Consider the following 43,929-nt stretch of genomic DNA (forward strand, 5'->3'; position numbering starts at 1 on the left):
GGAACAGCAACATCGCCACGCTGGCAGGAGGCGACACCTCGAACAGTGTCCTCACGTTTGTTCCTAAGGGCCAGGGTAACAGCACGCTCAGCGTGGACGTGGGCAGTATCACCTGCGCACCTGCGTGCTCGCCCGCGTTTAGCACTCCCACGACGGGCGGGCAGATAGTTGCAACGGTGTCGCAGCCCGCTATCAGTCTGAACATGGCGAATCAAGTGATCGGCGCCAATCTGGAAGTGAGCGCTTCGGGCGCGCTCAATGTGAATGCGCCGAACACGATGACAATCAAGATCTCCAGTTCCGATGGCAATGTGGTGCTGTCGAACGCCAACAACACGGCAGGATCGAGTTCGATCACAATTACGATTCAGCCAAATAATGGCCTGAATGGCTCTGGATTCCCCACCTTCTTTGTGCAGGCGCTGGCGGCCGCACCAACTTCCGGCTCGTCAGTGACGTTGACCGCGCACGACCAGGCAAATCAATTTGCGGACGGCACGATCCAGGTTACGCTGGCACCCTCGGGGTTAGTTCTGGCCAGTCAGAATGGAATCGGGCAGGACTTCTCGACTTCTCTGGGACAGATCGGGGGAGGCGATAAGCCGCTAACGGTTGAGGCGTTCCAGTTGGATCCGGTGACACTGGCGCCGGTAGCAGAGGAGGCCGTCAAGGGTGGGCTGACGCTCGCGTTCACGATTCAGCAGGGGACAAATGGAGTAGCAACTATAGTTGGCACACAGGCTATTTCGCCCGGCAGTCTGACTCAGAGCCTCACATTCCACCCCGTGGCAACCGGGTCTACCACGCTGACGGTTCCTGCGCCCCCAGGATTCGTGCTTCCTGCCAGCGGGAACGCTCTTAATGCCACGGTAAACCCCTAAGGCGATGGACACAGGGCGTAGGAGTGATTCCGAGCCAGCGGGCAATCAGGTTCAGCAAGCGAACGCCAGTCCCATACAAAAAAGCGATCCGGGATTGGGCTCCTCGTTTTCTTTTTTGGACTTCTCGGGAAGAGCTCCGAAAAAAGTATCTCCCGCCAGCAGGCAATCGATAGCTCGAATCAGATCTCGAGCGGCCTGAGATTTGTGAACGTAGCCATGCGCACCAGAGGCACGAACGTCAGTGGGCAGGCGCTCGGACTCGTGCATGGTGAAAATCAGCGTCCGAGTGGGTAAGCCCAAACTGGTGATTTGACCTGCTGCTTCCAAACCACTCATCACCGGCATGGTGATGTCGAGGACAGCGATATCGGGCTTGAGGGTCTTGACCATCTCCACGGCGTCTCTGCCATTTCTTGCTTCACCGCAGATTGCCCAGTCTCGCCCAGCCCGGGCGATGAGCGTACGGATGCCTTCGAGAACGATTTCGTGATCGTCGGCGATTACGATTCTTGCAGCCATACCCTTCCTCTCGGAATCAGAGATGTGATCAATCGACCTACGCTGACTGGGTTAAGCTTGAGACCGGCTCCTTCGCAGGAGCGGCGGCAACTACGGTTGTGCCCTCTTCAGTTGAGATAATTTCCAAGTTCCCGCCAAGCTGTTGCATGCGCTCCTTCATGCCGCGCAATCCAAGACCTAAGTTGGTTTCGTCGGAACCCTGCAGAAGGCCAGCCGGGATTCCCCTGCCTTTGTCCAGGATTTCCAAAACTGCCATTCCTTGGGCCATCGACAGGCGGACACTGGCTGTCGAACTTCCGGAATGGCGGTGCACGTTACTGAGGCTCTCCTGAAGTATCCGGAACAAAGCCAGCTCGACTTCCCGGGGGAGGCGAACGAAATCGGGATCGGCTTCAAATGTGACCTGAATCTTGCTGCGCTTGGAAAAGCCTTCCAGGTACCAGGGAATCGCCGACTTCAGGCCCAATTCTTCCAGCATGGGAGGATATAAGAGATAGGAGATGGTCCGCACTTCGCGAATTGACTCTTCGGCCAGGCGGATGCAATGGGCGATTTGCTGGTGGACTCCGCTGCCAGGATCGGAAGCCAGCACGCCTTCCAGGGAATCCAGATTCATTTTCAGCATCGCCAGGTACTGTCCGAGGCTGTCATGGAGTTCTCTGCCGATGCGTTTGCGTTCCTCATCCTGGCTGAGCAAAAGGTGATGGGAGAGTCGACGGAGGGAATTTTCCGAAATGGCCAGCTTGCTTTGGGCCAACTTTCTCTCCTTGACTTCAGTGGCCAGATCGTCATTGGCGCGTTGGAGCGCTTCTTGAGCATGCATTCTCTCGGTGAAGTCACGTGTGACTTTCGAAAATCCAATCACCTCGCCATTGGCATCTCGAATAGCGGTGATGACCACATTGGCCCAAAACCGAGAACCATCCTTGCGAACGCGCCATCCTTCATCTTCCGCACGGCCTTCTCTGCTTGCAATTTCCAGCTCGCGTTGTGGTTTCTGGCTTTGCAAGTCTTCTTCGGGATGAAAGATGGAGAAGTGCTTTCCAATGATGCCTGCAGCGGGATAGCCTTTCAGTCGTTCTGCTCCTTCATTCCAACTGCTAACTCGGCCTTCGCGATCCAGGGTAAAAATGGCGTAGTCCTTGACTGACTGGATGAACAGGCGGAATCGTTCTTCCTGCTGGCGAAGCGCGGCTTCACGGCTGTACGCCTCCAGTGCGGCCTGCTCAGCTCGCTCCCGGGCCTGCAGTTCACCCCTCAGTAACTGGTAGTGAAGATAGAGCAACGAGACGGCCACGATGAAGCTGGTGATCACAATGGCGCCGGCAATTAGAAACAAGCGACGAGCAGTTTGTTTCCTAATCGTCAGAAGACGAGCTTCCTCGTTCCTGATAGCCGAGCTGATATCAGCGTTGCGTGTGGCAAACTCAATGTTCTGACGGAGCACCTCCGAGAGATTCATCGGCGCGCCCTTTTGTTTTTGTGCCAGGGAATCATCCCAAATGCGGAGCCGCTCGCTGGTCAGAGCCTGATATTGGTTGCAGTTCGCAACCTGAACAGGATTATCTTTTGTGAGCTCCTGCAAGCGCTGTAGTGCGCCGGGGACCTGGGCGGCGGCGGTCCTGTATTCGGCGAATTGTGAATCGTCGCCACTCATCAAATAAGCCATTCGCGCCCGTCCCGCAGTGTTGATGTCATTCTGCAGATCGCTTAAGGCATCACGCACGTTGTAGGTGTGAATTACTAGACTCGCGCTCTCGCGGAAGTAGGAGAAGGCAAAATACGAGGCAAGCCCGCACAAACAAAGGAGTGCCAGCGCCACAACGAACACAACGCGGGCTTTTGCGCGCGGAACCATCTGCAATCGTTGGAAATCAGGGGTTGAGGGTCAAGAAGGCGAATGTTATGCCTGAGCTGGTTGAGGCGGCATACCATGTTTACCTGATAACGAGTTGGTTAATGTTTCGGGGTATCGGGCAGAATCAGGTTTCGAAAAGCGGGAGACCTGGGGCTCCCGCCACCGCGAGGGCAAACCCGCCCAAGCTGCGCTTGACCCGGCAGGCTCAGGATTTTTCACGACACAGCGGTTCTTCGACTGTCCGAAAGAACAGTGTCCTACGCTGTTAAGGGTCATAGCTGAAATGCCGATGATGGGGGCATGGCGAGCCTTCTCATCAGCGCTGGAATACGGCGGGTCCGAGCTGCCGTCTTTCTATGTTTTCTCGGCACCGGGGTGCTCGGTCTGGCGCAAGAGCCGGCGGACGGCGATCTCACTAACCTTTCCATCGAAGAGCTGGCGCACGTAAAAATCTCCAGCGCGTCGCGGTATCTGGAGGATGCGCGAAAAGCTCCTTCCGCCGTGACCGTAATCACGGCGGATGAAATTGCGCGCTATGGCTGGCGCACGCTGGCGGAGGTGCTGCGCAGCGCGCGCGGATTCTATACCGCCTACGATCGCCACTATACGTACCTTGGCCTCCAAGGGTTCCTGCAAACCGGCGACTACAATGCGCGCATTCTATTGCTCATCAATGGTCACCGAGTTAACGAGAATCTTTACGACAGCGCGCTGCTGGGCACGGAGTTTCCGCTGGATCTCGACCTCATCGACCGGATCGAAATCGTGCGTGGACCCGGTTCTTCACTCTACGGAACGAATGCAGTCCTGGGAGTGGTGAACGTGATTACGCGCCAGGCGAGCGGACCAGCGACGGTGGAGGTGAGCGGCGAGACGCTGTCGTACCTGGGACGGGCGGGGCGCCTTACGGGGACTTTGCAGAAGGGACGGCTGTCGGGCGTGATGTCGGGCAGCCTTTTTGAAAGCGCGGGTCATTCCAAGCTCTTCTACCCTGAGTTTGCAGCGCCGGAAACCAACAATGGCTGGGCAGAAGATGTGGATGGCGATCGCTACGCTCAGGGCTTTGCCGATATCCAATACGGGAACCTCCGCGTGCAGGGTCTGTACTCGAGTCGTCTCAAAGTTATTCCGACGGGTTCTTACGGGTCGAACTTTAATGATCCCGACGATCGCACCACCAACACGCGGGGCTATGTCGATGCGACCTACAGCTGGAAACTTGCTGCAAACACGGACCTCCATCTGCGTGGCTACTACGACACATACCGACTCTGGGGGACCTTTGCCTATGGAGGAGCGGATCCAGCGACCCGAAGCCTACTAATCAGTGAGGCCGCGGCGGATTGGGGCGGGCTGGAAATTGTGCTGGAGCACAGGCTGGGGAGGCATCGGCTGGTGGCAGGTGCCAGCTCAGAGTACAACTTTCGGATTGACCAAAAATACTATTATCCGGGACAACCGACCTTCCTCAGTGACCATGCGAATCCCTGGCTGATGGCCCCCTTTGGAGAAATGGAGCTGAATCTTACGCCGAAGCTGACGGTGAATGCCGGCGGGCGAATGGATTGGTACAGCACATTCGGGACAGCGTTGAGTCCGCGCTTCGCGCTGATGTATTTTCCGAATTCGCGGACTTCCCTGAAGTACATCTACAGCCAAGCGTTTCGCGCTCCCGATGCCTACGACATTTACTTTTCCAATAATCTCGATCCAACGAAGCCCAGCCAGACCCTAACACCGGAAGACATCCACTCCCACATGGTGGTGTTCGAGCGGGGCCTCACCTCATGGCTGGGCGTCACGGTGGATGGTTTTCACAACCGGCTCGATCAGGTGATCGAGAATCAGCCTGATGCAAGTGGAAACCCTGATTACGTCAACGCAGGCATTGATCGCGGCAAGGGGGTGGAGCTTGAAGTAGACGCCAAGCGCGCCTCGGGATGGGCAGCGCGCGCCAGTTATACGTTAGCCGACACCCAGGACGGTGTCAGCAAGACTGTGAGCGAAAATTCGCCGCGGCAGCTGGCGAAACTGCATGCGGCCATTCCTGTTTACGGGCGAGCCTTTGCAGGTCTGGAATTGTTGTACACCGATGCCCAGCAGAACTATCAAGGCGTGCGCATTGCATCGTCGCTGCTGACCAACGTCACGGTATCAACGAAGCCCCTGTGGGGCGGCTGGAAATTTTCGGCCAGTTGTTACAACGCCTTCGATCGCCGCTGGGCAACGCCCACGGGCCCGGAAGTGATTCAATCTGCGGTCCCGCAGGACGGGCGAAGCTATCGATTCAAGGTCACCTACACACGCCGGATTGAGCGCGAGCGGAGCAAACATTGATAAGGCATTTTTCCAGTGCTGACAGTGGCATGCGGAAAGGTCTGCCAGGCCGGGGAGCGTGCGCCTTGATCTGGATCTTGCTACTGGCGCCGCAGGCTTTTGCGCAATTGCAGGATGAAAGCGCGGTTCGTGCTGCCTTCGTATTCAATCTCACCAAGTATGTCGAATGGCCACGTTCCTCGGGTGAGTTGGTTATCGGATTTGTGGGCGAAAGTAGCATGGGCGAGATTCTTAAGAAGATGCTAGACGGAAAGGCCAGCGAATCGCGCAGCATTCGCGTTCTGGCGTCGCCTTCCGAGGAGCAACTGCCGCAGTGCAACATTGTGTACATAGCTTACTCATCACCCAAGAAATTCCGGCCTGTTCTGGAAAAGCTGCGCGAAAAGGGTGTTCTCACGGTGGGAGACGACTATAGCTTCGCTCTCAATGGCGGAATGGTGGGTCTGGTGAGGGCTGGAGACCATATCCAGATCATGATCAATCTTGAGGTGGTGCAGGAGTCCGGGTTGAAGATCAGCTCACGTGTCTTGAGTCTGGCGGCCATCGTGCGTACCAGCGGAGGAGGGTGAAGTGAGATTGGTGCGTCCCAACAGCTTAGCTGCCAATATCACGATCGTGGTATTGCTTGCGAGCAGCATTGCGTTATGTACCCTGCTGGCCGCCCTTCTCGTGTTTGACAACACGAGTTCCCACTCTTTGCTCCGCAGCCGCCTTTCCACCCTGGCCGAGATCGTCGGTCAGAACTCGAGCGCCGCACTGAACTTCACGGACAAGGACGCAGCCGGAGAAATTCTGGAAGCCCTAAGAGCGGAACCGCCGGTGGTATCGGGCTGTCTCTACAACGTGAATAACCAATTGTTTGCTCAATACCAGCGGCAGGTCGGAAGTCCGCCCTGTCCCAAATCCCCGGCGCAGTTATCGATACCTGGTCCCAAGTACACCAGCGTGGTGCATCGAGTGCGCGGACCTTACATGGAACTCGTGGGCACCCTCTCGCTGACCTCTGATATGCATGACCTGGACAGCAGAAGGAACCAGTTGCTAGAAATAGGCGGTTGCCTGATTGTGCTGGCGCTGGCGGTGGGTGGGGTTTCAGGGTCATTTCTGCAACGGCGGATATCGCGGCCGATTTTTGATCTGGCGCGAGCGATGAAGGAGGTCACGAAGGATGACAGTTTTGGCGCGCGTGTAGCTGTCTCAGGTAGCGATGAAATCGCACAACTGGGACAGGGGTTTAACCACATGCTGGCGGAGCTCGAACGCCGTGAAAGCGCGAAACGGGAAGCCGAAGCGAAGCTGCAGTACCAAGCTTGCAATGACGCGCTTACGGGCCTACCCAATCGAAGGCTGTTCCTCGGCCGGCTGACACAGACGCTGGCTTTGGCGCGCCGGGAATCCCACACTATGGCTCTGCTCTATATCGATCTGGATGGCTTCAAGGTGGTTAACGATAGCCTTGGACATTCCATTGGCGACCTGCTGCTGACGGAAGTGGCATTGCGGCTGCAGGCCAGGGTGCGGCAGTCAGACACTCTGGCCCGAGTCGGCGGCGACGAATTTACGGTGATACTTGCTTCTATTCACCACAAAGACGACGCCGCGCTGGTAGCCGGCAAGCTGCTCGAATCACTGGCCAATCCGTTCCAGATCGAAGGTCACGAGATCACCATTGGCGCCAGCATTGGGATCAGCGTTTTTCCGGACCACGCGACGGAAGGCGGCGACCTTATGCGGCAGGCCGACAGCGCTATGTACGCGGCCAAGCGCAATGGCAAGAATCAGGCGATGTATTTCACCCCCGAACTTGCGTCGCTGGTGCGTGAGCGTTTGAATCTGGAGAACCAGTTGCGCGGGGCGGTTGCGCGGGGTGAGATCCAGGTTCATTACCAGCCGGAATTTGAAGTCGCAACTGGCAGGCTGGTTCGCTTCGAAGCCCTGGCTCGCTGGTTCCATCCCAACCTGGGGCTGATCCCGCCCAACAAGTTCATTCCCATTGCGGAAGAGAGCGGATTGATTATTCCCCTGGGAGCCTACGTTCTGGAGCAGGCCTGCATGCAGGCGGTCAAGTGGCAATCGCTGTGTGCCCATCCTACTCAAGTGGCAGTGAACGTATCCAGTATCCAGTTCAGCCGTAACAGCTACGTAGAGGAAGTCGTAGACACGCTGAACCGCACCGGTCTGAAGCCTGAGCTTCTTCAGATCGAGCTGACAGAAACGGTGATGTTGGGCGCAGTGGAACGCTGCGCGCAAAAAATGAGGCAATTGCGGGCGCTAGGGATTAGCTTAGCCATCGATGATTTCGGAACTGGTTATTCCTGCCTGAGTTATCTTCCGACACTGCCTTTTGACGCGCTGAAGATCGATCGTTCGTTTGTGCGGGAGATCAGTTCGAAGCCGGAGACGGTGGCAATGGTGCATTCCCTGATTGGGTTGGCGCACAACATCGGCATGAGAGTGATTGTGGAAGGCATCGAGGAACTGCAGCAGCTGAATTTGATTCGCAAGATCGGTGGCAACGAGATCCAGGGATTTCTTCTCGGACGGCCGACACCTGATCCGATCTCCCAGTTGGCCCTCACAGTTCCCAACACCTATAACAGTGCTGAAGCGGATTCACTGGTGGTGCAATCGGCATCGACGTCATGAAGGGTGACGAAGGTCAGCGCGGGGGAAATTGAACGAGATTTTCATTTACGGATCGCTACCTTGCCGGCGTGGGCCGGGTGAAGTCCGGTCTTGGCGGCGAGCATACCGAGTCAAACCATCGGCTGATGTACACCTGAGCGTGCGCCTCTCCACAGAAATGCCGCGCTCCCGCAGCATTTGCCGTGGCCAAGTCCCAGCGGAGCACGGTAAGCTGCGAGTCGCCACACTGAATCACAAACCAATGAATGGGATTGCTGGTTACTGTCCCACAGACTTCACAGCGGAATTCCTGAAGAGAAGTCATGGCCCTCCAGCCGAGTAAGGTTACGGGTAAAGACCGAAAGAAGTATTTGACATGTCTGAAGCCGTCCTTGCCAAGTCCGATTTGAGGGCGAGACAGACGGTTCTGCAGGGGATCGCACCATGCATGCGCTCTCCGCAGCCTTTGGGGCCAAGCCGTATTGATGACGTTCTAGCGCTTTTACTACTTAGGCTTCTTCTTTCCGAATGCTCCCAGGAAATCCTGAAGTGGGTTTTGAGGCTGCGACTGCTGTGGCTGCTGTTGCCCTTGACCGGGATTCCGCGGGCCGCCAAGAAAATTCTGCAGCGTATTGGTTACGGAAGCTGGATTATTGATGTCGGGAACCAGTCCCTTCAGCCTCATCTGTGCGAGTTGCTGCACATCGGGCTCGAATCTGGGTTTGGAGAATGTGCCGCTGATCAGGGCGGGAATGACTAATTCACCCTGATTGTTGGCCAAGGCGGTCTTCATGTAGCCGCCGATGTTCTGTCCGCCGACTCTCTGGCTAACGGCTTGCGAGAGGACTGCGGTTGCGCGCATGTTCAGCGCCTCAGTAGCTAAGTTGGCTGTGCCCGCGAGGCCGACATTACCGATGTCAAGTTGAGCCTTAAGGTCGTTGGTCTGCGCGATTCCGCTCTTGATAAGAATATTTCCGGTCAGCTTCAGAATGTTGGTGATGCCCTGCGCCGCCTGGCCAGTCGGATTTCCACCCAGGAATCCTGCGATGGCTCCGAGTTCGTGGCCGATATCGGCGCCTGAATACTTCACATTATTCAGGTTCAAGTTTACCGTCCCATTCAGGGCTTTGAGGATTTCCGAACTAGAGATCTGCTTGACCGGGCCGGAGGCACGCAAGTCCACGTTAAGAACGCCTGCACCGCTAACCTTGTCCAGCGCGGTTACGCCATACGCCTTCGCCATTGCCAGGATTGCGGGAAGCTGGGCATTTGGCGCGCGCACGCTGGCGTCAACTACCGGAGATGGGGACGTGTAGTTATGCATGTTGAATTGCGCCGTTACCGCTGTTCCAGCCGAGACTACGTTGAACGGATTGGAGCGCACATCGGAGGGCGTCAGATTCAGGCTTACAGATTGGACCTGTACCGGCTGCGGGAGGTCTTTTCCGCTCATTTGAAGGTTGGCTGCTGTCACCGTACCGTTCAACGCGGGTTTATCAGCAGCGCCCGTGGCTCGAATGTTTGCGTTCACATTGCCGGTGACCGTTACGCCGGGTGAAAGAGCCATTCCCGATGCGGCCGCCAGTTTCGCAGCTTCAGCCACAGAGACGTTGTTTGCTTTTATATTTAGATCGATCTGAGCGGGAGTAGGCTTAGCGTTCACCGTACCACTCATGTCGATCGGTGTTGATCCCAGCTTGGCCGTAAACTTGCGAATGGTGATCTTGTCAACCGGCAACTCGTCGGTCAGGTCATACTGCGCCGAGATCGGGTAGCCGAGATCCATCCCATGTACTTTGGCATTCTGGATGTTGGTTTCGCCATTTGCCGTCAGCTTGCCTGATTCGGAGGTGATACTGGTTTGGCCGGTCAGAATTCCGTTGGTTCCATTGAGAGCCGGGGAATTCAGGAATTTTGCCAGATCCGCAATGCCGACCTGCTTGAGATTCAAGATGCCACGGAAGGGGATCTGGACAGGATCCTGCTGCCCCAGCGGCCCACCTTTTCCCTGTAATCTTACTTCCTGCCCTCCTGCGCCTGCCATGTGCGCTGCCGCATCAATCGTGAAGGGCTGATTGGGCGCGAAATTCTTTAGCGTGACCTGGATGTGGTCATACAAAGACGGCGTCCTGCTTTTCGCCTGATCGAGTATGGAGACCTGTGCGTCCCGGATTACCAATTCTCCCAGGGAAAACTGCTGCTCTGGGGATGCTGCTGGCTTCTGGGTGGTCTGCGCGTGGCCTAAGGAGGCAAAATTCCAAACCCCCGCCTGGTTCTTGATCAAGCTGAAGCTGGGTCGCTCGAGATCCAGAGAATTGATTTCGACCTGTTTGTGGAGCAGCGGTAGAAGCTGAACTGAAACATCCAGTTCCTTCGCTTTGACAAAAGGGCCAGAGCTGAAATGTGGATCGTCGGCGATCGTAAGATTCTGCACGCGAAAGCGCGGCGGGAACAGAGTCAAGTGCATGTCGCCGAGAGTTACTGGCCGGCCTAGCCGTTTCTGGAGTTGTGTCTGGATCGTTCCACGATATTTGTTGACGTCGAAGGTAGCGGCGAAGATCAAAGCTGCTCCCACGATTACAAGCAAGACAACGATGATCGCAATTCCAATTTTCCGCATGGCCTTCCTCCTGGGTCGCCTTAAGTTGTTCGATGAGACATATGAGTCTCGGTGTTTGCCGATTTAACTGTTGAGAAAGGAAGGTTTTACCTGATCGCTTGGATGAGGCCATTCAGGATTAGTTGCAGTATTGCATAAGGCGAGGATGGAGGCCCTGGGCAGAGTCGAACTGCCGACCAACGGTTTAGGAAACCGCTGCTCTATCCATCTGAGCTACAGGGCCGTGCGGCGATGTGATGCAATTATCTCACGCGAATTTACAGACCGGCAGCGAGCCTAAACTGACCATCGCTGGCCGTCTGATGATCGTAGCGGTTATCCATTGTGCGGCTTTAGATCCGGCTATATCGGGCTGGGCGTGATATTCAGGAGCCAATCTGAATGCCCCCCTGTTATGCCGCCCGCTTGCGTTCCGGTGGACGCTTCTCATTTTTGGGCTTGGGACGCCGCTGACGCCGGTCGGCCATCTTCTTTACTCTCACTTCTTTGACACCCAGGACCTCGATCATCTGCTTTTCCAGGTGCTCTGAGGGTACGATGTCACCGCAAACAATCTTGTCGAGCATAATCGGGTTGATTTTCAATGCTTGCGCGAGTTGATTTTTTTCGAGCTTTTTCCTCTTCATGGCAGCTCGAATCGCAGCGGCGAGTTCTTTTTCCGTTCGCATGAAAACTCCTTATTGATCAGCCTGCTGCTCTGCTGGTGGCCATTGTCAGTCGAATTTTGGACGTAGGGCGCAATGTGGTGGTTGTCCGAGAGAAGGAGAGCTTATATCCGAAGCGGAGAATACGCGGGAACCAGGTTAGAGGCTCGGAGTCATGAGAACGCTTTGGCGTCGTAAGTCAGCACGACAAACGATCCAACTGGACGGAATTCTTATCCAATCAGCTTATGGGGTTCATGGTCGATTGGCGGGACGTCCAACCCTTGCAATGTCCTGAACGCGGCGCTGAAGGCAAGAGCTCCCAGGGGCAGACCGACGGTCAACCCATAGAGCATTGCGTAAAGCCCCAGGGCTTTGTCATTGTGCGGATAAGTGAGTGAGACGAGGGCGCTCACCGTGAGCACCACCACCGCAAATCCCGTCAGGCCGGCTGCTGCCGACAGCAATACCCGCGCCAGAAACCGCAGCGTTCGAACCTTATTCATGCGCTGGGCCGCCCCTTTCTTACCGCAACCCGATGCTGTTCCTTTGTTGTTTCGAGGGTTTGTGGAGTTGCTAACGTGAAAACTGTAGTCCCGGCTAAGAGGTGCGAAAAGTAACCGCGGTAATCAATCATCACCTTAAAATGAAGGCCAAAAAGTAATTTGATTTCATTAACTTAGGCGAAAAGAGCAATGTTTTACCTCATCTGGATTCTGGGCCGATCCTGGGCAGTCTAGGAATCTGTCTGCTCCTTGCTGAGCTGAATAGCGGTGAGTACAGAGACCACTTCCAACCCGACGACGGATAGGCCGCCCACAATCAAACCGTAGATGGTAGCGACATTCTGCGGCCCCCAGACCCAACCGCCAACCAAAATCAGAAATGCAAAGAAGGCAACCAGGATCGCCAAGGGAATCGCTGCCAGAACCGTGATCCAGCGATTATTGAAAATCAGACCCATGGCAGCGATCAGGAACAGCACGGCCAAGACAAGCAGGAATCCCGATTCTTCGGCAGGTTCTACCCTGAGCACGAACCAAACCCCGGCTATGGCCGTGGCTGCGAGAACGAGGTTTAAGGCGATGCACAGGGATCGCATGAGACCCCAAGAGAGTAGCACTGAGTGCAAGTTTCGCTTGGACGCTTCTTCACTACGTCGCACCGGACCGCCGACCTGAGCGGCCAAGAGAAAACTACCTCGGCATTTGGCGCAAGAACGAACCCCGGCAAGGTGTTGCCTGTTATCCAAGTTAGGATGGAGTGCGAGGTCGGTCACTGCAAGACGAGGCCAAGCCAAGTGGGAAATGATCGAATTGAGAAGGCAGAGAAATGGGTATTGCCGGCTTATAGCGTAATACTGACGATGTCGCTCGTATGCTGTACAGCGGCAGCCCAGCAGATCGCCCCGGTTACGTCTCAGAATTCCCCCAGTGTTACTGTGGCTAAATCTCAGGGGGAAAAAGAGACAGAGCGGGAAATTCAAAAACAGGAGCAGTCGCAGAGAATCCTCGGCGTCGTGCCCATGTTCGGGACGACCAGCCGCCAAGATCCTCCGCCTCTTACAGCTAGCCAAAAATTTCATCTTTTCGCCAAGAGTTCGTTCGATCCTTTCGTGTTTGTCTCCGCGGGAATACAGGCCGGAATCAGCCAGTCACAGAACGAATTCCCCGCGTACGGGCAAGGCATGGCAGGATATGCCAAACGCTACGCAGCCACGCTTGGCGATAGTACCTCCGGCAGCTTCTTTGGGGGTTTCCTGTACCCCGTTCTGCTGAAGCAGGACCCGCGATATTTCCGTCTCGGCCAGGGCAGCGCTAAACACCGCATAGGATATGCGCTGGCGCAGGCATTCGTGTGTCGCACGGATAAGGGCGGCCGGGCATTCAACTATTCCAGCGTCCTAGGGGCGTTTTCTTCAGGTGCCTTGTCGAATGCGTACTATCCACCCAGCGATCGCGGTTTCGGGCTGACTATGAGCCGAACAGGAATATCGATGATCTACGGTAGCGCGGGAGGACTGGTCGATGAGTTCTGGCCCGACATCCATCACAAGTTTTTCGAGAAACACAAGAAGAAGCAACCAACGCCTTGAAGGGCGAGCGTCCGCGCCTCTCGGCCGAGCAGTCGCTACATTTTCAATTGACCTTAGGACTTCAAGGGCAGCGATACCATGCCTCGTCGGCTGACTAGCCCTATTGCGTAAGTAGTCCGGAGAATTGCAAAACCGGAAATTGCGACGCACCCTATCAGAAAGGCTATCTTCCCGCTCACCTCTGGCCGGAAAAGATGGGCTCCCCCTAAAAAACCTACAACTGGACATTTTGCTCATGGGAGCGAAATGAAGTCCACGCGCGCATCTAGTCCGGGCTCCGGATACTGCGTATCGAACTCCGGCGACTTGTTCGCGCCTGGTATGCAGGGACGCTCCAGCGGTTTGCGGGTGCCGTTTCCCCAGTAGCGGGCTGTGGCAGCGGCGCCCCAGGAGAGGCTGGGTTACGGGCGATATCCGGCTATTGCGCCGAATTACCCGGCCTCTCTCCCCTTTGCTGAAAACGGCTTTGCGCGGGCTTGAAGAGCATCACCAGCGCACGAGAACCAGTTCGGAGCAGAATCCCGGACCCATGGCGGCGAGCACACTATAGGTTCCAGGTTCACCGCGACGATTGGCCAGGAAATCCTCCAGTACAAACAGGACGGAAGCGGAAGAAAGATTCCCCACGGTCCGCAAAGACTGCCAGGAGGCTTCCAACTCGCCATCGCGCAATTCCAAGGCGCCGGCCACGGCCTCCAGCACTCGTGGACCGCCGGTATGAATAATCCAGCTTCGGATATCTTTGCGGGTCATTTGATGCTCGGCGAGGAAGGCATCCACGTCATTGCGCAAGTGGCGCTCGACCATCACAGGGACGTCGGGTGAGAGGACAATCTGGAAGCCCTTCTCCGAGATATCCCAACCCATGACCTCCTCAGTGTTGGGATAAAAGACCGAGCGAGTGGCGATGATCTCGGGCCCCTGGAAATCGGTATCCGAACCAGCCACCACCACGGCGGCTGCGCCGTCGCCAAAGAGTCCGGTGGAAATCAGATTGGCTACGGAAAAGTCTTCGCGTTGCCAGGTAAGCGAACAGATTTCCACAGACAACAGTACTGCTACCTGGTCGGGAAAGCCGCGCACGTAATCGGCGGCACGCGCTATACCTGCCGCCCCTGCCACGCATCCCAGGCCAAAGATGGGGATACGTTTCACGTTAGGTGACAGTCCCATATGGTTTACCAATTTGGCGTCGATCGAAGGACTCGCGATGCCCGTTACAGAGACAAAAAACAGCGCCTGAAAGGCGGAAGGCACCATGCCTAAGGGCATAATGGCTTTGCAAATGGCTTGGGAACCTAGCTGCACCGCGGCATCGATCCACTTGCGGTTTGCCTTCCCCCAGGTGTTCACGCGCAAGTAACCTTCCAGGGGCAGCACCAGATAGCGCTTGTCCACTCCTGCACGGGCGTGCAGGCGTTCCAACATGTCGGCTCGTGGTAGGCGGTCTCCCCAGAAGCGGCTCAAGGCAGAAACAATAGTGGTCTGATCGTACTCATGTCTGGGAAGAGCGCTGGCTGCGTTGACGATTCTCATGTGTTAGTCCGTTCCAGTTGTGGGGCTGTCCTTATCTGACCCCAGGGTTAGCTTCGGGATGATGATCCGAAGCATCACTTTGCGAGAAAAGGCAAAGGATAGCGATGCATTCTACGCTAGCTGTCCAGAAATCGGATGCCCTAATGCTTAAAGCGGAAGAGGCGAATGCAGGAATCAGGAATTTCGGACGGCAAATGCACGGGATATGGCAGCATAGGGGTATTCTCTCATGAACAAAATAAGGAAGCGCTGAAGCTTCGGGCACGAAGGAGGTGCAATGAAAGATCCCGTCAATAACGCACCTCCGCATCCAGGGCACTGCGTGGTTTAGCTATGGCAGCTTTGCGATCAATCCGAGAAGACGTTGCTGCAGTTCTCGATCGAGATCCGGCGGCCAAATCAAGATTGGAAGTTTTGCTCTGCTACTCCGGGCTGCACGCTTTGTGGGTATACAGACTGAGCCACTGGTTCTGGGAACATAATTTTCGTCTCGGCGGGCGATGGCTGAGTCAGGTGGGCAGATTCCTAACTGGAATCGAGATCCACCCGGGCGCACGGGTAGGACGACGCCTGTTTATTGATCACGGAATGGGAGTGGTGATTGGAGAGACGACCATTCTGGGCGATGACGTTACGCTTTATCAGGGCGTGACCCTGGGCGGCACCGGCAAGGAGCAGGGCAAGAGGCATCCTACTATCGGAAATAGTGTGGTCATAGGCGCGGGAGCGAGGATTCTCGGCAATATTACGATCGGCGACAATTGCCGCATTGGGGCGGGCTCCGTAGTGTTGCGCGATGTGCCAGCAGACTCGACCATCGTGGGTGTGCCGGGGCATGTGGTGCTGCGCAACGGCAAACGTGTGGTGATCACCGATCCCAAACAGATCAACGATCCGCTATCCGAGGCCCTGGTGGCAGTAGCTACACAGGTCAAAGAACTAAAGGCGCGAGTCCACAAGCTGGAGGGACCAGAATCTCCGGTTGACGACTCCGCGGATGCCTTGCAGCAAGTGATCGAGATCGATTTTCAGATTTGAATGCCGACTACGGGACCCGGCTACGGCGGAAATCCGGGGCATGAGGAGGAGAACGCAAGATTTGACGCGGACGGGGCGGACAGGCGAGATCGCCTGTCCTACACAGACCACCCGTCCTGGCTCAAAATGACCACAGAGTCCCTTGGGCTCGAAGAAGCTGTCAGCCTACTTACCTACCCCGAGCAGCTCCACATCAAAAACCAGAGTTGCGTTTGGCGGGATGACACCGCCGGCACCACGAGCCCCGTAGCCTAAGTCGGGAGGAATCTGCAGTTGACGCTTACCGCCTACCTTCATGCCGGCGACGCCCTCATCCCAGCCCTTGATAACGTTTCCCTGGCCGAGAACAAACTCGAACGGCTTGCCGCGATCTACGGAGCTATCGAATTTTTTGCCGTTCGTCAGCCATCCGGTGTAGTGGACCTTCACGCGCTGACCTGCGGTGGCTGTCGGCCCAGTGCCTTCTTTGATGTCCCAGTACTTGAGTCCGTCAGAAGTGGTTACGGGTTTCCCGGTCACCTTGGTTGGCGCACTGGTATCGGACTGCGACCAACCCGATAAAGCTAAAGCCAGCAAGACTAAGAGCAATGCGGCAAGTCTTCCGATGATCACCAGCAGTTCTCCTGAAGATTGATTTGGGTACAGCGAATATCGCTGCAGACGGTATGCTTTCACACCTGGCGGCTCAATGGCCACAACAATCGCGTCTGTCTGGTTTGACGCTGGCTTGCATGATTTCGCCGCGGGAATGTATCCTGCCACGACTGAATGCCGGCATGGCTGCTGGTTTTGGAATCTCGCAATTCCCTGATCTCAGGTTGAGGTGAACGATGAAGGCGTTGAACCGGTTGCTGACGGTACTAATTCTGTTGATTTCCGTGAATCTCGCGGCAGGGGCTCAGGGGAACGGCGGTATTCAACTGCTGCCCGAGGAGAAGGTATCGAAGCTGCTCCCCGCAACTGTTTTCCTGGACGGTGAGAATCCGCCCACCCAAGCCCGCAACACGTTTCTGGCGCAGATGCCGAATGGAAAGCTGTTGCTGTTCACAATGATTGATACCACCGGGTATAGCGCGGCCTATCAGGAAAAGTACATTGGAGCATTTCTCGCGCAATCGGCGTTCAAGCTGGGAAGCGCAACTCTACAGCCCGGCGCCTACGGCTTTGGAAGAAAGAAGTCCAGCGCGGACTCTGTAACGTTCTTCCTGTACGACATCGGAGGCAACAAGGTGGCTGAGGTTCCGACACAGAAGCAGGAGGACCTGCGCCCGTTGAAGGTAGTGCAACTCACGGTTGAGAAAGACGGTTCTGCTCGTTTCTACCTGGGTCCGTACTACGCCTCAATTTCAGCCGCACCCTGAGGCTCACTCTCCGTGTGCTAGCCGGCAGACTGTGCGGCCGGCGCTTGCTGGAGCACGAAGCGCTCCATCGCGTTCGCAAATCCTTCTTCTTCGTTAGACGTAGTCACGAAAGTTGCCGAGCGCTGAACTTCGGGGCTGGCATTCCCCATGGCGATGCTGATGCCACTTTTGCGGAACATCAGTACGTCGTTGGGCATATCGCCGATGGTGGCGATCTGTGCTGTAGGAATTTTCAAAAGCTCGGACAGCATGAGCACGACCTGCCCTTTGTTGGCGTTGGGATGGGTCACGTCCAGGTAGTAAGGCTGAGAACGGGCGGCCGACAGACGATCGCCACCCGCCTGCTGCACGTCCTTCTCACATCGCGCAACCGCGTCGTAGTCGTCGCTCACGCCGACGATCTTGGCGACGCGGTCCAGAAGGTTGTCGAAGCTTTTGACCACTACGGGCGGGAACTTCACGGTCCACTGTTCACGGGCAACGTGTGGACCTTGAGGATCCCGGACGAACCAATCCTGCTCGCTATACAGCCAAACGTCGAGCTTGTGGTCGGAGACGATGGGAATTACCTGGCCAGCGACATCAGGCGCGAGGAAGTTTTCGCGAAGCAGCTTCAGGTCGGGTTGGACAAGGATGCCGCCATTGAAAGCGGCGATGGGCTCGTTCAGATGCAGTTCATCAATAAGCATCTTCATGCCCTTGGGCGGTCTGCCGCTGGTGATGGTGAAGGCGATTCCTGCGCTGCGTAGTTTGTGTACTGCGTCGCAAGCCCGCTGGGTCAGGACTTTCTCCTGGGTCACCAGGGTTCCATCGACATCAGCGATTACCAGCCGAACCGGTGGATGAGATTCTGAACTTAGCTTTGGCATCTCTACCTCAAATATTCTGAAATTCGAGTTACCGGGCTACCACAGTCGTGGGCAATCGATGCCTCGGACGACAGATGATTAGAGTACGAACCTGCCCGCGAGCATTCGAATTTTTTTGGCCCTGCCTGGGTGCTACCATGCTGACCTCCGGGCTGGGCGCTGCCGGGAAAAAAGAGCATTCTGGGGAGACCAATGCCTGCATCACAACCGTCCCAATTGCTGGATTTTCGCGGCAAGGCAGCGGTGGTAACCGGCGCCGGCAAAGGAATCGGCGCCGCGATTGCGCTGCGCTTTGCACAGGCAGGTGCAAAACTGGTGGTGAGCTATCGCTCGAGCGAAGCAGGAGCTGGGGCAGTGCGAAATCAGGTTCGATCTTTTGGTGGTGAGGCAGTGATCGTGCGGGGCAACGTGACGCAAGAGGATGACGTGAATCTTCTAGTCGAGGAGACACTCAGGGCTTATGGCCAGATCGACGTCTGGATCAACAATGCCGGCAGTTACCCGGCATCTGGAATATTGGAAATGCGGCCGCAGGAGTGGCATTCGGTGATCGCAGACAATTTGACGGCAGTCCATCTTTGTACCCGTGCCGCTGCGCGCCAGATGCAAGGCCAGGGTACAGGAGGGGCAATTGTGAATATCGCATCGATTGAGGCGGAAAATCCGGCGCCCGGTCATAGCCACTACAATGCGGCGAAAGCGGGTGTACTGATGTACACGCGCACGGCCGCCCAGGAATTAGGGAAGTACAACATCCGAGTCAATGCCGTTTCTCCCGGCCTGATCTGGAGGGAGGGGTTAGAAAAAGCATGGCCGGAGGGTGTGGAAGCGTACCTGCAGGCTGTCCCTATGGGACGTCTTGGTCAACCGGAAGACGTTGCTGATTGCTGTTTGTTCCTGGCATCGCCTGCAGCGCGCTGGATTACCGGCGCCAATCTGGTGGTTGACGGCGGTGTTCTGACCTGCCGGGCTTACTGATCAGGGGTGAGTCGTGCTCACGGCCGAACAGATTATTCGCCTGCTGGGGCTAGCGCCGCTGCCGGTAGAGGGCGGGCATTTCCGGCAAACATATCGCTCGGAGGAAATGATCGAAGCTTCAGCTCTGCCAGCTCGGTATCCTTCTGACAAGTCTTTCTGCACGGCAATCTACTATCTGCTGACATCGGAGCCGGATTCTTTCTCCGCCATGCATCGCCTGCCAACGGAAGAGATTTACCACTTCTATCTGGGAGATCCGGTGGAAATGCTTCTGCTCCACCCCGAGGGCAAGCAAGAGACCCTGCTGCTCGGCCCCGATATTGCGAACGGACAGAGATTGCAACATGTGGTGCGACGCGAAACCTGGCAGGGTTCGCGTCTGCGGCCGGGGGGGCGATTCGCGCTGCTGGGCACTACCATGGCTCCTGGTTTCGATGCAGAAGACTTTTTTCTCGGAGATCGCGAAGACCTGATGCGAACGTATCCGCAGAGCTCCGACTTGATCCGCAAACTGACGCGAAATCCCTGAGCATCTGGCCGGCGATTGTGGGCTGCCCTGGCTCTGCACTACTTCTGGAGAGCCGGGTTGTCCTGGAGTGCCGGCGTAAAGAAACGGAGAAACACATATCCCGCGATGCCAGCGATTAGTGAAGCCAGCAGAATCCCAATCTTGGCATCGGCGACGAGCGCATCATCATTGAAGGCGAGTTCGGTAATGAATAGAGATACCGTGAAGCCGATACCGGCCAAGAGTCCAACGCCGATGATATGGCGCCATGTGGTCTGTTCGGGAAGCGACGCTATTCTGCTGGCGACTGCCAGCTTGCAGAAACCCACGATGCCTACCAGTTTTCCGAGCACCAGTCCGAGCACGACGCCGAACATCGCAGTACTAGTAAAGGCCGCGGACGCAGTTTCGCGTGACAACTCTACCCCCGCATTCGACAAGGCAAAAATCGGCAGGACGACATAGCCGATCCATGGATGTAAACGATGCTCCTGCCGGTCCAGGGGAGCCTGAGCGTGATAGCAGACGTCCTCCATTTGTCCCAGCACGGATTCCGTGGCTTTGACATCTCCATTGGCGCCAGCGATTTTCAATTCTTCCAGCAGAGACTGAATGGAGCGGGAGGCTTGCCCGGGATCAATACCGGGCTTGCTCGGGGTGAGCAGGCCCAGAATTACTCCAGCGATGGTGGCGTGGACTCCCGATTTGAGCACGGCGATCCAGAGCATGATTCCGACTATGCCGAAGACGAGGCGGCTGCGCACCCCCAGGGCGCGAAATACGAGCAGCAGAACGAGGAGGAATACTGCTGCCTCTAGCGCTCTGGTGGACAGGGAAGCAGTGTAAAAAATGGCGATGACGAGAATGGCGCCGATGTCATCAACGGTGGCCAGTGCCAGCATGAAAACGCGCAGGCTGGAAGGAATGCGCCGTCCAAGCAGAGCCATCACCCCGATTGCAAACGCAATGTCGGTGGCCATGGGAATTCCCCAGCCACGCACCGCCTCGCCGGACCGATTCAGCAAGGCATAAGTCCCGGCGGGGACGATCATGCCGCCAAAGGCTGCGACGAAAGGGAAGATCGCCTTGCGGAATGAGGCAAGCTCCCCCCGCACCATCTCGCGCTTCATCTCCAGGCCAACGAGGAAGAAAAACAGCGCCATCAGGCCATCGTTCACCCAATGCTTCAAGTCCTCGCTGATATTCAGGTAACGCGTATCAATACTGATCACGCGCTCCCAAAGATGGCGATAGCTGTCGCTCCATTGAGAATTTGCCCAAAGCAGCGCAATCACGGCAGCAGCAACCAGCAGAACTCCTCCGGCAATTTCGCTGCCGATAAAGCGCTCTATCGGGGACACTACAATGTTGTTTAGCAGTGAGCGGAGAGCCTGAATCGATCCTCGCTTGGGTGGCGGAGGGGTAGTCTTGGTAATGGTCATGGTGAAGTCAGCCGCGACCGAAATCTCATGTCAGAGTCGAGATCAGCATTCTACCGAAGAAAGAGAAATCCAGAGCTTCTGCAGGAACCGGAGTTCTCTATAATTTGTGTTCTCGATGGAGTCGCAATCCAGCCGCCGAAGAGTACTGATCGTCGATGATGAGCGCGTGATCGCTGACACGCTCTCTCTAATTCTTCAGCAGAATGGATTCGAAGCAAGCGCGGTTTATTGCGGCACAAGCGCCATCGAAGAGGCGAAAAGGTGGGGCCCGGATCTGATTATCAGCGATGTGATTATGCCCGACCTGAATGGAATTGAGGCTGCCATTCGTATTCGTGAGTTTCTGCCGTCGTGCCGCATCATTCTCTTTTCCGGGCAGGCAGAAACCGCGGACCTGTTGGAGACGGCGCGAGCCCAGGGACATGAGTTTGAGATCCTGGCAAAGCCGCTGCATCCTGACGATCTGCTGCGGTGCCTCAATGGCCATGGGAACTGAAGCACTCGGCGATTCTGGTGAGTGGCAGGTGCGCTGAAACAAGGAGCAGTCATGGACTGGGAAGCATTTGCGCTGACGGCGCGGCTGGCGCTGGTGGTTTCCACTGTGCTGTTGGGAATTGGGCTGCCGCTGGCCTACTGGATCACGTTTTCGAACTGGCGCTGGAAACCCATCGCTGAGGCGGTTTTCGGTCTGCCACTCGTGCTTCCCCCAACTGTACTTGGCTTTTATTTACTGACCGCGTTCGGCAATGCCACTGTCTTTGGGCGTTGGTGGCAGAACGTGACAGGACATCCTCTAGCTTTCACTTTTTCTGGGTTGGTCGTGGGATCGATCATCTACAGCCTGCCGTTCGCAGTGCAGCCTTTCGCGGCCTCGTTTGCTGCCGTGGATCGCGGGTTGATTGCCGCTTCCTCCATACTGGGAGCATCTCGCTGGAGGACCTTCTGGCGGGTGGTGCTGCCGCTGTCTACTCCCGGCGTGGTTACAGGCGTGGTTCTGAGCTTTGCCCATACTGTGGGGGAATTTGGGGTGGTGCTGATGATCGGCGGAAACATCCCAGGAGTTACGCGCACGGTGTCGATTGATGTCTATGACCGGGTACAAGCGGCCGACTACACCGGCGCGGGCCAGACTTCCCTGGTGCTGCTGATCTTCTCATTTGTGGTACTTTCGCTGGTGTATGCAGTGAATCGAAGAGTGTGGTCTCCCTACTCATTCGAATGAAACTGGAAACTGTGGAGAGTCCGTCCAAGAAAATCGCGTCTGAGTTGGCGGACCTCGATGTTGACATCGCCAAGAGCTTCGGCAAGCGCGGCCGTGAGTCCAGTTCGTATCCTCCCTTTGTGCTCCAGGTACAGTTCTCGTTGCCTCGCGGGATTACTGTGCTGCTTGGGCACTCAGGGGCGGGGAAGACGGCCATTCTCAACTGCATTTCTGGTCTGCTCAAACCCGATCGCGGCAGCATTGTGCTGCACGGTGACACTCTCTTCAACTCCGAGAGTGGTATTGAGGTGCCGGTAGCGCGACGTCTGATTGGCTACGTCTTTCAGCATCTGGCGCTGTTTCCCCATCTCACAGTTGCTGGGAACATCGCATACGGAATCAGTGGCCTGGATCGCGGGGAACAGAGATCGCGGGTGGACGCAATTGCTGACGCCTTTCGGATTGGCCATCTGCTGGAGCAGAAGCCGGATCAGGTTTCCGGGGGAGAAAAGCAACGCGTCGCCTTGGCTCGAGCTCTGGTGACGGAGCCACGACTGCTGCTGCTGGATGAACCCCTGGCCGCGCTCGATCCGGGCACAAAGATACGGATGATCGATGATCTCCGCACCTGGAATGCCGCTCACCTGATTCCCATCCTGTACGTTACCCATAATCGCGAGGAGGTGTTTGCGCTGGGCGAGCGGGTGATCGCGCTGGCGAACGGCAGCATCCTTGCGCAAGGGACTCCGGCGGACGTGCTCAAGGCACCGCGGCACGCCAGCATCGCGGAGTGGAGTGGTCTCGAGAATGCGCTCGACGCTCAAGTCGTGACATTACACGAGCAGCACGGAACAATGACGTGCCGCACTGTGACGTCGGCGGCGGAGCGACAGGTCGATCTGGAAGTGCCGTTGGGCCACAACCGCATAGGTGACTTCGTACGGGTCGGGATCAGTGCCGGGGACATCATGGTTGGCACGAGATACCCGGAGGGTTTGAGCGCGCGAAATGTGCTTCCCGGCAGAATTGAGGCACTCAGGCAAAGGGATGTGACGATAACTGCGGTCGTGGACTGCGGCGCACGGTTTGAAGTGCATCTGACGCCCGGTGCTGTCGAGTCACTGCAACTCGCCCCGGGCCAGGAGGTCTGGCTCGTGATCAAGACGCATTCCTGCCATCTGCTGAACACGTCGAGCAATAGCTCTAAATGAATGTGAAGCCGTGAGCGGTGTAGCTGCAGGTTCAGCCAAGAGATGGCGAGGAGTGAATGTCCTCACGGGTTTCCGCAAATCCGAGAAAGACCGGTTCCGGGCGCAACTCAATCCCGAACTGGTTGGCGACTGCAGTCTGAATTTCATTCTTGAGCGCAAGGATGTCGGAGGCCTTGGCCCCGCCACGATTGACGATCGCTAGCGCGTGCTTGCGCGAAATGCCTACCGGTCCGCGGGCATAACCGCGTGTATAGCCCGAGTGTTCGACCAGCCAGGCAGCCGGGATTTTCACTGTCCCACCGTTAGAGGGAAAGCTGGGAATAGGCTCTCCGCGGCTGTGTGCGAGGTCCTCGAGTTCGAGGAATTTCTCACGGCTCAAAATCGGGTTCTTGAAGAACGATCCGGCACTTCGGCAATCCTCGTCGCCAGGAACGATCAGCATAGCCTTGCTGAGGCGAATCTGGCGCACCGCTTCGCGTGTTTCGGCGAGGCTGGGTGGCGGGTTTTGGCGGGCCAAGAGAGTTTTCAAGTCACGATAGGAAATCCGCGGTTGACCGCCAGGTTCTAAAGCGTACTTCACGCGCAGAATGATGAAACGCTCACGCTCGTTAGTGTTGAAAATGCTGGTGCGATAAGCGAATCCGCAGGAAGGATTGCAGAGTTCACGGATCTGGTTGGTTCTTAGATCCAAAGCCCGCACTTCTTCGATGGTCTCGGAGACTTCCTGTCCATAAGCGCCCACATTTTGTACCGGGGTGCCTCCCACGGTGCCTGGAATACCACTGAGGCATTCGATACCGGCGCAGTTCTCGGCCACAGCACGAGCTACGAAATGGTCCCAGTCCTCACCGGCTCCGACATCGAATATTCGTTTGCCTGATTCGAGCGACTCCTCAATTCCGCGGATAGCGATCTTCAGGACCAGCCCAGGCAAACCCTCATCGGCGACCAGCAGGTTGCTGCCACCGCCCAGCACGAACAGAGGCAGAGACCGCGAGCGGGCGAATTCGACGGCATCCCGGACATCTGCCTCGGTCCGTGCCTCCGCGAAGTAGCGGGCCGGGCCTCCGACGCCCAAGGTGGTAAGGGGCGCGAGCGGGACGTTTTCATGAATCTGCATGGGCGATGGTTTTCATATTACACGCGAGCAGAAGAGCAAGGTGGTCACTGTGCCTATCGATATGCGCCCAGTTGTGCGATATTTTTTCCGCCTCTAAGAAGAGCGAGAACAAAGCCGTCGAGACTGCGCCTCGACCTCACCCTTGCCAAAGGATGGCTAGGATGGGCCCAGCGAGTCGGCTTCAATCTGATGAGCGCTGCACGCTACGCCACTTTTCGACCACCGGGCAAATAGTGTATGAAAGAGTGCATCCGATTTCGAGTCGCTTGGCCGTGGGGCGAGCCTAGGCAGAGTCTCCCGCGCCGAAAGAGACTGAAAGCTGGATAGAGCACAGGAGAGCGAATGTATCCCGAATTGATGGTGGTGCCCATGCGCGAGGAATTGACGCGGCTGGGGATTGAGGAATTGAGAGATCCGGAAGCCGTGGACGAATTCGTGAAGCGTCGCGGGACAGCAATGGTGATCGTGAATTCCATCTGCGGATGCGCGGCCGGGCGCATGCGCCCTGCAGTGCGCCTGGCGCTGGAACATGGAGTCAAGCCGGACCACATCGGGTCGGTTTTTGCAGGCCAGGATGCGGAGGCAACCGAACAGGCGCGATCCTATTTTGAGGGCTATCCTCCGTCCTCCCCATCCATCGCGGTCATGAGAGAGGGGATGCTGCTGCACATGATGCAGCGCAGCGACATCGAGCACCGCGAGGCCGAAGATCTGGCTATGGAATTGAGCGGAATCTTCGAGAAATTCTGCGGAAAGAAAGAAGCAGTTTCGAAGTAGAAAAGGTTTTTCCTCTGGAACCGCGCGTGGAGTTCCTACTTCAGGCTGCAGGACCTCGAGGAGCGGACAGAGGATCGTAGGAAAGCAGGAATTCGGATTCCTGGTGGCCTCAGGGCGGATCGAGCGAACGACCTCGCTGGCTCCGTCCTAGCCCGTCGCCGTCTTGCGGCTGCGCTTCTTGGGTGCGCGTTCCTCCTCTTGTGCTGCCTCGGCCCGCCCCGGTTCCTTTACGCCGCGCACCGGTTTCTTCACCTTGTCGAGGCTCATGCGCAAAGCGTCCATGATGTCGACAACCGGAGCGAGACGTTCGGCGTGGGGAGGTTCCACGATCTCGCGGCCTTCAACCTTGGCCGCAATCAGCGCCTTGAGGTTTTCGCGGTAAGTGTCCTTATATTTTTCCGGCTCGAAGGGACCTGAGAGCGACTCGATCAACGTCTGAGCCAGTTGCAGTTCTTTGTCTTTGACCAAGCTGGTGTCAGTGCGGAACTCGTCTACTTTCCGAACCTCATCGGCGTAGTACATGGTGTGGATGAGAATGCCGCGGTCGGCAGGGCGCAAAATGACCACATACTCGCGATTGTGCATGGCGACCTTGGCAATGCCCATATAGCCCGTGCGGCGCATGCCTTCGAACAGCAAAGCATAGGGCTTCTCGCCGGCTTCGTCGGGGACCATGTAGTAGGAGGTCTCGAAATAGACAGGGTCAATCTCTTCTGACTTGACGAACTCCTGGATCTCCATATTGCGGGCGGAGGGGGGAGCAGCCTTCTTGATGTCCTCTTCGTCAATGACGACATACTGACCCTTTTCGTACTCGAAGCCTTTGACGATTTCGTCGCGAGAAATGGGCTTGTCTTCGAGCTGGCAGTAGACGACGTTCTTGACGCGAGAATTGTCTTTTTCGTGGAGTTGGTTGAAGCTGATGGTCTCGCCACGAGCGGCGCTGTAGAGTTTGACCGGGAGAGAGACGAGACCAAAGGTCAGATGTCCTCTCCAAACAGTGCTTGCCATCCGATCACCTCGGTGATTAAAGGCCCGCCAAAAGTCCTTTACCAATAGCACACAAAACAAAGGCTTTCAATGATGGCATCTCTGTAGTCACGGTTACCGAGGGGCTACCGGCGGGTATCCAGCAATGGCAACTCAGTGGCCATGCTCGGCGTCGCCTGGAGCCTGTACCCAAGTGTTTCCAAAAGGGCAATTATTTGTTGACGAAAAAGGCAGCTTGGTGCATATTTATGCATCGATTTGCATTAATATGCATCTCTATGCAAGTGAGAGTATGAGCAAATTAGTTCGGCACCGGCAGATTCTGGAGTTGATTGACGAGTACCCCATTTATACGCAGGAAGAGCTGAGAAAGAAGCTGGCGCACAACCGTATAGAGGTGAATCAGGCGACGTTGTCGCGCGACTTGCGGGAGTTGGGGTTGATCAAGACAGCGGAGGGCTACAGGCCGCCGCCAGCGGAAGAGACCGCAAATCCGTCGCGTCCGCCGGTGGCGCATTTGATTCGGGAGTTTGTGCGGGAAGTTAAACAGGCGGGAAATCTGCTGGTGCTGAAAACGACCATTGGCAGCGCCCAGCCGGTGGCGGTGGCGCTGGACAATGCGGGCTGGGAGGAGAACGTGGGCACGATCGGCGGCGACGACACGATCCTGCTGATCGCCAGCACGCCGTCAGCATGCCACCGGGTAGCCGATCGCATAAGGGAGATTATCGAGACGTGACAGGGAAGTTACAGACAGCGGTCTTGGGACCGACCGGCTATACCGGTTTTGAATTACTGAAAATTCTTTTCCGCCATCCCCGCGTGAAGACGCCGCTGCTGTTTGTGCGTGAAGGATCAGAGGCAGCAGGACCACTGAGCGATGTGTTTCCGCATCTTTCAGGGAACGGGACGCATCAATTGGAGCCGTTTGCATGGTCGCGGCTGAGAAGCGCGGGCGTGGAGCTGTTGTTTCTGGCGACGCCGCACGAATATTCGCGCGAGTTCGTGCCCGAAGCGCTTGACCACGGTTTGCGGATCATCGATTTGAGCGGAGCCTGGCGGCTGCGGTCCCCGCAGAACCTGGCGGTTTACAAGTTTAAGGATGCTGATCCGGCTCGCGCCGCGAAGATAGCGGAGTCGGCAGTTTACGGCCTTTCAGAATGGAAGCGGAAGGAATTGAAAGAGGCAAGGCTGGTGGCGAATCCGGGCTGTTATCCGACATCGATCATTTTGGCTTTGGCGCCTCTGATCAACGCGAACGTGATTGACTCGGGCCAGGGAGTTATCTGCGATTCGAAGTCGGGAGTGTCGGGAGCCGGGAAGAAGCCAACGCCGACTACGCACTTCGTGGAAGTGGCTGACAATTTCCGCGCGTACAACCCGGTTGGCCACCGGCACACGGGAGAAATGCTCGAACAGTTGAAGCTGAGCAGCAAAGATCTGGTGTTTACGCCGCACCTGTTGCCGATTCCGCGGGGAATGTTCTCGACCATTTACGTTCATCTGAAAACGCCGATGAAGGCGTCGGAAGTAGAACAGGTATGGCGTGACGCGTACGCCGCGAGACCGTTTGTGCGCATGTTTGCGCCGCCGCGGATTCCGGAGATCGCGTTCTCGGTGAATACGAACTATTGCGATCTGGGATTCGCGCTGTCGGCGGGAGGGGAGCGGCTGACGCTGTTCTCGTCTATCGACAACCTGGTGAAGGGCGCGGCGGGGCAGGCAGTGCAGAACATGAACCTGATGTATGGGTGGGACGAGAAGGAGGGCTTGCCATGAGGCTAGTTCTGAAGATCGGAGGAGTGGCGCTGGAACAGCCTGATACCTTGCAGAGCTGCGTCCGCGCGATTAAGGCGCTGGCATCCGATGGCCATCAACTCGTGGTGGTGCACGGCGGTGGCACAGTGCTCACGCGCACGCTGAAGAAATTAGGAAAAGAATCCGAGTTCATTAACGGGCTGCGGGTCACGGACGCAGAAACCCGCGATGTGGCTTTGATGGTACTGGCGGGGTTGATGAACAAGGCCATGGTGGGCGCGCTCACCAAAGCTGGGATCAGCGCGATGGGCCTGTCCGGCGGGGATGGGCAGGTTTTCCTGGCGCGCAAGCGCACCGGCAACGGACCGGATCTTGGCTTCGTGGGCGATATCTGCTCCGTGGAGACTGAGTGGCTGGAGACGATCTGGAGAGCGGGCGGCGTCCCGGTGGTGTCGAGCATTGCCCTGGGTACGGATGGCGAGTACTACAACGTCAATGCGGACCAAATGGCGTCGGCATGTGCCGTCGCCTGTCAGGCGCATGCGCTGATCTTCCTGACCGAAGTTCCCGGCGTGCTGGATGCGAGTGGGGCTCCGATTCGGCAGCTCGAGCTGAAAGACGTACCGACGCTGGTGAACTCGTCCGTGATCAAGGGTGGAATGCTGCCCAAGCTGGAAGCGTGCAAGAAAGCTTTGACCGGCGGGGTCGGGCGCGTGCGGATTTTTCCCGCGGATAAAGCGGATGCACTCTCGGAGTTTTATTTGAAGAAAATCGAGTTTGGAACGGAAGTGGTGGCGGCATGAGCGTAATGGAAGCTTTGGAACTCGGGACCGTGCAGCAGTTGGAATCGGAACGGCTGCTGCAGACATATGAGCGGAATCCAATTCTGCTGACACATGGACGCGGGTGCTACTTGTACGACGCGACGGGCAAGGAGTATCTGGACCTGCTGAGCGGTATTGGCGTGACGGCGCTGGGGCATGCCCATGCGGCGGTTACGGAGACGATTGCGCAGCAGGCAGAACGGTTGCTGCACACTTCGAATTTGTTCTATCACGAGTTTCAGTCAGAGCTGGCGCAGAAGCTGACGAAAATTTCGGGACTGAGCCGCGCCTTCTTCTGCAACAGCGGTACCGAGGCGGTGGAAGGTTCGCTGAAGCTGGCTCGCGCATACGCCCGCTCGCAGCAGCCGGACAGTAAACGTCCCAAGTGGCGGATTTTGGCTTTTGATAATTCGTTTCACGGCCGCACGTATGGCTCGGTTTCAATTACCTCGACCAAGAAATATCGGGCGCCGTTTGCTCCGCTGATGCCGGGCGTTCGCTTCGTGAAATCGAACAATGCAGCGGATTTTGACAAGAAGCTCGATGCCAGCGTTTGCGCGGTCGTGTTGGAAGTGATTCAGGGAGAAGGCGGCATTCGCCTGATGGATCCTGGGTTCGTGCAGCACGTACGCGAGGCAACAAAGAACAGCGGAGCTTTGCTGATTGCGGATGAGATTCAGAGCGGACTGGGGCGCACCGGAAATTGGTTCGCTTACCAGATGTACGACATCGTTCCAGACATAGCGACCGTAGCGAAGCCGCTGGGCAACGGTCTGCCCCTGGGCGCGATTCTGGTGAGCGAGCAGGTTGCATCGGCGATTCATCCGGGAATGCATGGCACCACGTTCGGCGGCGGGCCGCTGACTTGTGCAGTCGCGCTCAAGGTCCTGGAGACGATCGAAAAAGAGAGTCTGCTGGCGCACAACTCTGAGGTGGGGACGTATTTCCGAAGCCGTCTTGAAGAATTGAAGGCCAAGCACAAGTTTGTGCGTCAGGTTCGTGGCGCCGGATTGATGATCGGTGTCGAAGTGGACAAGGTCGACCGTGCCAAGGCGATTGTGAAGCAAGCGATGTCGCACGGAGTGATTCTCAACCGCACTAACGACAAAGTCTTGCGCTTCCTGCCGCCGTTCATCATTACCAGGCAGCAGATCGATCACGCTGTAGAAGTATTGGAGGCAGTTTTCGGCCAGGTGGAGAAAAAGAATGCTAAGTAAAACGGCTTATGCCAAGCCAGCGCTGGCGAAGGCAACGCTAAAAAAGGCCCAGGCTTCGTTCGGGCTTTCGACGCCCGATTTGATATCGATCCGGGATCTTGCGCCTTCGGAGATCGAAGGAATCCTGGAGTTGACCGGGATGGTGAAGAAGCATCGGCGTGAATTTTCGCGGACGCTGGAGGGCAAGCACATCGTGCTGATGTTCGAGAAGCCGTCGCTGCGCACGCGCATTACGTTTGAGGTCGCGATGAAAGCGTTGGGCGGCGATGCGACATTTGTTGACCAGCAGGAAGCGCGTATTGATGCGCGCGAATCGCTGGCGGACATCGCGCACAATCTGGAGCGCTGGGTAGATGGCATCGTGCTGCGGACATTCGAACACAAGACCGTTTGCGAGATGGCTGAGCATGCATCGGTGCCGGTGGTCAACGCACTGAGTGATTGGGAGCATCCCTGCCAGGCGCTCGCCGACTTTTTCACGCTGAAAGATCATTTTGGTGATCTGCGAAAAGTTAAGCTTGCTTACGTCGGCGATGGCAACAACGTGGCGCATTCACTTCTGTTGACGGCCGCCGCCACCGGAAGCGCAATCACAGTTGCCTGCCCGGCTGGTTACGAGCCGGCAGCGGAGGTGATTCAAGCCGCCTACGATTTAGCCAACGAAACCGGAGCGCGGATCGAGATCGTAGACGATCCGACTGCTGCCGTGGCGGAAGCGGAGGCGGTTTACACCGACGTCTGGACAAGCATGGGGCAGGAGTCGGAAGGGGAAGAAAGGCGCGGCGTGTTCCTCCCGTATCAGGTGAACTCGAAGCTGATGAGCTGCGCAAAGCCCGGTGCGCTGTTCATGCACTGTCTGCCAGCGCACCGAGGAGAAGAAGTAGTGGACCAGGTGATCGACTCGGAACAGTCGATTGTCTTTGACCAGGCGGAAAACCGCCTGCATGTACAGAAATCTATTCTCATGCTGTTGCTTGGAAATTCATGGAGTGCGAATGCCTGAAAAAGTAGTGCTTGCTTATTCCGGAGGTCTCGATACTTCGATCATCATTCCCTGGCTGATCGAGAACTACGGGTGCGAAGTGATCGCCATGGTAGGAGACGTAGGCCAGGGCGAGGACATGAACGCCATCGCCGAGAAGGCTCTGAAGACCGGCGCCAGCAAGGTCACGATAGAAGACCTGCGTCAAGAGTTCATCTCCGACTACGTGTTTCCTACGCTGCGCGCTGGCGCGATATACGAGCACAAGTATCTCTTAGGTACTTCGCTGGCGCGGCCGCCGATTGCCAAGCGGCAGGTGGAGGTCGCCCTGCGCGAAGGCGCAACCGCGGTAGCCCACGGATGCACGGGTAAAGGCAACGATCAGGTTCGGTTTGAGCTCACGTTCCAGGCGCTGGCGCCGCAGCTGAAGATCATTGCCCCCTGGCGGGAATGGACCATCAAGTCGCGGGAAGACGCCATTGATTACGCAGAGCAGCGCAATATTCCGATCTCCGTCAGCCGGGAAAAAATCCACAGCCGCGACCGGAATCTTTGGCACCTGAGCCACGAGGGTGGGGAGTTGGAGGATCCGGCGAACGCGCCGCTGGAGAGCACGTGGCAGATGACAGTATCTCCGAAACAGGCGCCGGAGCAGGAGGAGACAGTCACACTGGAGTTCGAGGCCGGCACGCCGGTGGCAGTGAATGGGGTTCGTCTGGATCCTGTGGCTCTGGTGGAGAAGCTGAATGAAATCGGCGGGCGCAACGCCATCGGGCGTGTGGATCTGGTAGAGAACCGCTTCGTCGGGATCAAATCTCGAGGATGCTACGAAACTCCTGGCGGGACTCTGCTGGTGAGCGCACAGCGCGAACTGGAAGCTCTGTGCCTGGACCGCGACTTGCTGCATTTCAAGCAGCAGAGCGCGTTGAAATATGCGGAACTGGTGTACTACGGGCTGTGGTTTACGCCTTTGCGCGAAGCCTTGGACGCTTTCATTTCGACCACGCAAAAGAACCTCACGGGCACGGTGAAGCTGTCGTTGTACAAGGGCAACGTTCAGGTCGTGTCCCGGACTTCGCCATTTTCGCTGTATCGGACAGACATCGCTTCGTTCACCATGGGCGATGGATATGACCAGAAGGATGCGGAGGGCTTCATTCGCATTCTCGGCCTGCCGGCGCGTTCGCAAGCCTGGCTGCGCCAGCAACTGGAGGGCACGGAGAAGAAGCCGGAAACCGTTCTGGAGGCAAGACGATGAAGATGTGGTCGGGGCGGTTCCGGGAACCGCTCGACCCGGAGTTCGATCAGTGGCAGCGGTCGTTCGCTTTTGACCGGCGGCTGCTGCCGCAGGAACTGGCGGCGAGCGGAGCCTATGCCAAGGCGTTGGTGAAGGCGCGGGTGCTGAACGATCAAGAGCTTGGTCAGATTCTGCATGCCTTGGAGCAGATCGGCTTCAATTGCAATGCCGATCCGTCGGTTTTAGACGATGCGGATGCAGAGGACATCCACCATTTTGTGGAGCAGCGACTGACGGAGCTGATCGGGGAAACCGCATATAAGCTGCACAGCGGACGAAGCCGAAATGAGCAGATTGCCACCGATCTGAGACTTTACGCACGAGAGCAGATCGATAGCATGCGGTCGGAATTGTTGGAACTGGTGGAGACTCTTCTGTCGCGGGCTGAGCCACTGGGCACTGCGGCCATGCCGGCATACACGCATCTGCAAAAAGCAGAGCCCGTCTTGGCGGCGCATTGGCTGCTTGCGTACGTGGAAATGTTCTTCCGCGATGTTGAGCGGTTGGCGGACTGCCGTAGGCGAGTGAACGTGCTGCCTCTGGGCTCAGGAGCGGTGGCAGGAACGGGTCTGAATCTCGATCGGCGACACATCGCCCGCGAACTGGGATTTGATGGTGTATCCGCCAACAGCATGGATGCCACCAGCGATCGCGATTTTGAGATCGAGTATCTCAACGCGCTGGTGATCCTGGCTGTGCACTTGAGCCGGCTGGCAGAGGAGATCACGATATTCTCAACCGCAGAGTTCGGGTTTGTGATTCTGCCGGAGAGTCTGTCGACGGGCAGCAGCGCCATGCCGCAGAAGAAGAATCCGGACGCGACCGAATTGCTGCGCGCCAAGGCGGGGCGAGTCATGGGCGCCGGGCTGGCCGCAGCCGTGGGAATGAAAGGATTGCCGCTGGCTTATAACAAAGACATGCAGGAGCTGCAGTTGCCGTTGTTTGACGCGAGCGAGGCCACCAGTTCATCACTCACAATGGCAAAGAAGCTGATGACAGCGGTTTCATTTGATACTACGAAGATGCAGAAAGCAGCTGCATCCGGGTTTATGAATGCGATGGAAGCGGCAAATTACCTTGTCCGTCAGGGCGTGCCATTCCGGCGTGCACATGAAGCTATTGGCCAGGCAGTGCGGCGTTGTCTGGATCTGGGGTGCGAACTGGATAGCCTGAGTCTGGAAGAACTCAAGCGCATTCGGCCCGAGTTCGATCAGGATTTTTTCAGCTGCCTGGACACAGAAAGCGTATTGCGAAATCACCAGTCCGAAGGGGGAACCGCGCCTGCGCGCGTGCAGGAAGCGATCGCCGCTGCGTGGACCCGCTTGCGGACAATGAGGGAGGAACAGGTTGTACACGCGTAAGGCACTGCTGCCGGATGCGGTAGTGATCCACGATCTGATCGCGCAGTACTCCGGCGACGGCACGTTATTGCCGCGCACGCTGCCGGAGATTTGCGAGAACGTGCGCGACTTCACTGTCGTCGAGGACGATGACGGCCGCATTATCGGCTGTGCCGCTCTCCATATTTACGGACTCCATCTGGCGGAGGTGCGGTCGGTGGCGGTAGATCGCGAGTCTCAAGGCCGCTCAGCAGGTAAGGCGCTGGTCGCCTCGCTGATAGAAGAAGCCAAGCTGCATAGCGTAGGCCGGGTTTTTTGTTTGACGCGATCTCCTGGATTTTTCGACCGCTTGGGTTTTACTCAGGTGGACGTCAATACGTTGCCTGAAAAAGTGATGAAGGACTGCGTGGGCTGCCCGCGACTCAACTGTTGCGACGAAATCGCCATGGTATATGCGGGAGAGGGGATGCCGGACATTGCGCGCGAACCTGCCTATCGGAGCCCGCTCCGGGTTCTCTAGGAAATGACCGAGTCTCTCGCCAGCCAGATTGAGGTTCCAGCGGGTTTCGAGTTCAACGCGATAACGTGCGGCATTAAGGCCAGCGGCAATCCGGACCTGGCGCTGGCGTTGGCGCGCGACGGGGCCTCTGCAGCGGCGCTGTTCACCAGGAACCTGGTGGTTGCTGCTCCCGTCATAGTGGGAAGAAAACATCTGCAGGCAAGCCGCGGCAGGCTGCGGGCGGTATTGGTGAACTCCGGGAACGCGAATTGCGCGACGGGGCGCCCCGGTCTTGAAGCCTGTCGTCAGAGCTGCACGCAGTTGGCGAAAGCGCTAGCAATTCCAACTGCAGAGGTTCTTCCATCCTCGACTGGGGTAATTGGGGTCCCATTTCCGCTCGATAAAGTCACCTCTGGCTTGCCTGCGCTTCTGCAGTCGAGTTCCTCGACTCCGGAGGCGGCTTGTCGTTTCGTGCGCGCGATTATGACGACCGATACGCGGCCAAAAATAGCATGCGCCACAGTGGTGGCGGGATCGAAGCGCGCGACGATCTTTGGCTGTGCCAAGGGAGCCGGCATGATCCACCCGAATATGGCGACGATGCTGGCGTATCTATTTACAGACGCGGAAGGGACGCCACTCCAGTTGAAATCAATGCTGAAGACAGTGGCAGACCGTACGTTGAACCGCATCAGCATCGATGGAGACACGTCCACGAACGACACCACACTGCTGATGGCGAGCGGCAAGAGCGGGCTCAGACTGAGCAGTCCACCCGTAAGGAAGCGGTTCGCAGATGCTCTTGGGCGCGTTTGTGCGTCGCTTGCCGAACAGATCGTCAAAGACGGTGAGGGTGTGCAGCACCTCGTTCGTCTGCATATAGAAGGAGCGCGAAATGAGCCGGAAGCGGACCAAGTGGCGCGGGTGATCGCGACGTCGCCGCTGGTGAAGACCGCATGGGCAGGCGCCGATCCTAATTGGGGGCGCATTCTGGCCGCGGTGGGGCGCAGCGGCATCTCCATCGATCCTGGCAGGGTTTCTATCGCATTCGGCAAGCAGTTCGTTTGTAAACACGGAGTCGTAGCTGAGTTTGACGAAAATGCTGTCCATGAGTATCTTTCGCGTCCCGAGGTCGAAATTCGGGTTCACCTGGGGCGAGGAAGGGCTTCAGTAAGCTTCCTGACCTGCGATTTGACTGCGGAGTACGTGAGAATCAACGCCGACTACCGGACGTAATCAAAATGACATCAGCGGTTGAAATGGCTGCTAGCTCGCGATACCCTGTATTTCCAACATCTTCCGAAGTCTGCCCTACAGATGAGGGAGTAAGCCGCGTGCGATAGTCAGCGGCTAACCACGAGGACCAGTATGTCTTTCGGCGGTGCAGGAACCGGAGGCGAGACGATCGCGGGATCGTCCGTGTTCCCCTCCCTGATCTTTGTCCAGGGCACCGAAGAACGACGCATTGCTCTGCAGCACTGCCCATTTTCGATTGGACGCAAAACGGAAAACGATCTGGTCATCCCGGACCCGCGAGTTTCGCGGGAGCATGCTCTGATTCAGTGGGACAGTGACGGGTTCTACGTAGTCGATCAAAACAGCAAGCACGGCACTTACGTAAATGGCCTGAAGATCGACCGCCATCGCCTCCAGCGAAATGACCGCGTGGAGTTTGGAGTGCGCGGCGAGGCGTTTCTGTTGTTCGATCCCGACCGCGCCAACCAGAGCCAGGCCCGCCAGTTCCTCAGCCAGCTTTCCGTTTGGAAACCCTCCACGACCGGCACCTCCGATCTGGAGACCCTGACGCTGTTCCTGGAAGCGGCGCGCAAGCTGAACACCACGTCCGTTCTGGACGAAATCCTCGTGACCTTGATTGATGCGACGTTGCGCCTGACCAAAGCTGAGCGCGGATATGTTTTTCTACGGGATCCCGAGGGCAGCTTGAAGCTGGCGGTGGGGCGGAACTCCAAAGGCGAGCCGCTGATGGATGACAGCACGATTTCACGCTCTGTACTGAACGAAGCGGCCAGCACGAACAAAGAATTTCTGCTCACGGATACGGAAGCGTTTGGCAAAATCTCAGCGCGCGAGAGCATCGTGGCGCACAACCTGCGGACCATCATCTGTATTCCCCTGCGCAAAACCCAGGTACAAGAAAAGGGGGGCGCCACCGGTGGAGATGAGGCTGAGCTTCGCGGAGTCCTGTATTTAGACAGCAAGTTCCTGGCAGGCAAGCTCTCGGCAGTGAGCAATGACATCCTGCGCACGATTGCCAGTGAGGCAGCGGGCCTGCTGGAAAACGCCTATCTGGTGCAGGCGGAAGAATCAGCGAAGCGTTACCAGCAGGAGTTGGGGATTGCCGCATCCATCCAGCAGCGGCTGATGCGCGTGACCATTCCCGAAGTTTCGTATGCGCGCGTTGAGGCCAAGAACATTCCTTCGAAGGACGTGGGAGGAGATTTCTTCGATGTGATCAAGACGGATGAAGCGCTTTCGGTCGTAGTGGCCGACGTTAGCGGGAAGGGAATCTCTGCCGCGCTCCTGGCATCCATTCTGCAGGGCATGTTGTACGCACAGCTGATGCAGGATATTCCTCTCCAGGATCTGGTAAGCGCGGCCAATCGTTTCATCTGCGACAAGATCATGGGCGAGAAATACGCCACGTTATTTATTGCACGCCTGACCAGCGCCGGCCAGATGGAATACATCAACTGCGGGCATGTGCGTCCGCTGCTGATGTCGGGAGGCGAGGTGATCGAGTTGCCAAACTCGAATCTGCCAGTGGGACTGGTGGAGTTCGCCACGTTCGAAGGCGCGAATGCGCAACTCCATTCCGAAGACCGGCTGGTGGTGGTAACCGATGGGGTGACGGAAGCGGAAAACCCTGCGGGTGAGTTCTTCACCAGCGATCGCCTCCTGAGCCTTTTTCCGAAATCACGAGGTGTGGAGGATGTGTTGGGCTCGCTGACAGAGTTCTGCGCCGGAGTGCCACTGAACGACGATTGCACGGTTTTACAGCTTTGTTATTCAGGCGAGTGCCGCGCAGAAGGCGACGAAACCCTGTCCCGCACGATGTGATCGATTTCAGCGGAAGCGACCAGCGCTCAGGAATCCAATCGGCAATGAGGTTCCACCGTTCATGGCCAAATCCGCCATGATCTCCCCCACCACTGAAGAAAACTTGAATCCGTGCCCGGAAAATCCTGCCGCGATGGCCACGTCTTTCTCGAACTGCGGAAGGTAGTCGAGGATGAAATTCTGATCCGGCGTGTTCGTATACATGCACACTTTCATGACGTGGGTTTCCCCATAGGCATCTGGGACGAACGTGTTCATTGCCTCGACCAGTTCCTTTTCGTCGGCAGCGTTCGGCACGCGATTGAGCTGATCGGGATCGGAGATGTCACCGAGATGATGTCTCGCGACCTTCAGCCCGATAGGTGCTCCAAAGGCGCCCACCGGCAACACAGGAAATCCATAGTACTCGTCCACCATCCAGCAGGGAAACTGCCCTAGCACGAACGGCTCCCATTTCTTTGGCTTCATCCAGGCCAGTACCTGCCGAGTGACTCGCAGTTTGGATGACATCCCGGGAATCATTTTTCCCGCCCAGGGTCCGGCCGTGATCACCAGCTTCTTCGATGAGAACTCGCCTCGGTCTGTGCGGACAAGGACTCCGCTGGAATCGCGCGACCAGTCGAGAACCTTCGTCTTCGTAAGAATAGTTGCCCGGTGACGAAGGGCCTGTTCGGTGAAGAGAAGAATCGATCGCTCGGGAGTCACGAATCCTGCGTCTGGCTCCTCTAGGCGCTCATACGCCGGAGGCAACCTGAATTGAGGATACTTTCGGGCAGTTTCGCCTGCAGAGAGTGTTCTGACTTCGATGTTGTATTTGTTGGCCGATTCATGAATGCCCTTCATGACGGCGTCGCTAGGCTTGCCGAAGTAGACAAGACCGGTTTTGAAGTAGACCTGAAACCCGGTCGTTTCCTCCAGAACCTTCCAGTTCCGGTAAGCGCGGTCAAGCAGGGGGACGTAATCGGGATGTTCGAAGTAGGCTTTTCGGATGATACGGCTTTGACCGAGATGAGATCCCAGCTCGTGCGGGATGTCGAATTGCTCCAGCCCCAGTACACGGTGTCCTCGCTGGGCGAGGAAACAGCAGGTAGCTGACCCCATCGAGCCGGCGCCGAGAACGATGACGTCGAAGGTTCTGCCGGCGCTCGCCTGCCTTAGCTGGTTTTGAACAGAAGCATGCAAACGATTCCAGTCCAGGAGAGAGCTCGTCGCGGAGAGGCTGGCAGAGAGCGTCAGGAAGTCGCGTCTGTTCATGTAGCGGGCGGAGTCTATATCAAAATGCCCGTCGCGAGAGTCGGCAATGATCTGAAGATTCAGCTGTTGTAAAAGAGCATCTGACCTACCTGGTTTCTCCCGCCTTGAATTCGGTCCACGGGCCGGACTTCATATCGATAAGTATGGATTTCTGCCAGGAGAATTCTGGATGCTCTTTCAAAAATTCTGCCGCCAGGAAGTCCTTTCCGCAGGGGTGCCCGCGGCGGGCGGTGAAACTCATTTTGCCGGCCATCTCAGAATCCATGGCTTTGCCCTGAACCGCTCCACCCGGGTGATAGGCTTCCCACTCCCATTCAGGAACGCCGCGCGGAGAACTCTCGCTGTGTCCGCAGAGCGTGCGCTCGTTGGCTTCCTCTTTCTTCTCGAATGTGTCTTGATGATCAGCGAGAAATTGCTGCGCCAGGGGGACGTCGATTTTTCCCTTGTTCTGCGCGATGAGTTCCTCCCAGCGCGCCCTTCTGGCATTGGGCGAACTGGCCGGATTGTCGGGATCGAAGTTGGTTTCCTCCTTGATGACTTCGGGATCACGCGCCCAATTCGATCCGGCAAAGTACCCGTCCCTGGTACGCCACAGCTTCCAGTGCTTCAACCCCAGCTCCAGTTGAGCGATTTCGCCGGTCTTGCGATCCGCGATCAGCCAATCATTAGCATAGCCGCCGTTGTTTCCCTCCACCATGATCTTGGTGTAGTCATCGATCGAGGTGGCGTATTGCAGGGCTTTGCGCGCGCGCATGAACTCGGGCTTGCCATCGGGATTCCAGCCGTTGAATTGGGTGATGGTGGTCTCGGTGATCATGATTCCGGCGGAGTTCACGCCAAAGTCATCATCGCTGGTGATTACTCCTGGGAAACCGTCCATCAGGATGCGGTAGCCCTTTGCAGGAACAATGTCGAAGACGACGCGCCAGCGTGCGCCTGTAACCATTCCGGTCCAGTTGTTATGCGCCATCACGATTTTTCCGCCGCGCGTGTAGCTGCCCGTGGCGACGAATGCGCTGCAATTTCCGGGACTCACCAGGCGAGGAGCGTTGGCCAGCTTCTCTTGGCGATTGAGCCAGGGAATGTAATAGTCGGGGACCTCTTCGAAGGCATTAAGAGCAACCACATCCCACACATCCATGGGAATACTTCGCGCCTTCAGTCCGGCGGCGATACCGGTCAGTTCCTCCTGATATTCCGCATCAATGTGGGGCCATAACATCTCCTCCGCAGTGCGGCGAAAGAATTTCCAGTCGCGCTTGGTGCGATAAGTGTCCTCATATTTCACGGCTTCAAAGGCATCCTGAATTTCCGGGGCGAGCAAGAAGCCGTGCTGAAAGCCGATCTGCCCGGATGTGCCTTCGAGGTGCAGGTAGATCCAGCCATCACGCTCAAACCGGTAGGCTTTATCCAGACGAGGATCTGGCGCAGGCCTGGCATGTGAGGCGGCAAATAGATCACCCGAAGCAAACAGTAGGCAAAAGGCAATTCCAAGCATCAACGTCGGCGCCAAAATAGAGGTGAAGCGCATGGTCGAAGAGGTCAAGTGGAGTTTCCCCCGAGCGAAATGAGAGTGTAGCTGAAGGTACGCTCGGGGATCAAAGCCCGAACCCGCCTGGTAATTGCTGCGGCGATTTCTTGAGGAGAGTTCGAGACAGGCTGCGAAATTCATCCCGCGACTGAAAAATCCACGAGCTGCCGAGCTGCGACAACAGAGCATTCATCTCTTCCAGGGACATGGTTTGGACCGCGTTCTCAAAACGCTTGAGCTCATCCTGAAGAGCGCGGAGCTGAGAGGCATCGGCATCACGGCGAAAGGCTGTGGCAGCTGCTGTCGGACTGCCATATTCAAGCAACACATCCTGGTTCAGGTAGCCGCGAAGAAACTCGCTGAGATGTGGATAGTCGGCTGGATTCAGTGGTCGTGAAGTCTGGGCGGGACCTCGGCGCTTCATGATCGGCACTCCGGATAGCTGGTCAGAACATAGTAGTCATCAGGTCCCGCCCACCTCAGTACCACCACGGCGTGCGAGCAAGGAACTGACGTGGCCGCGCCTCGGTTCAACACGCTTCCGATAGGATGCTGGGGGTCACCGTCATAATCAAGCACCAGATTTGGATGACCACCCGAGCGCCGCAGCCAGCGTTCAACGCGGTCGCGATCAGCCGCCAGAGCCTCGCCCACCGATGATTCTGCAGCAGCGCGATCAGTGTAAGTGGAAGCGGCAGTGATCGGCTCGCGGGCCAGGCGGTCTCGAAGTTCGTCGTCGGTGCGGCCGACATGGCGTTTGAGGGTATGGCCACCGCGCGCCTCGTCAATGCTCAGATCGTGACGATTGCGGGAGACCGAGGGCTTGGCAGTGCCGGATGGCATCCACGTCGAGTGATCGCCTGTAAGACTCGAGGGCGGTTTATTGCAGCCCAGGCCAATTAGCACAACCAGCACAAGGGCATGAAGGCGCTGGCGATCCGGCATGGGAATAATTTACAGGAGAGTCGGCGATGTGAAATCCGAAATAGCCGGGTGAGAAGTTGAGAGGATTCGCGCCGCACAACCTGGTTTCGTGATGGCCGCTCAGGAGCCTGCTAACGGACCCTGAGCGCATCGAGGCTCACCACTGTTTCCAGTCCCACCACCTCGGCGGAGTGCTCTGCGCCCCGGGCTACAAAAATCCACTCGCCGCTCTGTAGCACCGCTGAGTCTTTGCCCGTGCTGATGCGGAATCGCCCCTTCACCACAGCGTCGATTTTGTCGAGATCGTGTGTGTGCGGGCCAAAGTAGGTGCCGGGGGGATAGACATAGGTGGTGACTCGATAGCCCATGGCCTCGAGCTTGGCCTGCAGAGCCTGTTCACTGAAGGGCCCATCCACCGCTTCATTCCAGCGTTCAACTTTCAACATGTCACTAGTCTAGATCACAAACGGCGATCCATTACCATGCAGGAGTGGATCTTGGGAGACAGCCTGCACGGCTGTTCGAAATATTAGTGCTCAGGTTGCGCGAGGATGCCGCCCGCAATGGATGGCTGCGGGCCGGGCGCCATCTGTGGATGGATATTTCAGAGTTCCTGCGCGAGTCCTTGCCCGAACGCAGGCGGCTGCGTTACGGCGATATCGAGTACGACTGGGACCATCGGGTGGACACAACCTCGGCCACAGTGAACTGGAAGGCTCGGCTGGCGGGCGCTTTCAGCGGAATAGAATATCAGCCTTGCGATCCCAATCTGTTTCGTCAGACTGTGGGCAAGTTGCCAGTGAATTTCAGCGATTTCGTTTTTGTCGACATCGGCTCAGGCAAGGGAAGAGCGCTGCTGATGGCAGCGGATTATCCGTTTCGACAGATTCTGGGCGTTGAGCTATTGCCTTCGTTGAATGAAATCGCGCGAGCCAACCTAAGCCAGTACAAGAGTCCCACGCAAAGATGCTTTGCCATCGATCCGATATGCGGGGACGCGCGCGAGTTACAGTTTCCCCTGGAGCCCATCGTGCTTTTCCTGTTTAACCCACTGCCGGAGCCGGCGCTGAATGCGGTTGTCCGAAATTTTGTGAAATCACTTGAGACCAAGCCACGGCCGGCATGGATCGTTTATCACAACCCGGTGTTGGAGCACTTATTGCAGAAGTATTCCCGGTTCAGGCGGGTGGAAGGCGACCAGCAGTATGCGATTTATCGGAGTCAGGTCTAAGCACAATACAAATGCAGCCTCTACTCGAAATACAAATGGCTTGCCTTGCGCAAGATTTTATGATTTGAATGAATGTGCCGACGAAGTTGGAGACAGGGCGAAGGCCATGCGGAAATGATCCTCCCCCCTGATTCAACTCATTGGTTCGCGCTGGAGGACCCAACCACGTCGCGATTCCAAAAGTCGAGCGTGGTTAGCCCTTCAGCGCGGTTTGCTATCCATCCTCGCCCGAACAGCATGCAGGATCTCAGAGGCGATCAGCTAAGAACTGAGCGCGCAGTGACAATCCCCAGCGGGCAGACCGCTTCTGGCGCTAGCCTTTTGCCTCCCAGGGCGCCGAACGTGACACCAGTTCCGTCATATTCTTAAGCTTTTGGGGTAGTCCATCCGGCTAAGTGATTCCCGGTTAGTCCCCGTGGCTAGCTCCTCGGGAGAATTATCAAAGTGCGAACCCGGTTGTAGGCTTGCGAGCAATTAGCCTTTCAGGCCGATCGCATGGCTAGAAAGCAACGAGGAGGATCCCCAATGCGAAAAGCAATTTCCGCCGCGATGCTGGTTCTGCTGCTTGCCTGTTCGTCGTTCGTAATGGCGCAGATCAGCGACGTGTACTGGGTTAACTACTACTCCAACCGTGCTCATACTCAAGGAGCAATGGATCAAACCGTCCGCATCATCAACCCCGGTGAGCAAGGATCTCCGCTCAGCGGAACCCACGGAAATGTGTGCGCCGACATCTACGTTTTCGATGCCAACCAGGAAATGATTGAATGCTGCGCCTGCAAGTTCTCGGCGAATGCTCTGCTGACCCTGTCGGTCAACAATGATCTGACCAGCAACCCGCTGCAGGGCTGGCCTCCGCCAACCGATGGCGTCATCAAAATCGTTTCCGACAATCAGGCGAATTGTGATCCTACGAGCCCGGTGCCGGTACCCGATATCCGCGCCTGGGCAACGCACTTGCAGTGGCCCGGCGGCCCTGCTCTGGTGACCACCGAGGATGAGTTCCTCAATGCGCCCCTGCAGCAGGATGAACTCTCCTTCCTGGGCCAGGCTTGCTCATTTGTGCTGTTCCTGGGAAGTGGGAAAGGCTCCTGCAGTTGCGGAGAGAAGGTACTCTAGTATTTGAACTTGCTTGATTTCGAACCGCTGAAGCCACCCTCCCTGAGGATGGCTTCAGTTTTCTGGAGCGGAGTGTTAACCTTACTTGCGCTGCTGTGTGGGCGGGAGTAGTTCAGCGGTAGAACGCCAGCTTCCCAAGCTGGATGTCGCCGGTTCGATCCCGGTCTCCCGCTCCATTCCTTGCATGGCTATCATTGAGACTTTTCGGAACCTTATGGAAGTTGACCAGCGCTTCTTCTTTAACTGCAAGTGAGTCTGGAGGTCA

The 43,929-nt window shown here is 56.9% G+C and carries 42 protein-coding genes and 2 tRNA genes; 26 read left to right on the top strand and 18 right to left on the bottom strand.

What is annotated here, in order from left to right:
• Nucleotides 1-881, top strand: an 881-nt coding sequence (locus tag VEG30_00095; protein HXZ78301.1) for a hypothetical protein, incomplete at its 5' end; no start/stop codon positions are given.
• Between the two features lie 51 nt (nucleotides 882-932).
• Here VEG30_00095 and VEG30_00100 read toward each other — a convergent pair.
• Together VEG30_00100 and VEG30_00105 are read right to left on the bottom strand one after the other, a co-directional pair.
• Nucleotides 933-1,400, bottom strand: coding sequence for a response regulator transcription factor (locus tag VEG30_00100; GenBank protein HXZ78302.1), 468 nt, complete (start codon nucleotides 1,398-1,400; stop codon nucleotides 933-935).
• A 37-nt stretch (nucleotides 1,401-1,437) separates the two neighbouring features.
• A complete protein-coding gene (locus VEG30_00105; protein ID HXZ78303.1) occupies nucleotides 1,438-3,258 on the bottom strand; it encodes a PAS domain S-box protein in 1,821 nt (606 codons plus the stop codon).
• A 300-nt stretch (nucleotides 3,259-3,558) separates the two neighbouring features.
• Between VEG30_00105 and VEG30_00110 the strand changes: the two genes are divergently transcribed.
• The 3 genes from VEG30_00110 to VEG30_00120 all read left to right on the top strand — a co-directional run bounded on the left by VEG30_00110 (nucleotide 3,559) and on the right by VEG30_00120 (nucleotide 8,241).
• Nucleotides 3,559-5,595 (top strand): TonB-dependent receptor, encoded by a 2,037-nt coding sequence (locus tag VEG30_00110; GenBank protein HXZ78304.1) that lies wholly within the window; start codon nucleotides 3,559-3,561, stop codon nucleotides 5,593-5,595.
• 65 nt (nucleotides 5,596-5,660) lie between these two features.
• Nucleotides 5,661-6,164 carry a YfiR family protein gene (locus tag VEG30_00115; GenBank protein HXZ78305.1) on the top strand — a complete coding sequence of 168 codons (504 nt, stop codon included), beginning with the start codon at nucleotides 5,661-5,663 and terminating at the stop codon, nucleotides 6,162-6,164.
• A gap of 1 nt (nucleotide 6,165) precedes the next feature.
• Nucleotides 6,166-8,241, top strand: a complete 2,076-nt coding sequence (locus tag VEG30_00120; GenBank protein ID HXZ78306.1) for an EAL domain-containing protein — start codon at nucleotides 6,166-6,168, stop codon at nucleotides 8,239-8,241.
• Between the two features lie 484 nt (nucleotides 8,242-8,725).
• On the opposite strand, the gene VEG30_00125 is transcribed toward VEG30_00120, so the two are convergent.
• The 5 genes from VEG30_00125 to VEG30_00145 form a co-directional block, all read right to left on the bottom strand.
• A complete protein-coding gene (locus tag VEG30_00125; protein HXZ78307.1) occupies nucleotides 8,726-10,840 on the bottom strand; it encodes an AsmA family protein in 2,115 nt (704 codons plus the stop codon).
• 146 nt (nucleotides 10,841-10,986) lie between these two features.
• A tRNA-Arg gene (locus VEG30_00130) sits at nucleotides 10,987-11,063 on the bottom strand.
• A gap of 169 nt (nucleotides 11,064-11,232) precedes the next feature.
• Nucleotides 11,233-11,508, bottom strand: a complete 276-nt coding sequence (locus VEG30_00135) for a hypothetical protein (GenBank protein ID HXZ78308.1) — start codon at nucleotides 11,506-11,508, stop codon at nucleotides 11,233-11,235.
• A gap of 209 nt (nucleotides 11,509-11,717) precedes the next feature.
• A complete protein-coding gene (locus VEG30_00140) occupies nucleotides 11,718-11,990 on the bottom strand; it encodes a hypothetical protein (protein ID HXZ78309.1) in 273 nt (90 codons plus the stop codon).
• Between the two features lie 230 nt (nucleotides 11,991-12,220).
• Nucleotides 12,221-12,586, bottom strand: a complete 366-nt coding sequence (locus VEG30_00145) for a hypothetical protein (GenBank protein ID HXZ78310.1) — start codon at nucleotides 12,584-12,586, stop codon at nucleotides 12,221-12,223.
• A gap of 339 nt (nucleotides 12,587-12,925) precedes the next feature.
• Here VEG30_00145 and VEG30_00150 point away from each other — a divergent pair, with 339 nt between their 5' ends.
• Nucleotides 12,926-13,579: a hypothetical protein gene (locus tag VEG30_00150; GenBank protein ID HXZ78311.1), complete on the top strand. Its 654-nt coding sequence runs from the start codon at nucleotides 12,926-12,928 to the stop codon at nucleotides 13,577-13,579.
• A 486-nt stretch (nucleotides 13,580-14,065) separates the two neighbouring features.
• Here VEG30_00150 and VEG30_00155 read toward each other — a convergent pair whose 3' ends face one another.
• Entirely contained in the window at nucleotides 14,066-15,115 is a 1,050-nt protein-coding gene (locus VEG30_00155) for a 3-oxoacyl-[acyl-carrier-protein] synthase III C-terminal domain-containing protein (GenBank protein HXZ78312.1), read from the bottom strand.
• A 333-nt stretch (nucleotides 15,116-15,448) separates the two neighbouring features.
• Here VEG30_00155 and cysE point away from each other — a divergent pair, with 333 nt between their 5' ends.
• Entirely contained in the window at nucleotides 15,449-16,153 is a 705-nt protein-coding gene (gene cysE, locus VEG30_00160) for a serine O-acetyltransferase (protein ID HXZ78313.1), read from the top strand.
• 165 nt (nucleotides 16,154-16,318) lie between these two features.
• Here the strand turns inward: cysE and VEG30_00165 are convergent, their stop codons facing one another.
• Nucleotides 16,319-16,915: an FKBP-type peptidyl-prolyl cis-trans isomerase gene (locus VEG30_00165; GenBank protein HXZ78314.1), complete on the bottom strand. Its 597-nt coding sequence runs from the start codon at nucleotides 16,913-16,915 to the stop codon at nucleotides 16,319-16,321.
• A gap of 68 nt (nucleotides 16,916-16,983) precedes the next feature.
• On the opposite strand from VEG30_00165, the gene VEG30_00170 reads away from it, so the two are divergent.
• Entirely contained in the window at nucleotides 16,984-17,514 is a 531-nt protein-coding gene (locus VEG30_00170; protein HXZ78315.1) for a hypothetical protein, read from the top strand.
• Nucleotides 17,515-17,531: 17 nt separating this feature from the next.
• Here the strand turns inward: VEG30_00170 and VEG30_00175 are convergent, their stop codons facing one another.
• Nucleotides 17,532-18,383 (bottom strand): Cof-type HAD-IIB family hydrolase, encoded by an 852-nt coding sequence (locus VEG30_00175; GenBank protein ID HXZ78316.1) that lies wholly within the window; start codon nucleotides 18,381-18,383, stop codon nucleotides 17,532-17,534.
• 192 nt (nucleotides 18,384-18,575) lie between these two features.
• On the opposite strand from VEG30_00175, the gene VEG30_00180 reads away from it, so the two are divergent.
• Both VEG30_00180 and VEG30_00185 read left to right on the top strand, forming a co-directional pair.
• A complete protein-coding gene (locus VEG30_00180; GenBank protein ID HXZ78317.1) occupies nucleotides 18,576-19,361 on the top strand; it encodes a 3-oxoacyl-ACP reductase family protein in 786 nt (261 codons plus the stop codon).
• Between the two features lie 13 nt (nucleotides 19,362-19,374).
• Nucleotides 19,375-19,890, top strand: a complete 516-nt coding sequence (locus VEG30_00185; protein ID HXZ78318.1) for a cupin domain-containing protein — start codon at nucleotides 19,375-19,377, stop codon at nucleotides 19,888-19,890.
• Between the two features lie 38 nt (nucleotides 19,891-19,928).
• Here the strand turns inward: VEG30_00185 and nhaA are convergent, their stop codons facing one another.
• A complete protein-coding gene (gene nhaA / locus VEG30_00190) occupies nucleotides 19,929-21,311 on the bottom strand; it encodes a Na+/H+ antiporter NhaA (GenBank protein HXZ78319.1) in 1,383 nt (460 codons plus the stop codon).
• Nucleotides 21,312-21,426: 115 nt separating this feature from the next.
• Between nhaA and VEG30_00195 the strand changes: the two genes are divergently transcribed.
• From VEG30_00195 to modC, 3 genes are read left to right on the top strand one after another with little or no spacing between them, the layout of a single operon-like run.
• A complete protein-coding gene (locus VEG30_00195; GenBank protein ID HXZ78320.1) occupies nucleotides 21,427-21,807 on the top strand; it encodes a response regulator in 381 nt (126 codons plus the stop codon).
• Nucleotides 21,808-21,858: 51 nt separating this feature from the next.
• The gene (gene modB, locus VEG30_00200) at nucleotides 21,859-22,533 is read left to right on the top strand and encodes a molybdate ABC transporter permease subunit (protein HXZ78321.1); all 675 of its coding nucleotides are present in this window, start codon (nucleotides 21,859-21,861) and stop codon (nucleotides 22,531-22,533) included.
• A complete protein-coding gene (modC, locus tag VEG30_00205) occupies nucleotides 22,530-23,723 on the top strand; it encodes a molybdenum ABC transporter ATP-binding protein (protein HXZ78322.1) in 1,194 nt (397 codons plus the stop codon). The genes modB and modC overlap by 4 nt, the downstream gene beginning before the upstream one ends.
• 31 nt (nucleotides 23,724-23,754) lie before the next feature.
• On the opposite strand, the gene VEG30_00210 is transcribed toward modC, so the two are convergent.
• Nucleotides 23,755-24,843 (bottom strand): UDP-N-acetylmuramate dehydrogenase, encoded by a 1,089-nt coding sequence (locus VEG30_00210; protein HXZ78323.1) that lies wholly within the window; start codon nucleotides 24,841-24,843, stop codon nucleotides 23,755-23,757.
• A 342-nt stretch (nucleotides 24,844-25,185) separates the two neighbouring features.
• Between VEG30_00210 and VEG30_00215 the strand changes: the two genes are divergently transcribed.
• Nucleotides 25,186-25,620 (top strand): BrxA/BrxB family bacilliredoxin, encoded by a 435-nt coding sequence (locus VEG30_00215; GenBank protein ID HXZ78324.1) that lies wholly within the window; start codon nucleotides 25,186-25,188, stop codon nucleotides 25,618-25,620.
• 147 nt (nucleotides 25,621-25,767) lie between these two features.
• Here VEG30_00215 and VEG30_00220 read toward each other — a convergent pair whose 3' ends face one another.
• Nucleotides 25,768-26,631 carry a Ku protein gene (locus tag VEG30_00220; protein ID HXZ78325.1) on the bottom strand — a complete coding sequence of 288 codons (864 nt, stop codon included), beginning with the start codon at nucleotides 26,629-26,631 and terminating at the stop codon, nucleotides 25,768-25,770.
• A gap of 271 nt (nucleotides 26,632-26,902) precedes the next feature.
• Between VEG30_00220 and VEG30_00225 the strand changes: the two genes are divergently transcribed.
• The 10 genes from VEG30_00225 to VEG30_00270 all read left to right on the top strand — a co-directional run bounded on the left by VEG30_00225 (nucleotide 26,903) and on the right by VEG30_00270 (nucleotide 37,605).
• Nucleotides 26,903-27,349 carry an ArgR family transcriptional regulator gene (locus VEG30_00225; protein ID HXZ78326.1) on the top strand — a complete coding sequence of 149 codons (447 nt, stop codon included), beginning with the start codon at nucleotides 26,903-26,905 and terminating at the stop codon, nucleotides 27,347-27,349.
• Nucleotides 27,346-28,389, top strand: coding sequence for an N-acetyl-gamma-glutamyl-phosphate reductase (gene argC, locus VEG30_00230; protein ID HXZ78327.1), 1,044 nt, complete (start codon nucleotides 27,346-27,348; stop codon nucleotides 28,387-28,389). Before VEG30_00225 ends, argC begins: the two co-directional genes overlap by 4 nt.
• A complete protein-coding gene (gene argB, locus VEG30_00235) occupies nucleotides 28,386-29,171 on the top strand; it encodes an acetylglutamate kinase (protein ID HXZ78328.1) in 786 nt (261 codons plus the stop codon). Before argC ends, argB begins: the two co-directional genes overlap by 4 nt.
• Nucleotides 29,168-30,409 (top strand): aspartate aminotransferase family protein, encoded by a 1,242-nt coding sequence (locus VEG30_00240; GenBank protein HXZ78329.1) that lies wholly within the window; start codon nucleotides 29,168-29,170, stop codon nucleotides 30,407-30,409. Before argB ends, VEG30_00240 begins: the two co-directional genes overlap by 4 nt.
• Nucleotides 30,399-31,412, top strand: coding sequence for an ornithine carbamoyltransferase (argF, locus tag VEG30_00245; protein ID HXZ78330.1), 1,014 nt, complete (start codon nucleotides 30,399-30,401; stop codon nucleotides 31,410-31,412). The genes VEG30_00240 and argF overlap by 11 nt, the downstream gene beginning before the upstream one ends.
• A complete protein-coding gene (locus VEG30_00250; protein HXZ78331.1) occupies nucleotides 31,405-32,649 on the top strand; it encodes an argininosuccinate synthase in 1,245 nt (414 codons plus the stop codon). Before argF ends, VEG30_00250 begins: the two co-directional genes overlap by 8 nt.
• Nucleotides 32,646-34,049, top strand: a complete 1,404-nt coding sequence (argH, locus tag VEG30_00255) for an argininosuccinate lyase (protein ID HXZ78332.1) — start codon at nucleotides 32,646-32,648, stop codon at nucleotides 34,047-34,049. The genes VEG30_00250 and argH overlap by 4 nt, the downstream gene beginning before the upstream one ends.
• On the top strand, nucleotides 34,036-34,548 hold the full coding sequence (locus VEG30_00260; protein ID HXZ78333.1) for an N-acetyltransferase: 513 nt from the start codon (nucleotides 34,036-34,038) through the stop codon (nucleotides 34,546-34,548). Before argH ends, VEG30_00260 begins: the two co-directional genes overlap by 14 nt.
• A 3-nt stretch (nucleotides 34,549-34,551) precedes the next feature.
• The gene (gene argJ / locus VEG30_00265) at nucleotides 34,552-35,763 is read left to right on the top strand and encodes a bifunctional glutamate N-acetyltransferase/amino-acid acetyltransferase ArgJ (protein ID HXZ78334.1); all 1,212 of its coding nucleotides are present in this window, start codon (nucleotides 34,552-34,554) and stop codon (nucleotides 35,761-35,763) included.
• A gap of 132 nt (nucleotides 35,764-35,895) precedes the next feature.
• Complete coding sequence (locus VEG30_00270) at nucleotides 35,896-37,605, top strand: SpoIIE family protein phosphatase (protein ID HXZ78335.1); 1,710 nt, start codon at nucleotides 35,896-35,898, stop codon at nucleotides 37,603-37,605.
• A gap of 6 nt (nucleotides 37,606-37,611) precedes the next feature.
• Here the strand turns inward: VEG30_00270 and solA are convergent, their stop codons facing one another.
• From solA to VEG30_00295, 5 genes are all read right to left on the bottom strand, one after another.
• Entirely contained in the window at nucleotides 37,612-38,859 is a 1,248-nt protein-coding gene (gene solA, locus VEG30_00275) for an N-methyl-L-tryptophan oxidase (protein HXZ78336.1), read from the bottom strand.
• A gap of 85 nt (nucleotides 38,860-38,944) precedes the next feature.
• Nucleotides 38,945-40,405: a C45 family peptidase gene (locus tag VEG30_00280; GenBank protein HXZ78337.1), complete on the bottom strand. Its 1,461-nt coding sequence runs from the start codon at nucleotides 40,403-40,405 to the stop codon at nucleotides 38,945-38,947.
• Between the two features lie 52 nt (nucleotides 40,406-40,457).
• Nucleotides 40,458-40,814 (bottom strand): contact-dependent growth inhibition system immunity protein, encoded by a 357-nt coding sequence (locus VEG30_00285; protein HXZ78338.1) that lies wholly within the window; start codon nucleotides 40,812-40,814, stop codon nucleotides 40,458-40,460.
• Nucleotides 40,811-41,335: an RNase A-like domain-containing protein gene (locus VEG30_00290; GenBank protein ID HXZ78339.1), complete on the bottom strand. Its 525-nt coding sequence runs from the start codon at nucleotides 41,333-41,335 to the stop codon at nucleotides 40,811-40,813. The genes VEG30_00285 and VEG30_00290 overlap by 4 nt, the downstream gene beginning before the upstream one ends.
• Nucleotides 41,336-41,445: 110 nt before the next feature.
• Nucleotides 41,446-41,760 (bottom strand): cupin domain-containing protein, encoded by a 315-nt coding sequence (locus tag VEG30_00295; GenBank protein ID HXZ78340.1) that lies wholly within the window; start codon nucleotides 41,758-41,760, stop codon nucleotides 41,446-41,448.
• 44 nt (nucleotides 41,761-41,804) lie between these two features.
• Here VEG30_00295 and VEG30_00300 point away from each other — a divergent pair, with 44 nt between their 5' ends.
• The 3 genes from VEG30_00300 to VEG30_00310 all read left to right on the top strand — a co-directional run bounded on the left by VEG30_00300 (nucleotide 41,805) and on the right by VEG30_00310 (nucleotide 43,840).
• Nucleotides 41,805-42,545, top strand: coding sequence for a class I SAM-dependent methyltransferase (locus VEG30_00300; GenBank protein ID HXZ78341.1), 741 nt, complete (start codon nucleotides 41,805-41,807; stop codon nucleotides 42,543-42,545).
• 525 nt (nucleotides 42,546-43,070) lie between these two features.
• Nucleotides 43,071-43,664 (top strand): hypothetical protein, encoded by a 594-nt coding sequence (locus VEG30_00305; GenBank protein ID HXZ78342.1) that lies wholly within the window; start codon nucleotides 43,071-43,073, stop codon nucleotides 43,662-43,664.
• Between the two features lie 101 nt (nucleotides 43,665-43,765).
• Nucleotides 43,766-43,840 (top strand) — tRNA-Gly (locus VEG30_00310).
• Nucleotides 43,841-43,929 lie beyond the last annotated feature (89 nt).

The sequence above is a fragment of the Terriglobales bacterium genome (assembly GCA_035624455.1).
Taxonomy (GTDB): domain Bacteria; phylum Acidobacteriota; class Terriglobia; order Terriglobales; family Acidobacteriaceae; genus DASPRM01.

What these genes read in the sequence shown, in the direction of transcription:
- VEG30_00285 (HXZ78338.1), bottom strand. Translation starts at nt 40,814, where the DNA reads ATGAAGCGCCGAGGTCCCGCCCAGACTTCACGACCACTGAATCCAGCC.
- VEG30_00195 (HXZ78320.1), top strand. Translation starts at nt 21,427, where the DNA reads ATGGAGTCGCAATCCAGCCGCCGAAGAGTACTGATCGTCGATGATGAG.
- VEG30_00135 (HXZ78308.1), bottom strand. Translation starts at nt 11,508, where the DNA reads ATGCGAACGGAAAAAGAACTCGCCGCTGCGATTCGAGCTGCCATGAAG.
- VEG30_00175 (HXZ78316.1), bottom strand. Translation starts at nt 18,383, where the DNA reads ATGCCAAAGCTAAGTTCAGAATCTCATCCACCGGTTCGGCTGGTAATC.
- argF (HXZ78330.1), top strand. Translation starts at nt 30,399, where the DNA reads ATGCTAAGTAAAACGGCTTATGCCAAGCCAGCGCTGGCGAAGGCAACG.
- cysE (HXZ78313.1), top strand. Translation starts at nt 15,449, where the DNA reads ATGGCAGCTTTGCGATCAATCCGAGAAGACGTTGCTGCAGTTCTCGAT.
- VEG30_00220 (HXZ78325.1), bottom strand. Translation starts at nt 26,631, where the DNA reads ATGGCAAGCACTGTTTGGAGAGGACATCTGACCTTTGGTCTCGTCTCT.
- VEG30_00125 (HXZ78307.1), bottom strand. Translation starts at nt 10,840, where the DNA reads ATGCGGAAAATTGGAATTGCGATCATCGTTGTCTTGCTTGTAATCGTG.
- VEG30_00295 (HXZ78340.1), bottom strand. Translation starts at nt 41,760, where the DNA reads ATGTTGAAAGTTGAACGCTGGAATGAAGCGGTGGATGGGCCCTTCAGT.
- VEG30_00110 (HXZ78304.1), top strand. Translation starts at nt 3,559, where the DNA reads ATGGCGAGCCTTCTCATCAGCGCTGGAATACGGCGGGTCCGAGCTGCC.
- VEG30_00240 (HXZ78329.1), top strand. Translation starts at nt 29,168, where the DNA reads ATGAGCGTAATGGAAGCTTTGGAACTCGGGACCGTGCAGCAGTTGGAA.
- VEG30_00250 (HXZ78331.1), top strand. Translation starts at nt 31,405, where the DNA reads ATGCCTGAAAAAGTAGTGCTTGCTTATTCCGGAGGTCTCGATACTTCG.
- argJ (HXZ78334.1), top strand. Translation starts at nt 34,552, where the DNA reads ATGACCGAGTCTCTCGCCAGCCAGATTGAGGTTCCAGCGGGTTTCGAG.
- solA (HXZ78336.1), bottom strand. Translation starts at nt 38,859, where the DNA reads ATGAACAGACGCGACTTCCTGACGCTCTCTGCCAGCCTCTCCGCGACG.
- VEG30_00210 (HXZ78323.1), bottom strand. Translation starts at nt 24,843, where the DNA reads ATGCAGATTCATGAAAACGTCCCGCTCGCGCCCCTTACCACCTTGGGC.
- VEG30_00105 (HXZ78303.1), bottom strand. Translation starts at nt 3,258, where the DNA reads ATGGTTCCGCGCGCAAAAGCCCGCGTTGTGTTCGTTGTGGCGCTGGCA.
- VEG30_00215 (HXZ78324.1), top strand. Translation starts at nt 25,186, where the DNA reads ATGTATCCCGAATTGATGGTGGTGCCCATGCGCGAGGAATTGACGCGG.
- modB (HXZ78321.1), top strand. Translation starts at nt 21,859, where the DNA reads ATGGACTGGGAAGCATTTGCGCTGACGGCGCGGCTGGCGCTGGTGGTT.
- nhaA (HXZ78319.1), bottom strand. Translation starts at nt 21,311, where the DNA reads ATGACCATTACCAAGACTACCCCTCCGCCACCCAAGCGAGGATCGATT.
- VEG30_00290 (HXZ78339.1), bottom strand. Translation starts at nt 41,335, where the DNA reads ATGCCGGATCGCCAGCGCCTTCATGCCCTTGTGCTGGTTGTGCTAATT.
- VEG30_00100 (HXZ78302.1), bottom strand. Translation starts at nt 1,400, where the DNA reads ATGGCTGCAAGAATCGTAATCGCCGACGATCACGAAATCGTTCTCGAA.
- VEG30_00140 (HXZ78309.1), bottom strand. Translation starts at nt 11,990, where the DNA reads ATGAATAAGGTTCGAACGCTGCGGTTTCTGGCGCGGGTATTGCTGTCG.
- VEG30_00145 (HXZ78310.1), bottom strand. Translation starts at nt 12,586, where the DNA reads ATGCGATCCCTGTGCATCGCCTTAAACCTCGTTCTCGCAGCCACGGCC.
- VEG30_00180 (HXZ78317.1), top strand. Translation starts at nt 18,576, where the DNA reads ATGCCTGCATCACAACCGTCCCAATTGCTGGATTTTCGCGGCAAGGCA.
- VEG30_00270 (HXZ78335.1), top strand. Translation starts at nt 35,896, where the DNA reads ATGTCTTTCGGCGGTGCAGGAACCGGAGGCGAGACGATCGCGGGATCG.
- VEG30_00170 (HXZ78315.1), top strand. Translation starts at nt 16,984, where the DNA reads ATGAAGGCGTTGAACCGGTTGCTGACGGTACTAATTCTGTTGATTTCC.
- VEG30_00155 (HXZ78312.1), bottom strand. Translation starts at nt 15,115, where the DNA reads ATGAGAATCGTCAACGCAGCCAGCGCTCTTCCCAGACATGAGTACGAT.
- argH (HXZ78332.1), top strand. Translation starts at nt 32,646, where the DNA reads ATGAAGATGTGGTCGGGGCGGTTCCGGGAACCGCTCGACCCGGAGTTC.
- modC (HXZ78322.1), top strand. Translation starts at nt 22,530, where the DNA reads ATGAAACTGGAAACTGTGGAGAGTCCGTCCAAGAAAATCGCGTCTGAG.
- VEG30_00225 (HXZ78326.1), top strand. Translation starts at nt 26,903, where the DNA reads ATGAGCAAATTAGTTCGGCACCGGCAGATTCTGGAGTTGATTGACGAG.
- VEG30_00305 (HXZ78342.1), top strand. Translation starts at nt 43,071, where the DNA reads ATGCGAAAAGCAATTTCCGCCGCGATGCTGGTTCTGCTGCTTGCCTGT.
- argB (HXZ78328.1), top strand. Translation starts at nt 28,386, where the DNA reads ATGAGGCTAGTTCTGAAGATCGGAGGAGTGGCGCTGGAACAGCCTGAT.